We start from the raw sequence: 51,970 nt of genomic DNA, 5'->3' as shown, positions 1-51,970 counted from the left end.
GGGAGGCAGCGTCACCACGAAGTCGGGGTCGAGCCCGCGCAGCCGCACGTCGACCGAGCCCGGGGCGAGTTCGCGGGTGATCTCGTCCATCGCGGCGGAGAGCACGTTGAGCATCGTCAGCCGGGTCGCCGACTCCAGAGGAGCAGTGAGCCTCTCGCTCAGCTCGCGGGCTTCGTCGCCACCGGCTTCGGCTGCCACCGCGAGTTCGCGGCGGAGGGTGTCGACATACGGGGTGAGGTCCATGACGCCATAGTGACACCACTATGGCGCCACACGCAACCCCGAGTGACCTCCTTTACGGGACAGGCCTACCTATCACCATCCTGAGCTGCGAAAACGCAAGGAGAACGATCTGGATGACCATGGCGCCACGCATGCTCACGCGCTCTCGATGGCATGGATTGGCGCCAGGACGGCACCAGGTGGTGCCACTCGGTGTCACGTGACGCCATGTGATGTCGCAAGGGCGTGGACGGCTTCCGTCTTGCAGGGTGAACCGCACCGACAGGGCGTCAGCGCAGGGCCGCCGCAGCTCACCCCGGTGCGCTCAGCGCCTTCGAAGGGCCCCATACTCGGTGCCCGTCGGGGTGCCGCGAGAGCAGTGACGACGTGCTGGACGGAAAGGGAAGGCTGACAGCGGAATGGCAGACACGAACGGGCCGGCCGTGCCGGAAGCGGTGGACAGCCCCGCTCTTCGAGCCCAGCCGACCGGCCGCCTGGCCGGGTGGTTGCTGCGCCATCGGGTGCAGCCGGTGGGGCCCGCGGCAGGTGAGGGACATACGGAGACGCACGCCTGGTGGAAGGTGATGTGCCTGACCGGGGTGGACTACTTCTCCAGCCTCGCCTATGTGCCGGCGATCGCGGCCCTCGCGGCCGGAGCCGTGTCCCCGCTGGCGACGCTGCTGATCGTGATCTTGACGCTGGTCGGGATGCTGCCGATGTACCGGCGCGTGTCCGGGGAGAGCCCCCACGGAGCCGGCTCGGTGGCGATGCTGGAGGACCTGCTGCCGTTCTGGTGGGGCAAGCTGTTCGTGCTGGCCCTGCTCGGCTTCGTAGCCACGTCGTGGATCATCACGATCACGCTGTCCGCGGCGGACGCCTCGGTCCACGTGACGGAGAACCCCTACCTGCCCCATGCCCTGCACGGTCATGAAGTCGCCATCACCGTGGCGCTGTTGCTGGTTCTAGGAGGGGTGTTCCTGCTCGGCTTCAGCGAAGCGGTCAGCGTGGCCATCCCGCTGGTCGCCGTCTTCCTGATGCTCAACGCGGTGGTCATTGCTGTCGGGTTGGTGGACGTGTTCACCACGACAGGCGCCTGGTCGGCATGGACGGACGCGCTTGCCGAGGGCGGAGGCGGCTTCGGCGATCTGGCCCGGCCGGCGCTCCTGGCCTTTCCGCTGCTGGTGCTGGGCCTCTCCGGCTTCGAGACCGGTGTCAGCATGATGCCGCTCGTGGCCGCCGAGGGCGCCGATGCCGAGCAGCGTCTGCGCTCCCGTATCCGCAACACCCGAAGGCTGCTGACCACGGCCGCGCTCACCATGAGCGTCTACCTGCTGTCCGCCAGCTTCGTGACCACCGTCCTCATCCCCCACAAGGAGTTCGAGCCCGGTGGCGCCGCCAACGGCCGGGCCCTGGCCTGGCTGGCTCACGAGAACGTCGGGGAGGCGTTCGGCACCGTCTACGACATCAGCACCATCCTGATCCTATGGTTCGCCGGCGCCTCCGCGATGGCCGGGCTGGTCAACATCGTCCCGCGATACCTGCCCGACTACGGCATGGCCCCGGAATGGGGACGTGCGGTACGGCCCGTCGTGATGATCTACACCGCACTCTGCGTCCTCATCACGATCGGATTCGAGGCCGACGTCGACGCCCAGGCGGGCGCCTACGCCACCGGCATCCTCGCCATGATGGTCTCCGGTGCGTTCGCGGTCACCGTTTCAGTCGTACGCCGCCGTCGACGCGCGGCTGCCACAGGCTTCGGGCTGCTCACGCTGGTGCTGCTCTACGCGCTGGTGGCCAACATCGTCGACAAGCCCGACGGCATCGCCATCTCGGGCCTGTTCATCCTCGGCATCATCGCCGTGTCGCTGATCTCCCGCGTCTCACGCACCACCGAGCTGCGTGCCGACCGCATCCTCTTCGACCCGACCGCCCGTCAGTTCGTCGCCGACACCCTCGCCTACGACGCCTCCATCAACGTCATCGCCAACCGGCGTCAGGCGGGTGACGGAGCTGAGTACTCCGCCAAGGAGCGCGAGCAGCGCCTCGACAATCCCGTGCCCGGCCCGGCGGACGTGCTGTTCCTGGAGATCGACGTGGTCGATCCGTCCGACTTCAGCGAATCCCTCACCGTGCACGGCGTCGAGGTCGACGGCCACCGGATCCTGCGGGCCGAGGCCCCGGCCGCCCCGAACGCCATCGCCGCGATCCTGCTCGCCCTGCGCGACGCCACCGGTGTCCAGCCGCACTGCTACTTCTCGTGGGCCGAAGGCAGCCCTCTGCGCCACATGTTCCGCTACTTCCTGCTCGGTCGCGGCGACACCGCTCCCGTCACTCGCGAGATCATCCGCCGCAACGAACCCGAACCCGACCGTCGGCCCGGTATCCACGTCGGCGGCTGACCGCCGCGGCCCAAGCGTCGCGCCGGACCCCAACTCCGGTGCCTGGACGTGGATGGCGGGCTTACCGTGCCGGTCGCGCCCGTCAACGGGCCACTGTGACCCCGCGGTCGCACCGGCCTTCCGATAACCCTTTGCCGAGGTACCGATGGGCCGACTACGTTCGCCCGGCCGTCCATGTCATTCCGGACCGCGCCGTCGACGAGGAGGTGTGGAGCACATGCGCACGAATGCCCGGCAGTTGAGCCCGCGCACGGACCCCTGCCGCCTCCACACGACGGAGACACCTTGTCGCTTCGCATCACCCCACTGACCGACCCCGCTCACGGGGCGCACAGCCGACGCCTCGCCTGGCTGGCATCCGACACCGATTCCGCCCCCCTCGGGACGGCCTTTCTACGCCTGTTCGACGGCGGACAAGAGCACCTGGCCGAACTGACCCTCCACGTCCATCCCGTGGAGCGCCGCAAGGGCGTCGGCTCCCGGCTCCTCGACGCGGCCGTGGCCGCCGCCCGGGACAACGGCCGACGCTGCGTCATCACACAGGCCGAGTCCGGATCGGCCGGAGACCACTTCCTGCCGGCCCGTGCCTTCCGCAAGGTGCTCACCCTGAGGTTCGCCCGCTTGCCGCTGGCCGACGTGGACGCCACCGCCCTCGCCGCTGTCGTCGAACGTCCGCATCCCGGCTACCGGCTGGCGTCATGGCAGGGAACCGTCCCTGACGCCCTCGCCCGGACGTTCGCCGCGTCACGCCGAGCCATGGACGACATGCCCATGGACGACACCGACCACGGCACGGTGGCCTGGGACGTGGACCGGGTCCGGGCTGCCGCGAAGGCCGTCGAACAGCGCGGCGACGAGTTGCACACGGTCGTCGCCATCGACACCCGCGACGGCTCGATCGCCGGATTCACCGAACTCGTCGTCCCCGGCGACGGCACGGGTGACGGCCAGCACTACGGCACCGGTGTGCTGCCCGAGCACCGCGGACACGGCCTCGGCCGATGGATGAAGGCCGAGTCGATCCGGCAAGCCCACGAGCGTTGTCCGGACATCGGCGGCCTCCTGACCGACACCGCCGACAGCAACACGCACATGAGACACATCAGCGACAGCCTCGGCTATGTGCCCACGCACACCACACTCCAGTACCAGCTCGACCTGTAGGGCGTGTCCGCGAAGTCCCGCCTGGGGCGCGGACGGGCCGGACCTGGGCGTCACCTCGTCCGGCCCGTCGGCACATTCACCCCAGGCCCCAGGACAGCTGTAGTGCCTGCTTCGCGACGAGTTGAGATGACAAGTACGGGCATGCCTGGGGGAAGGCCCGTTGGACTGTCTTCGGGAGAAATGGAGGCACTCCCGTGTGGGACCGCCAGTCAGAGCAGGGCGAGCTACGGTGGAGCGATGGCGGAGTACGAGCACATCCTGGTCAAGCGCGACGGCGACACGGTGACGGTCACGATGAACCGCGCTGCGCGCCGCAACTCGCTGACCGCCGGGCACCTCACCGAGCTGCGCGACGCTTTCGCCGAAGCCGGTGAGAGTGACGCGACCGGGATCGTGCTGGCCGCGGACGGACCCGTCTTCTCCGCCGGCCACGACTTCGGGGACGTGGCCTCCCGGGACCTGACGGGGGTCCGCGATCTGCTGCGACTGTGCACCGACCTGATGCGGATCGTTCAGTCGGTGCCGCAGGTAGTCGTCGCCCGGGTGCACGGACTCGCCACCGCGGCCGGCTGCCAACTGGTCGCCTCCTGCGACCTCGCGGTGGCCGCGGAGTCCGCCGGGTTCGCGCTGCCCGGAGGGAAGGGCGGGTGGTTCTGCCACACCCCGGCCGTACCGGTCGCACGCTCCATCGGCAGGAAACGGCTGATGGAGATGGCGCTGACCGGCGACACCGTCGACGCCGCGACCGCGGAGGCGTGGGGGCTGGTGAACCGCGTGGTGCCCGACGACGAACTGGACGACGCCGTCGCCGAGTTGCTGGCTCGGGCGACCCGAGGCAGCCGGGCCGGCAAGGCTCTCGGCAAGCAGACCCTCTACGCCCAGCTGGACCGGCCGGAGGCCGACGCGTACCAGGTGGCCCTCGAGGTGATGGCTTCGGCCTCGCAGCTGGCCGGGGCCCGTGAGGGCATGTCGGCGTTCCTGGAGAAGCGCCCGCCGGAATGGCCGGACTGACCACGCACCGCGCCACGCCCCGGCAGTGAGACGTTCTCGTCCCTGAAGCGCTCGGTCACAACCGCTGTGACTGAGCGCTTCAGTTGGCCGGTTGCGCGTTGGCCGGGCATGGTGGCCCCTGCCGTGAAGGGCCATCGGCGCGACTCCCCGCTCAAGAATGTCCTCTCTCAAGGCTTGAGCTCTGGGTCCAGCACTCGAAGCCCTCGATCACCAGCCTTTCGTCCGCCGGCCACCGGTCACCCGTTGGCCATGTGGCCGTCCTGCCGACAGGCCCCCGAGGGACCCCCAACGTGATCTGGCCGGCACTGACGCTGTCAGCTTCTGGACGGGTAAGGCGGCGGCAACGGTACCTACTCATGGCGACGGGCAGTTCAGCAGTCATAGCCCTCCGGACCACCTACGGAGGGCCCGGGGTCAGAGTAGATCGGCTAGAGCCCGGCGGGCTGCCGCTCGGCTGTTCTCCCCGCTCTTGCCCGGCAGATGGAGCGGCAGATCCAGTGGGGGGACGCTCAGGTAGCGCGCGGCGCGCCGTGCGATGTCCGAGGGGTCCGTGCCGAAGCCGTGGTCGATAAGCAGTTCGACGACGTCGTTCCACAGCTTCGGGGCGTCAATGAGGTCGCGGACGGTGGTGATCTCCGCGTCGGGGGTGGCGAGGGCGGGGACGGTCCAGACATGGCGGCCGTGCCGCACCTCGACGGGGTCCTGGATGAGGTCAGTGCTGCTGGGGAGGTGGACGGTCGCTGTGGTGCCTGGCGGGACGACGGCCTCAACGGTTAGTCGGTCACCGTCACGGCGCCAGGCCGCGCTCGCCTCCCCGTACGGAGTGAGGTGACGCGCCTCGGCGTGAGTGAACGCCGGGTAGGGGACGGGCCGGATGGTGATGCGCCGGTAGCCGGGGGCGGCGGGGGCCAGGCCGGCGAGGGTGCGGTGGAGCCAGTCGGCGACGGCGCCCAAGGCGTAGTGGTTGAACGAGGTCATCTGACCGGGGTTGATCGTGCCGTCGGGGAGCATGGAGTCCCAGCGTTCCCAGACGGTGGTCGCGCCCATGGTGACCGGATAGAGCCAGGAGGGACAGCCGCGTTCGAGGAGGAGGCGGTAGGCGAGGTCGGGGTGGCCCGTGGCAGTGAGGGCGTCGGTGATGAGGGGGGTGCCGACGAAGCCGGTGGCGATACGGAAGCCGCTGGTGCGCACGAGATCCGCGAGTCGTTCACCGGCGCCCGCGCGCTGAGTGGCGGTTGGCAGCAGGTCCCAGGCGATGGACAGGGCGTAGACGGTCGGGGCGTCGGAGAGCACCCTGCCCGCATCGGTTACGTAGTTGCGGGTGAAGGCCTCGCGAGTCCGGTTGGCGAGCGCGGCGTAGCGCTCGGCGTCGGCGTCGCGGCCGATGACGCGGGCCGCCTCCGCGGTGAGCCCGGCGGAGCGGGCGAGGCATGCGGTGGCGACGACGTCGGGGTCGGCCTTGGCGGCGAAAGGGTTGTCGGGCGGCGCGGTGGGGTCGAGCCAGTCGCCGAACTGGAAACCCCCCACCACGACGCCTTCGGTGGTGCGGGCTGCGACGGCGTCGGTCCAGGCGCACATGGAGTCGAACTGGCGGCGCAGGATCTCGGGGTCGGCGTAGCGCTCGTAGAGCACCGACGGAACGACGGTGGCGGCGTCGCCCCAGGCGGCGGCGGTCGGGTTCTCGTCGCGCAGGACATCGGGGATGACGAACGGCACGGAGCCGTCGGGGTGTTGTTCGGCTTCGAGGTCGGCGAGCCAGGACGAGAGGAATCCGGCGGTGTCGAAGAGGAAGCCGGCGGTCGGTGAGAAGACCTGGATGTCCCCGGTCCAGCCGAGGCGTTCGTCGCGCTGCGGACAGTCGGTGGGGACGTCCAGGAAGTTGCCGCGCATGCCCCAGACGACATTCTGGTGGAACTGATTCACGTCGGGGTCGGAGCAGGAGAACCAGCCGGTGCGACGCAGGTCGGTCCCGAGAACGACGGCTTCCGCGTCAGCCGCGGCGAGTCCGTGGAGGCCGGTGATCTCCGCGTAGCGGAAGCCGTGGAAGGTCAGGCTCGGTTCCAGCACGAGCGCCTCACCCGCCCCCTCGTTCCCGTCGTCGGCGTCCGGGGTGGGGAGGAGATAGGTGTCGGTGGCTTCAGCGCTACGGAGTGGGCGTACACCGAGCTCGCCGTGCTCGTCGAGGACCTCGGCGTGGCGAATGGTGACCTCGGTCGCGTCGCGGGGAGGGCGGGCGGTGAGGCGGACCCAGCCGACCAGGTTCTGGCCGAAGTCGACGAGCGTCCTGCCCGAGGGGGAGGTCCACACCGTCACGGCCGGCACGGTCTCGGTGGCCCGCACGGGTGGCCCTTCGGGCGCGACCAGCCTGCCGAGGTCCGCCTCGACGACCTCGACGGAGTCTGCGGCGCTCGCCGTTGTGGCGGGACGCAGGTCGGTGCACTGCCCGTCGTAGATGTCGTCGGTGAGGACGCTGCTGTTGCGCGCGGACCACCGTTCGTCGGTCCCGACGGTCTCGGTCGAGCCGTCGGCGTAGGTCACCTCCAGCTGGACCAGCAATGCGAGCCGGTCGCCGTACAAGGCCCGAGGCGGCTCGCTCCAGCCCAGCCTGCCCCGGTACCAGCCGTTGCCCAGTAGCACCGACAGCTCGTTGGTGCCCTCGCGGAGCAGTTCTGTGACGTCGTGCGTGGCGTAGCGCAGACGGTTGGGGTAGCTGGTCCAGCCCGGCGCCAGGACCTCGTCGCCGACGCGCATGCCGTTGAGGGTGGCGGCGTAGACGCCGTGCGCGGTGGCGTACAGCCGCGCCGAGGCGATGCCCACGTCGGAACGCAGTGTCACCGTGCGGCTGAGGAGCGGGGCCGGGTCGCCGATACGGGCGAGGGTGGCGGGGCTGATGAACCGTGCGCTCCAGTCCTCCGGCGTCAGTAGGCCGGCTTCGACGGTGGCGGACTCGCTCCAGTCCGTCCACCGCTCCCCCGAGGCGACCCGGACGCGGACGGTGGCGCGGGCGCGGGAGGCCAGCGGCTTGAAGGGCCATGCCACCAGGAGTTGTTCGGTGGAATCGACGCGAACAACCGTGCCGTCACAATCGAGTTCGTATGCGGTTTGGTGCCAGGCTGGATCATCGGTGGTGATCTGCCATGACAGGCGTGGGGCAGCGGTCCCGATCCCGAGCGGTGAACCGTTGCGATGTTCGAAGCGGACGGGGCTGACATCGGTGTGGGCCATGAGTGATGGGCCTCCTCAGCCCTTGATCGCGCCGGAGGTCATTCCGGCGACTATCTGCCGGTTGAAGAAGAGGAACATGATCAGCGGCGGGATCGTGATCAGCAGGATGTCCATGAACAGGAGGTTGTACTGGCTCTCGAACTGACTCTGGAAGTTGAACAGCGTCTGCTGGACCGTGGCGTTCTCTTCGCCGGGCAGGAAGTAGAGCGGGTTGACGAAGTCGTTGAACACGGCGACCGACTGCACGACGATCACCGTGACCGTGACCGGGCGCAGCAGGGGGAAGATCACACGGAAGAAGAGGCGGATCGGGCCCGCGCCGTCGATCACGGCCGACTCGTCGAGGTCGCGCGGGACGGTTGCGATGAAGGCCCGGAAGAGCAGGACACAGAAGGGAAGGTGGAAGGCGACCTCGACGAGGATCAGGCCGAAGAGGGTCTTGAAGAGGCTGAGTTCCTGCAGGACCCAGATGGTGGGGACGACGGCCGGGGGGATGATGAGTCCGGACAGCACGAGGAAGCTGATCGGCCCGGTCGTCCGGCTGGTACGGCGCTGCAGGACGAACGCCACCATCGCGCCGAGGACAACCATGAAGGTCACACTGGCGACCGTGAGGATCACGCTGTTGATGAACGCGATGATCAGGATGTAGTCGCCGGTTTCGAGGACCGCCTGGAAGTTCTCGACGATCTGCCAGTCCCCGGGCAGGGAGAACTCCAGCTGGGCCGCTTCCTGTTGACCCTTGAAGGCGGTCAGGGCGATGAAGGCGAACGGGATGACGAAGACGACTAGGAACGCGACGGCTACCAGCGCGCTGAGTGTGTAGTTGGGGCGGCGAACCCTCTGGCGCGGGCGGGCGCTGGGGAGTACGGCCGCGCTCGCTGCCCTCCTGCTCTCGCTCACAGCTCCGCCTCCTTGCGGTTGAGGAACCAGAACAGTGGGACGACGATCGCGGAGACCAGGAGGAAAAGCACGACGTTGCCCGCTGTGGACAGGCCGTAGAAGCCGGCCTGGTACTGCTTGTAGATGACCGACGCGATGACGTCGGAGGTGAAACCGGGGCCACCGCCGGTCATCGTCCAGATCAGGTCGAAGGTACGCAGGCCGCCGATGAGGGAGAGGATGATGACGGTAACCGTCGCCGGGCGTGCCAGCGGCAGTGTGATGTTCCTGAACTGAGCGAGCGGCCCCGCTCCGTCCACCTCCGCCGCCTCGTAGTACTCACGGGGGATGGAGACGACCCCGGCGATATAGATGACGGTGGCCAGGCCGACGCCCTTCCAGACGTCGACGAGGGCGACCGACAGGAGTGCCCAAGTCGGGTCGGTCAGCCAGGCCGGACCATCCACGCCGAGCACGCTGAGGGAGCTGTTGATCAGGCCTTCGGAGGGGTGCATCAGCGCAGTGAAGGTGATGCCGACGCCGATGGTGCTCACCAGCACGGGGAAGAAGACGAGCGAGCGCAGGAAGCCGCGCCCGATGATCTGGCTGGTCAGCAGCACTGCGAGCAGCAGACCCAGGACGACCTTCATTCCCGAGGTGACCACCGCGTAGATGAGGGTGTTGGTCAGGCCCTTCAACAGTGCCGCCTCGCGGAGGAACTGCTCGAAGTTGTCCAGACCGATGAACTCGTAGTCGAAGAGGGTCCAGCGGGTGAGGCTGAAGAAGAACGCGGCAAGGGTCGGCACAAGGAACAGAGTCACGTAGACGACCCCTGCCGGAAGGTAGAACCCGAACGGGTAGGCGCCCTTGATGGCTGCACTCCCCGCCCGTGTTCTGCCTCGCGACGTCCTTGTTGGCTGCTTCCTTGCCCGCCGGTTCTCGGGGGCCCCGAGCGTGGTGGTCATGGTGAGTCCCCGTCACCAGCCTTTGAGGCCGAGTTGCTTGGCCTGCTTCGCCACGTCCTTGTCGTAGAGCTGCGCACCCTTGGGGGCGGAACGGATACCCGAGCCGACCTCGATGCAGATCTGCTCAAGTGCCGGGCCCTTGACCGGGGAGAGGAACTCCAGTGCGGGCGTCACGGCGTCGTCATCGAAGTAGCGCTGGGTGTCCTTGACCGCCTGCGGTGCGTCCGCGGGCAGCTCGCAGCCCTTCACCGAATAGGGCCCCGAGGGGGGCTGCGCCTTGGTGAGGGATTTACAGCCGTCAGGACTCGCGATGAAGGCAAGAAACTCCTTGGCTGCCTTGAGCTTCTCTCCCTCGGTCGACTTCGGGACGTAGGCCGCGGCCGGGGCCCAAGCTGTCAGCCCGTTCTTCGCGGCGTCCTCGCCGGGGAGTGCGAAGAAGCCCATGTCGTCCTTGGCAGCGGGCACGGCTTCGATCACAGGGCTGATGGAGTTGGTCAGCATCGGGTAGTGCGCGCCCTCCCCCTTGCCGATCATGCTCAGGCCCTGCTCGTAGGTGGCCGAGGCGAAGCCCTTGTTGAGGTAGCCGGAGTCATGGACGTCCTGGAGGCGCTCGAAGCCCCGGCGCGCGGCCGGTGAGGTGGCGTACTTGACGTCGTTGGCGGTGTACTTCTTGGCGAAGCCCGGCTCGGCGGCGGCCACGTTGTGGTAGTCGCCCAGAACGAACAGCTGCGATGTCCAGGTTTCCTGGTAGGTCTGGATGACCGGGGCGATGCCGGAGTCCTTGATCTTGGCGTTGTTCGCCATGAACTCGTCCCAGGTCTTCGGCACCTCGAGGTCGAGGTCGGCGTAGACCTTCCGGTTGTAGAGCACACCGCCACCCATGTTCGAGCCGGCGGGCGCGCCGTAGACCTGGTCGTTGACGGAGGCGGTGGGACGGAACAAGTCGTCGAGGTCGCCGGCCCACTTCTCGTCGGTCATCGGCACGAGGTTCTTCTTCGGGTCGATCGCCTGGAAGAGGGAGCCGGTGTTGTACAGGAAGACGTCTGCCATCTCGCCGGTGGCCAGCCGCGTCTTGACCACGTTGTCGCCCTCGCCGCCGCCGGGCCGCGTCTCCACGTCCACCTTGATGTCCGGATGCGACGCGGAGAAGTCCTTCGCCAGTCGTTCGCCGACGGGGAGGCTGTCCGGGCCGGTCGGGACCAGGAAGTCAAGCGTCAGTTTTTTCTTGTCGTCGCTCGAACCGAGACTGCCCGAGCTGCATGCGGTCAGGCTGATCGAGAGCGCCATCAGCGTGGCGATCGCCGGTGAACGGCGGGCAGTGATTCCGAACCTCATGCCGTCGAACCTCCGTGGAGTGCGGGCTGCGCTGACCGGTGCGGACGCGACGTTGCCCGGGGTTCTGGATCGTGAAGAGATGGGGCCGCGAAACGGGCCGGAATTGAAACGTTTCAGTCACTGGAAGTGACTAAAGACTGGCGCCGGGATGATTCCTCGTCAAGCCGCGAGGTTGTAACGAAAAGGTAAAGCAGTGACGTGGGCCATGCGTCGCCGTCGCGGGCAGTCCAGGCGTTCACAGATTCGGCGGCCCATACCGATTGGGGGCTGCCGCGGTGTGTCCAGGCCCAGTCCGTCGGATTGGACCAGCCGCTGCGCGTGCCGGATCTCGCAGCCGAGTTCGATGGCGAAAGTCTTGCCGGGCTCGTCCCGGCCGCCTCGGTGGCGGGTGACGGTGCGGGCCGTCCACAGGGAACGACGGCCGTCGGGCATCTCCGCGATCTGTACATGGATCCGGCCCGGTGAGGTGAACCGCCGCCGGCCTCGTCGGCGCTGTCTGCTGAAGCGCTGACCGGCCAACTGAAGCGCTCGGTCACAACCGCGCGCTCCCCCAGCCCTCGGAAGCCGGAACTCAGTAGTCCAGCTCCAGGTAGTCGATGTCCGTGAACTCGACGGTAAGGCCCGGTGCCCGGCGGCCCCGGTCCCTGAAGTACTGCTCCTGGAGGCCCTCGGCGACGATGTCCCGCAGCTGCTCCTCGGTCGCGCCTCCCGCACGGGCGTTGAAGAGGCGGCGCGCGTACGCGGGCGGCAGGTGCTGGGTGATCAGGCGGAGCCGGCTGTCGTCCGTGCTGCCGGGGGCCGCCGTGAAGCCGAAGCGGGCGCGGGCCTCCACGGTGATCCCGGTGCTCGTCGCGGCCTTCCTCGCCGCGCGTTCCTTGACCCGCGGCTGCCACTCGCGGCGTACTTCCTGCTCCAGCTTTGCGGCGAGCGCGGCTCGGGGGCGCTTGAACGTTCCCTTCACGTAACGCTCGACGGTCCGCTGCGTGATGCCGAGACGCTGCGCCACCGCTCTCGTGGAACCGCTCGCCCGCTTGACGAGGAAACGCATGCGGGCGCCGGCGCTCTTGGGCATCGGGCGCGTGGTGACGTTCTGCGTGGCCTTCTCGAGGCTGTCGCCGATGACTCCCACGAGGTGTCCCTACTCCCGGTCGTCGTTCGTACCGTCGTCGGTGCCGTGTGCGGATTCCCGCGACCCGCGACACAGACCGTGTCGCAGGCCGGCGTTCCTCACCGCAGCCGCAGCGAGCTGCGGGGGCTCACCGAGCGGCACGTTAGCAACAACCAGCTGGAGCGGCGCGAGTTACTCGCCGTCCTCGGGCACCAGGCGGGCCGGTGTGGCGGCACCGGCCATGCGTGCAGTCGTCGACGATCGTCCCGTCGGCCCGATCCGATCCGTCGAACTCGAGGTCAGGTGGCAGGACTTCGGCTCACCACCGCACGGGTGGTCGGCGCATCTCAGTCGGCGCAGAGCCCGTCAACCGTTGCGACCGAGCCGCCGTCGTTCTCGTCGTCCGTGCCGAGGACGGCGTCGTCGGAGCCTGGGAGGCAGGCCAGCGATTCGATCTTGTGGCCCTCGAAATTCTTCAGCGCCTCGGGGTCCTTGGCCACGGACAGGGTGACCGCGCCCGAGTCACTGAGCGTGACGCGGCCGGCGGTGTAGACGGCCGAGTCGAAGGGGCCGTCATCGCCCGGGTCGGAGGCCGAACTCACCAGCAGCGCACCGGACTTGGTGATTTTGGTGTCGGACGCGTGCCGGACCTTCTCGGTCGGGTACGGGGCCCGTACCTCCGCCGACTGCACCTCACCGAACTCGGCCTTGCCCGCCGAGTCGAATGACACCGGGGCTGCGTGCAGCATGCCAGGGCGGTCGTCCTCGCCCCGGTCCCCCCACACGGCGACCAGCTTCCCCTCCTGGGCGGTGGCTCCGGCGGACGCCGGCGGCGCGCCCAACGCAAGGTTCTCGATCTCGTCACCGGACTCGAGCGCTGGGAGGGTGAAGGTGTCCACGACCTTCGCCGCGCCGTCCGCAACCTGAAGATGGTAGGCGGTGCCCGAACTCGCCACCGCGAGGTAACCGCCTTGCTCGCCAGGCACGTTGTCGAGCGATTCCAGGTCGCTGGGAAGCGGGTCGCCTTCCCATTCGAGCGGCTCGACCTCGGGGTCCTTGCCCTCTTCGTAGGTGACGGACGATATTCGGTTCTCGTCGGACTTCTTGTTGTCGCGGACAACGATCGCGTCAACGCCGTCCTTCACGCTCCCGGTGCCTGTCACGGCGATCCCGCTGACGCCGGAGGTCTTGCCCTCGCCCACGGACTGCCACCCGTCGCCGTCCACTCCGTGCGCAGGAAGGAAGGTGGCGGTGACGGCGATCGCCGCTCCCGCGCCGGCAGCGGCGAGGACGGTTCTGATGAGCACTTTGGGGTGCATGAGTCCCTTTCAACTTCGGTCTGTGACACGCGTAGAGGAGAACCCACGGGACGGTAACCACGGCGAAGGGCCGGCGCAACGAGCCAAATCGGCAGGAACTGATGGCCGTCGCCGAGTCGGCCGCGGACCAGGCACAGAAGAGCGGGACCCAGCGAGTGGGTCCCGCTCTCCGTCGCTGCTACGGCCCGGTGTCCCTCCACTTGTGCGGTCGTTCGGGAGCCTGGGGGCTACCGCTGAAAGCCGTTACAGGCTCTCCGCCCTTGGCAAGTGGAGGAGTTGGTCAGGGGCACAGCGCAGCTTTTCGTCCCAGCCGGGTCACTGAGGGGCGGTGTCACCAGAAGCCGGGGGTAGTTGTGCGGTCGGCGGTGCGATGGTGCTGGTGGGGTTGGTGCATCCGGGGACGCTGCCTGCGGGTGCGCAGTTGTCCGGGGCGTTGCGGATGACCCTGCTCGCGGTGAGTGTGACCTGACCGGTGTTCTCGTTGACGATGCCGCCACCGGTCGTGATCGCCGTGTTGTTCGTGACCAGGCTTCGGACCAGCGTCGCCGTGCTGTTGTTGTTCGAGATGCCCGCGCCCGACACAGCGATGTTGTCACTGACCCTGGACGACGTGAGGCGCAGGGTGGCGCCGAGCGTCTGGCGGATTCCGCCGCCCTGGAGGGCGGTGTTGCCCCTGACGGATACGGAGTGCAGGTTCGCGGCGCCGTTGATGTTCTCCAGGCCTCCACCGTTGTCGAGCGCCCGGTTCTTGAGAAGGGCACCGCCCTTCATCGTCAGCGTTCCGCTGCCCGTGTTGTAGACCCCTCCACCCCAGAGCGTCGAGGTGTTCCGCTCGACGGTGCTGTGGTCGAGGTTGAGCCGTCCACCGGTGTTGTAGAGGCCACCACCCATCTCGGCCTGGTTGCCCCTGATCGTCGTACGGTGCAGGTTCAGCGTGCCGTTCTCGTTCGCGATGCCGCCGCCGTCGGAGCCGTTTGCAGGATTGCCGCCGCTGACGGTGAGCGAGTTGAGGGTGAGGCTGCCGCCGGAGACGACGTGGAGGATGCGGAAGTCCGCCGTGGCGTTCGAGGCACGACGGATGGTGGTGTCACGGCCGGAGATGGTCACGTTGCCGGTGATCTCCGGAAGCCCGTCGTCGGCGTTGTCCGCCGCGGTGAGGGTGTAGGTGCAGCGGGAGGCGAGGGTGATGCGGCCACCGTTGGTGTTGGCATTGTTGATGGCCGCCTTCAGCGCGGCGATGTCGTTGCACCGCACATGGGTTCCCCCGGCGGCAGCAGTGGCCGGAACGGCCGGCAGGACCGCAAGGGAGAGACCCACACCGACCGCGGCGGTCACGGCACCGGACCGCAGAATGATCTTCATGGCTACGCCTTTCTCAGCGCTGGAGAGCGAAAGGGCACGTCACCGGCGCCAGCGGTCACATGCTGGCGAGCCGGAATGAAGAGATGACGTTCCAGGCGTAACCGCAGGCGGGGCGGGCTTCACCTGGCCTACCGCCGAACGGCCCGGACCGTGCGGGCAACTCACGCCATCGGCGGCGCAGTCGGGCCTGTGATTCCGCCGCCTGGCATCGTCGGACTCTGCCGGCCATGACGGGAGGTCATGCCCGCACGCTCAGCCAGCGATCGCAAGGTGAGTGCTGATCCGGAGACGCGGGTTCGCCGACCCGCACACCTGGACGTCCGGCTTCGACGGCAAGCCGACCGCCGACCCGGGTGCCGGGCTCGCCGTCTGCATGGAGGTGCCGGGTGCTGCGGGACATCACGCGTCGATGACTAGGCCGACGCCGGGTGAAACCCAGATGACTCGGCCGGCACCGGTCGAGTAGCGTGCGGGCCATGTCGAGCCCTGAGTCGGACGAGTTGGGGGCTTTCGGTCACGCCGTCAGCCCCCTGAACCACTGAGTTCGTAGTCCTGCTGTTCCGCCGCGTTCTGCGGCCGGACAGATGTGCCCTCGGGCGCTGACCGCGGTGACGAGACGTCTTCTCATACTTCTCCTCGCCTCGGAGCCACTCGATGCCTCTCCCCCTGTATCTGCTTGCCATGGCGATCTTCACCATGGGTACCTCCGAATTCATGCTCGCCGGCCTCCTGCCGGACATCGCCTCCGACCTCGACGTGACAGTCGGGACAGCAGGCACGCTCACCTCGGCCTTCGCGATCGGAATGATCGTCGGCGCCCCACTCGTGGCAGGGCTCGCCCGCAACTGGCCGCGACGAACGAGCCTTCTCGGGTTCGTCCTCGTCTTCTCGGCAGCTCACGCCGTGGGCGCCGTCACCGCGAGCTTCCCGGTCCTGCTCGCCACTCGGGTCGTCGCCGCGCTCGCGAACGCAGGGTTCCTCGCCGTGGCCCTGACGACTGCCGCCACGCTGGTCTCCCCCGACATGAAGGGGCGTGCGCTCGCCGTGCTGCTGTCAGGCACGACGGTGGCAACGATCGCCGGAGTCCCGGCGGGCTCGGTGCTCGGCACACTGTTCGGCTGGCGGGCCACGTTCTGGGCCGTCGCCGCTCTCTGCCTGCCTGCGGCTCTCGGCATCCTCAAGGGGCTTCCAGCGCGATCTGAGAAGCAAGAGGCGATGGGCGGGCCGGCCCTGCGGGCGGAGCTCGCGCAGCTCAGGAGCCCGCGGCTGATCCTGGTCATGCTGCTCGGCGCGCTGGTGAACGCTGCGACCTTCGGCAGCTTCACGTTTCTGGCCCCGGTCGTGACAGACGTCGCCGGGCTGGGCGAGCTATGGATCTCCGTCGCTTTGGTGCTCTTCGGCGTCGGTTCCTTCGTCGGTGTCAGCCTCGCTGGGCGGCTGTCCGACCAGCGCCCCGGTCTGGTCATCGCAGTCGGCGGTCCGCTGCTGCTCGTCGGCTGGCCTGCCCTGGCCGCGACAGCGGACGAGCCGGTCGCACTGCTCGCCCTCGTACTCGTCCAGGGTGCGCTGTCGTTCGCGCTGGGCAGCACCTTGATCACACGGGTTCTCTACGAGGCCTCCGGAGCCCCCACCATGGCCGGCTCGTACGCCACCGCGGCACTCAACGTCGGTGCGGCCGTCGGACCGCTGATCGCAGCCCCGACCCTGAGCACTTCAGCCGGGGACCTCGGGCCGCTGTGGGCAGGCGGCTTCCTCGTCCTCGTCGCGCTGCTCGTCGCGTTCCCTTTCCGCGGTGTGCTCGTGACGGGTCGCACCAGCGAGGTGCTCCGATGACCCGTGCGACCGGATCCGCCGGGCAGTCAGATCCGGCGTCGGCGGACGGACATCGCGCAGCGAAGGCGTCTCCAGAAGCCGGGTGAGCAGAGGAAGTGATGGCCGGCAGCCGGTCGGCTGCGGACGAGGCACAGAAAAGCGGGACCCGGTGACCGGGTCCCGCTCTTCTGTCGGTGCTACGGCCCGGTGTTCCATCCACTTGTACGGGGCCCCGCTATCGCGGGATCTACTCGTGAGAGCCGTTACGAGCTCTCAGTCCTCGCCAGGTGCTGGACCGGGATCCGTGGGCGCATTGCGTCAAGCGGTCACTTGCGCACCTTGATGTCGGCGGAGGAGGGGGGCAGTTGCGAGGCCGGCGGCACGACGGCGTTGGTGGGGTTGGTGCATCCGGGGACGCTGCCCGCGGGTGCGCAGTTGTCCGGAGTGTTGCGGACGACCCTGCTGTCGGTGAGCGTGACCTGACCGTTGGCCTCGTTGAGGATGCCGCCGCCGGCGGTGATCGCCGTGTTGTTCGTGACCAGGCTTCGGACCAGCGTCGCCGTGCTGTTGTTGTTCGAGATGCCCGCGCCCGACACAGCGATGTTGTCCCTGACGGTGGTCGACCTCAGGTTCAGGGTGGAGCCGTTCGGGTTGCGGATGCCGCCGCCCACGAGGGCGGTGTTGCCCCTGACCGAGACGGAGTTCAGGTTCGCGGTACCGACGATGTTCTCCAGACCGCCACCGTTGCTGTTGACGGCCCGGTTCTTGAGAAGGGCACCGCCCTTCATCGTCAGCGTGCCGCCTCCGTCGTTGGCCATTCCGCCGCCGAAGCTGACCGCGGTGTTGCGTTCGACGTTGCTGTGGTCGAGGTTGAGCCGTCCACCGAAGTTGTAGAGGCCACCACCGCTGTTGGCAAGATTGCCCTTGACCGTGGTGCGGTTCAGGTTCAGTGTGCCGTTGGTGTTCGCGATGCCGCCGCCGGAGTCGCCGGCGAGGCTGCCGCCGCTGAGGGTGAGCGAGTTGAGGGTGAGGCTGCCGCCGGAGACGACGTGGAGGATGCGGAAGTCCGCCGTGGCGTTCGAGGCACGACGGATGGTGGTGTCACGGCCGGAGATGGTCACGTTGCCGGTGATCTCCGGAAGCCCGTCGTCGGCGTTGTCCGCCGCGGTCAGGGTGTAGGTGCAGCGGGAGGCGAGGGTGATGCGGCCACCGTTGGTGTTGGCATTGTTGATGGCCGCCTTCAGCGCGGCGATGTCGTTGCACCGCACATGGGTCCCCCCGGCGGCAGCAGTGGCCGGAACGGCCGGCAGAACGGCAAGGGAGAGACCCACACCGACGGCAGCGGTCACGGCACCGGACCGCAGAATGATCTTCATGGCTACGCCTTTCTCAGCGCTCGAGAGCGAAAGGGCACGTCACCGGCGCCAGCGGTCACATGCTGGCGAACCGGAATGAAGAGATGACGTTCCAGGCGTAACCGCAGACCAGCCCGCCTTCACCTGGCCTACCGCCGAACGGCCCGGACCCATGCGGCCGCCCGTCCCACGCCATCGGCACCAGGCCTGCGATTCGGCCCCTGCGAGGTCGGCTTCGCTGACCCGTGACGAGGGATCATGCCGCCCATGCCACGCCCGCCGCGCCGGTGGAGGCATGCCGGCGCGGCGGCCACCAGCCAGCCGCGGTGCTACGAGCCGTCAGCTCCTGCCGGGTTTCGGTGTGTTCTTCGCGGGTGCGGAGCCGACCGCGTCGCAGCGGGGGACGCTGCCTGTCGGTGCGCAGTTGTCCGGCGTGTTCTTGAAGACGGTGCTGCGGATGAGGTTCACCGCGGCCGCCTGCTTGGCGGAGTTGCTGCTGGTCCGTTCAGGGCCGTCGACGGGGCTAGTGAAGAGGCCGTAACGGGAGGTGCCGTTGTAGATGCCGCCACCGCTGCCCGTACCGCCGTTCGCTGCGTTGCGGGTGACGACGCTCTTGTACAGCGTCGTCGGTTCGTCGGCGCCGATGAGCATGCCGCCGCCCCGCCCCTGAGCGATGTTGCCCCTGACCTTCGTTCCGTTCAGACGCAGCGGCCCACTCTCGCCATCGATCAACATCGTCATGATGCCGCCCCCGAGCTGGGAGAACGGGCCGGGCAGGCTCCCGATCTGGTTGCCGTCGACCGAGGCGTCGTTCAGCGTGGTGTTGCCTGCGTTCGCGAGGCCGCCCGCCCAAAGCGCCCCGGTGTTGTCGCGGATCGCGCCGCCCCGCATCGTCATCGTCCCGTTGGTGGCCACTCCACCGGCGTTCTCGCTGGTGTTGTCCCTGATGGTGGAGTTCTTCAGGTTGAGCGTGCCCAGCTGGTTCCAGATCCCGCCGCCGATCCAGTGGGAGCTGTTGTTCCTGACCGTCACGTCGGTCAGGGTGACTCGGCCACGCTCGTTGTAGACGGCCCCGCCGTTGCTCGCCAGGACGGGGGTCAGCGGAGCCTCGCCGCCGCGGACGGTGACGGAGTCCAGGTTGAGGGTGCCGGTCTGCTTCACGTGGAAGATGCGGAAGGCCGGGGCGAATTGAGCGCGCTGGATGGTGGTGTCGCGGCCGGAGATCCGCACGTTGCCGGTGATCTCCGGCAGGCCGTCGTCACCGTCGTCCGTCACGGTGAGGGTGTAGATGCAGTGGGGAGCGAGGGTGATGCTGCCGCCGCTGGTGTTGGCGTTGTTGATGGCTGTCTTCAGTGCGGCGACGTCGTTGCAGGGGACGCGAGTCGGCGCCTGCGCCTGTGCTTGCCCGGCGGGCAGGAGGGTCAGGCACAGGCCGAGGCCTGTGACGGCGGTGAGGGTTACGCGTCTGAGCGTGTCAGTCATGCGGCATCCCTTTGACTGGGTGAGGGGGTGTGGGGCCCGTGACCCTGCTGCCGCTCGGAGACCTCGAGCGGCCTTCACGTCTGACGGGTCGACAGTCTGAGATGTACAAGAAGCACGCATTCATCGCATATCGAGATCGGCCATGTGGTCTTCCGCCCCGGGACGTCGCTCCGGTTCGAGCCCGCGGGTCTGCGCGAAGCTGCGCGAGGCCGGGCTCCTGACCTCCGAAATGGACACGAACAACTCGCTCGGTTCCTGGCGTTGACCCAGCCGTACGGCCCGCCAGCTCCCACCACCGGGCTCTGACCCGCCGTCACGTCGTCGAGTGGGCGTACAGCACCTCGGTTCAAGGGCCGGCACCGATGCTGTCGGCGGGTGGCCGATAGGGGGATTGAGGTCGTCCGTACGGCCCCAGCGATGCGATCTCCGATCGCCCCAGGAGATACCCGCACATAGCGTGATCAAGGCCATGGCCAGCAAGTGCTGCAGGAGGTCTTCGTGTCGGATATCGCGGAACACAGAGCACCAGACCAGGGAAACGCCGGGAGACGCAACGGCGGTGAGCGCTCGTGGTCGAGGGTGGTGCGGGCCTGGGTGGCGGGACTGGCGGTGCTGGGGGGCCTGACGGTCCCACTCGCCGCGGCCACGCCCGCCGCTGCGGGCGACGACCACCCCCGCGCCTACGTCACCAACTTCAACAGCGGCACCGCGTCGGTGATCAACACCGGGACCAACACCGTCAACACCACCATCGCCGTCGGCGACAGGCCCACCGATGTGGCCATCACCCCCAATGGCCGCCGCGCCTACATCACCAACCCCAACGTCGACACCGTCACGGTCGTCGACACCAAAACCAACAGGGTCACCGCCACCATCCCTGCCGGCGACGGGCCCGACGGCGTGGACTTCACCCCGGACGGCCGCCGCGCCTACGTCTCCAACTTCTTCGGCGACAACGTGTCGGTGATCGACACCAGGACCAACAGGGTCACCGCCACCATCCCTGCCGGCGACGGGCCCGGCGGCGTGGCCATCACCCCGGACGGCCGCCGCGCCTACGTCCCGAACGAGCTCTCCAACAACGTGTCGGTGATCAACACCAAGACCAACACCGTCACCACCACCATCCCCGTCGGCAACGGACCGGTCGACCTGGCCATCACCCCGGACGGCCGCCGCGCCTACATCACCAACCTCCTGGCGGACACCGTGTCGGTGATCAACACCAAGACCAACACCGTCACCACCACCATCCCCGTCGGCGATGCCCCCGTCGGCGTGGACTTCACCCCGGACAGCCGCCGCGCCTACGTCACGAACCGCGACAGCGACACCGTGTCGGTGATCAACACGAAGACAAACACCGTCACCACCATCGTCCCCGTCGGCGATGCCCCCGTCGGCGTGGCCATCACGCCTGACGGCCGCCGCGCCTACGTCACCAACGAGAACTCTGACAACGTCTCGGTGATCAACACCAGGATCAAAGAAGTCACCACCACCATCCCCGTCGGCGACAGGCCCATCGGCGTGGCCATCACCCCGCAACGGCCACGTGGGTGACCGGGACCTGACGATGCTTCGGTGATCGACACCAGCGAACCCGTCACCACCCAGAGGGGCGGCCGCGCAGCTGGTGGCACCGTTCATAGTTCGTATCCGGCACGGCTCCTCTTCTCCTCATCGAACCCCGGCGCTGCATGTCACGCCGGGGTTCGACGTTTCCCGGAGAGCCGAACGGCCCGGTCGCCGCGGGTCCGGCGAGACCCGAAAGAACGCCGCCGACGGCACTGCGAACTGGGCGCCCTCAGGACTGGGGCCGTTCAGCGGTAGGCCAGGTGAAGCCCGCCCCGCCTGCGGTTACGCCTGGAACGTCATCTCTTCATTCCGGCTGACCGGCATCGTTGCCGGAGTCGGCGTGCCCTTTCGCTCTCCAGCGCTGAGAAAGGCGTAGCCATGAAGATCATTCTGCGGTCCGGTGCCGTGACCGCCGCGGTAGGTGTGGGTCTCTCCCTTGCTGTTCTGCCAGCCGTTCCGGCCACTGCCGCCGCCGGGGGGACCCACGTGCGGTGCAACGACATCGCCGCGCTGAAGGCGGCCATCAACAATGCCAACACCAACGGTGGCCGCATCACCCTCGCCTCCCGCTGCACCTACACCCTCACCGCGGCAGACAACGCCGACGACGGGCTTCCGGAGATCACCGGCAACGTGACCATCACCGGCCGTGACACCACCATCCGCCGGGCCTCGAACGCCACGGCGGACTTCCGCATCCTCCACGTCGTCTCCGGCGGCAGCCTCACCCTCAACTCGCTCACCGTCAGCGGCGGACGCCTTCCCCTTGCCGACAGCATGGGCGGCGGCATCGCGAACACCAACGGCACGCTGAACCTGAACCACACGACCATCAGGGGCAATGAGGCCTCGCAGGGTGGCGGCGTGCACAACTTCGGCGGGACGCTCAAGCTCAACCGCAGCACGGTGGAGCGCAACATCAACACCAGCGTCGGCGCCACCGCCGGCGGTGGAGTGTTCAACACGGACAGCGGCACGATGACGATGAAGGGCGGCGCCCTGCTCAACAACCGCTCCCCGATCGGCAACGGCGGCGGTCTGGAGAACATCCGCTCAGCCACCGCTCACCTCAACTCCGTCGCGGTCAAGGGCAACACCGCCCTGCTGGGTGGCGGCATCCGTCAGACACAAAGGGGCGTCCTGCGCCTCACCTCCAGCACAGTCAGCGGCAACATCGCCGTTTCAGGCGCTGGTCTCTCGAACAATGACGCCACGGCCACACTGGTTCGCAGCCTCGTCACGCACAACACCGCCATCGCCACAGGCGGCGGCATCGACAACGAGACCCCCAGCCAGGTCACCCTCACGGCGAGCAGGGTCATCCGCAACGCCCCGAACAACTGCACCCCCGCAGGCAGCGTCCCCGGATGCACCAACCCCACCGGCACCATCGCGCCGCCGAGCTCGCAACTGCCCCCGTCCAAGGGAGGCAGCAAAACCGGCCTGTGAGCCTTCTGGTGAGGGGCGGCACGAGCCCCTGACCAACTCCCGGCGCGGGCGGGGGAAGTGAGCTCGTGGCCAATGCCGGATGAATGATGCAGGAGGGCAGGACCACTCGCTGGTCCTGCCCTCCTGCACGTAGCCGGGCAGGTCTGCCCGAGTTCGGTTCAGAGTCGAACGACGCGCCCGTAGCCGACCGACCAGTCGTACCCCTCGACGTCACCGCTGTCGTGAACTGCGAGTAGCGCTTCGCACTTCAGCAGCATTCACTTCCGGCGGAAGCGGGTGAGGACAGGGCTTCGCCGTTGGGATCGTCACGGTTGCCTTCCGCGCAGCATGCGCTGTCGTCGTCCTTGGCGAGAGTGCCGGCGTCGGGATCGAAGGTCTGCAGGAATCGGGCCCGTTCAGCGGTAGGCCAGGTGAGGTCGCTGCGACTGCGGTTACGGATGAAGCGTCACCTCATCATCCCGGCTGACCAGTAGGGCTCTGGGCGCCGGCGATGTGCCGTTTCACTCTCCAGCTTCGAGGGAGTCGCGCGATGAAGATCACTTCGCGGTCCGGTCCGGTCATGGCTGCGGTCGGTGTGGGACTGAGTATTGCGGTCCTGCCGGTCGGCCCGGCCAGCGCTGCCGCCGGGGGGACCCACGTGCGGTGCAACGACATCACCGCCCTGAAGAACGCGATCACTCAGGCCAATGCCGACGGCGGCCGCATCACCCTCGCGTCCCACTGCACCTACACCCTCACCGCCGCCGACAACCCGGACGACGGGCTTCCGGAGATCACCGGGAACGTGACCATCACCGGCCGCGACACCACCGTCCGCCGGGCGCCGAACGCCACGCAGGACTTCCGCATCTTCCACGTCGTCTCCGGCGGCAACCTCACTCTCAACTCACTCACCGTCAGCGGCGGACGCCTTGCCGACACCGCCGGGGGCGGCATCTGGAACAGTGGGACGACGAATCTGAACCGCACCACCATCAAGGACAACCGAGCTCGAACGAGCGCCGGTATCCACAACGTCGGTGGCCGGCTCAACCTCGACCGCAGCACCGTCGAGCGCAACACCGCGACCCAGAACGGCGGCGGGATCCAGAACGGACGCAACGAAATCGCGCAGCAGCCCGGAACGGTGACCATGAAGGGCGGGGCGCTGCTCAACAACCGGGCACTCGCCGACAGCGGTGGCGGTTTGGAGAACCTCAGAAGCACCGCGAATCTGGACTCCGTCGAGGTCAAGGGCAACACCGCGCCTCGCGGCGGCGGCATCAACCAGTTCGCGGGCACCCTGCACCTGAAGTCGACCACGCTCAGCGAGAACATCGCTGTGACAGGCGCAGGCCTCAGAAACTCCTTCAGCACGGCGACGCTGGATCGCAGCCTGATCACGCGCAACACGGCGATCACCGCCGGCGGCGGCATCTTCAACGAGAACTCCAGCTCGGTCGCGCTCACCGCCAGCAAGGTCATCCGCAACAGGCCGGACAACTGCAGCCCGGCAGGCAGTGTGCCCGGATGCACCGACCCCACCGGCACCCCTCCGGCCTCGCAAGGACCTCCGCCTGCCAAGGACAGCAAGGACGGCAAGGTTCGCAAGTAGGCCGCCGGGAACGGAATCCCGGACCAATTTCCGGTACGGCTGGGGCTGATGACTCGTCGCGGGGGCACCGGTGAACGACAACGGGCGGGATCCACTCGCTGGGGTCCCGCCCTTCGTTGCGTGCGTCGATCGACCACGGGATCACACCGGCCACTGCATCCCGGTCAGGGGCGGGGCAGGCGTGGCGCCGGGGATCGGCGCCGGATGGTTTCGGGGCGGGTGCCCGAAGGGGGGATTGCGGTCGTCCGTACGGCCCCAGGCGTGCGATCTCCGATCGTCCCCGGAGATTCCGGCCCATAGCGTGATCAAGGCCATCGCCAGTTCGCTATCGAGTGCACTGCAGGAGGTCGTCGTGTCGGACATCGAGGGACACAGAGCGCCAGACAGGGGAACCGCCGGTCGAGGCCGGAACGGTGAGCGTTCGTGGTGGCCGGTGGTGCGGGCCTGGGTGGCGGGACTGGCGGTGCTGGCGGGCCTTGTGCTCCCGCTCGCCGTGGCGTCGCCCGCCGCTGCGGGCGACGACCACCCCCGCGCCTATGTCACCAACTTCAACAGCGACACCGTGTCGGTGATCGACACCAGGACCAACACCGTCGCCAAGACCGTCGCAGTCGGCGACGGACCTGAGGGCGTGGCCATCACTCCGGACGGCCGCCGCGCCTACGTCACCAACTTCAACGGCGATACCGTGTCGGTGATCGACACCAGGACCAACACCGTCATCAAGACCGTCGCAGTCGGCGACGCGCCTGATGGCGTGGCCATCACCCCGGACGGCCGCCGCGCCTACGTCACCAATTCCAGCAGCGACACCGTGTCAGTGATCGACACGAAGACCAACACCGTCACCACCACCATCGCAGTCGGTGACAGGCCCAGCAGCGTGGCCGTCACCCCGGACGGCCGCCGCGCCTACGTCACCAACTTCAACGGCGACACCGTGTCGGTGATCAACACGAAGACCAACACCGTCACCACCACCATCGCCGTCGGCGACGGGCCGTTCAGCCTGGCCATCGCTCCGGACGGCCGCCGCGCCTACGTCAGCAACATCAACGGCGACACCGTGTCGGTGATCAACACGAAGACCAACACCGTCACCACCACCATCGCCGTCGGCGACGAGCCCAACGGTATGGCCGTCACCCCGGACGGCCGCCGCCTCTATGTCGCCAACCGCGGTGACAACAACGTGTCGGTGATCAACACGAAGACCAACACCGTCACCACGATCATTCCCGTCGGCGCCGGGCCCAACGGTATGGCCATCACTCCGGACGGCCGCCGCGCCTACGTCGCCAACTTCTTCAGCGGCACCGTGTCGGTGATCAACACGCACATCAAGGAAGTCACGACCACCGTCCCCACCGGAAGCGGACCGTTCGGCGTGGCCATCACCCCGCAACGGCCACGTGGGTAACCAGCTCTCTTCCGTGCGTAAAAACCCCGGTGCCTTTGATCGCGCCGGGGTTCTGCGTATCCCGCAGCCGGATGGGCCGGGTCTTCGCCTGGGCTCGCAAGAAGGATGCCGACGGTGTCGGGCCAGCCTCCCGGAATGGCCGGTCGCTCCGTTCGGCGGTAGGCCAGGTGAAGGAGTACTCGCCTGCGGTTAGGCATGGATCGTCATCTCTTCATTCCGGCTGACCAGCATTGCGTGCTGGGAGCCGGTGACGTGCCGTTTCACTCTCCGATGCTGAGAAAGGCATAGCCATGAAGATCATCTTGCGGTCCGGCGCCGTAGCCGCTGCCGTCGGTGTGGGTCTCTCCCTCGCGGTCCTGCCGGCCGTTCCCGCCACTGCCGTCGGGGGGACCCACGTGCGGTGCAACGACATCGCCGCGCTGAAGACCGCCATCAACAACGCCAACACCAACGGTGGCCGCATCACCCTCGCCTCCCGCTGCACCTACACCCTCACCGCGGCGGACAACGCCGACGACGGGCTTCCGGAGATCACCGGCAACGTGACCATCACCGGCCGAGACACCACCATCCGCCGGGCCCCGAACGCCGCCCAGGACTTCCGCATCCTCCACGTCCTCACCGGCGGCACCCTCACCCTCAACTCCCTCACCGTCAGCGGCGGCCGGTTCGTCAGCGGCTCCGGTGGCGGCATCGCGAACAACGGCACCCTGAACCTGAACCGCACGACCATCAAGAGCAACCAAGCCAGCTCGGGTGGTGGCCTCTTCAGCGACGGAACGCTCAACCTCCGCCGCAGCACCGTCGAGCGGAACACCGCAGACACCTTCGGCGGCGGGATCTACAACGCAGGCGGCACGCTGACGATGAACGGCGGTGCCCTGCTCAAGAACCGGGCAAGCACCGACAACGGCGGTGGTCTGGAGAACATCGCAGGTACCGCGTCTTTGAACCACGTCTCGGTCAAGGGCAACACCGCCATCCGGGGCGGTGGAATCCGTCAGACGACCGGCGCGACCCTGCGCCTCGAAGAAAGCACAGTCAGCGACAACATCGCGGTGGCAGGCGCCGGCATCTCGAACCTCGGCACCACGGCCACGCTGGTGCGAAGCCTGGTCACCCACAACACCGCCATCACCATGGGCGGCGGCATCGACAACCAGATCCCCAGTCAGGTCACGCTCACCGCCAGCAGGGTCATCCGCAACACCCCGGACAACTGCACCCCCGCGGGCAGCGTCCCCGGATGCACCAACCCGGCCGGCACCATCGCGCCGCCGAGCTCGCAAGTACCCCCGCCCGCCCAGAGCACCGGAGGGCACAAGCGAGTCTCCTGACGCAGCACGCGCGGCAGCGAACCCGGCCGACTCCCGCACGGCCGAGACTCGATGACCCGTCGTACACAGTGGTGAACGATGAAGGAGGGCGGGACCCACTCCCTGGGTCCCGCCCTCCTTCACGTTGCGTCTCCGGTCAACAGCTCCCCTGTGACCTCAATTCTTCCCGAACTTGGCTGTGTTCTTGGCCGGTGCGGAGCCCACGGCGTCGCAGTGCGGAACGCTGTTGGGCGGCGCGCAGTTCTCGGGTGTGTTGTTCGAGACGATGCTGCGGATGAGGTTCACCTTGGGCAGCGTCTGCGCGGTGCCGCTGCTCTTCTCTCGCTTGAGGCTGTCGGGTCCGAGGATGACGCCGAATTGAGTTCCGTCATTGAGGATGCCGCCGCCGCTGCCGGGGCCGCCGTTCGCGGCGTTGCCGGTGACGGTGCTGCGGTACAGAGTCGTCGGCTGGCGCGAACCGATGAGGATGCCGCCCCCGCGGAACGAGGCGATGTTGCCGCTGACCTGGGTGGAGTTCAGGCGAAGTGGCCCGGTCCGGCCATTGATGTCCAGGGTCATGATGCCGCCCCCGAACTCTTCGGAATCGTTGCCGTCGACGGCCGCGTTGTTCAGCGTGGTGTCCCCGGCGTTCGCGAGGCCTCCGGCCGCCTCGCTGGCGACGTTGCCGCGGATGGCGCCGCCCCGCATCGTCATCGTTCCGCTGGTGGCCACCCCGCCCGCGATGACGCTGGAGTTGTCGTGAACCGTCGTGTCCTTCAGGGCGAGTGTTCCCAGGTTGTTCCAGATCCCGCCGGCAAGGAAGCCTGCTCTGTTGTTCCTGACCGTCACGCCGGTCAGGGTGAGTCTTCCGCGGTCGTTGTAGATGGCCCCGCCCCTGTCTCCCGCCCCCGTACCGGCCGCGTCACCGCCCCGGACGGTGACCGAGTCCAGGCTGAGGCGGCCGGTCCGCTGGACGTGAAAGATCCGGAACCCTCCGGTGGCGCTGGGCGAGCGCTGGATGGTGGTGCGGTCGCCTCCGGAGATTCGCACCGTGCCGGTGATCTCCGGCAGACCGTCATCGGCGTTGTCGGCCGCCGTGAGGGAGTACACGCAACGGGAGGCGAGGACGATGGAGCCGCCGTTGGTGTTGGCGTTGTTGATGGCCGTCTTGAGCGCGGCGACGTCGTTGCAGGGGACGCGAACCGGCGCCGGGGTCCGGGCCTCGGCCTGGGCTTGTCCAGCGGGCAGGAGGGTCAGGCACAGGCCGAGGCCCGTGACGGCGGTGAGGCATGCGCGTCTGAGCGTGTCAGTCATACGGCTTCCTTGACTGTGGGGGACGGACGGGGAGGACGGGCTTGTGGCACCCCGGTCACCGGGCAGATTTCGCCCTGAGGGCCACTGATCGACAGTCCGAGATCTATAGGAGGCGGGCACTCGGCGCATGTGCTGATCGACTGTCTGGCCTCCCCCGTCCCGGAGCCCGGAGGTCGACGAAGGGCTCTTCATCCTTTATCGTCGATCAACGATGAAAGAAGTTGAGCCTCTCGACCGTGCCACCGCCCAGGAGTACGCCTCCTGGTTCAAGGTGCTGGCCGACGCGACCCGGGTCCAGATCGTCTCCCTGCTTGCTCGCCGTGGGCGGCCGATGAGCGTCGGCGAGATAGTCGACGCGGTGCAGGTAGGCCAGTCCACGGTCTCCGCGCATCTCAAGCAGCTCGCCGAGGTGCAGTTCGTCCTGGCCGAATACGCCGGAACGGCCAGCTACTACCGGATCAACGACGAGTGCGTGACCTGCTTCCCTTCAGCCGCCGACGTCGTCATGGGCCGCCCCGCCCCAGGCGGGCCGCCCCCTGAACACGCATGAGGAGTGACCGTCATGTCCAAGGCAGATGAACCGAATCAGCGCGCTGCGGACCGGCAGGCAGAAGTCACCAGCCGATACGGAGCCCTGGCGCGTGCCGCCGCATCAGGAGAGCGGATCGTCGACTGCGGGGAGGACGCCTTCGCTGAAGGACAGTTCGGGTCCGCCGGCTACGACCAGGAGACCTCCGAGCTGCCCGAAGGCGCCGTGCGCGCCAGCCTCGGCTGTGGCAACCCCGTCGCCGTGGCTCCGTTGGCCCCCGGCCAGAAGGTTCTGGATCTCGGGTCGGGCGGCGGCATCGATGTGCTGCTCTCCGCCCGCCGCGTCGCCCCTGACGGCATGGCATACGGTCTCGACACCACGGCCGAGATGGTCACCCTCGCCCGTACCAATGCACGGCAGGCGGGGGTGGAGAACGTCGAGTTCCTGCACGGCCGCATTGAGGAGATTCCCCTGCCCGATGCGCACGTGGACGCTGTCATCTCCAACTGCGTGATCAATCTGTCCGCCGACAAGCCCCGTGTCCTGGCCGAGGCATACCGCGTGCTGCGGCCGGGCGGTCACTTCGGGGTCAGCGACGTTCTCGCCCGTCCCGGGCTGACACCTGACCAGCGTGCCGAGGCCGAGCGTGCCACCGGCTGCGCGACAACGCTCACGGCCGAGGAGTACCGGGAGCTCTTGCTGGGGGCCGGCTTCACCGGCATCGACATCACCTCGACCGCCGACGCCGGAGTGGGTGTCCATTCGGCCATCGTGAAGGCGGGCAAACCGGCTGCCCCCGAAGGTGCCGTCCTGCGACCCATGCGTGCGGACGATGCCGAAGCCGTGCTGTCGCTGTACCAGTCCGGGATCGAGGAAGGGGACGCGACGTTCGAGACTGCCGCCCCGTCCTGGGAGGCGTTCGACGCGGCGAGACTGACGCTGCACCGCTATGTCGCCGTCGACGACGCGACGGGCGGGGTGACCGGCTGGGCCGCCGCTGCCCCGACCTCGTCACGCAAGGCCTACGCGGGAGTGGTCGAGCACTCCGTCTACGTGCACCCCAGCGCACGTGGCCGCGGCGTCGCGCGCGCTCTGCTGGACGCCTTGGTCGCTTCGACAGAGAGCGCCGGCATCTGGACCGTTCAGTCCGGCATCTTCCCCGAGAACACCGCCAGCCTCGCCCTTCACCAAAGCGCCGGCTTCCGTGTCATCGGGCGCCGTGAACGCGTCGGGCAGCACCACGGCACCTGGCGCGACGTCGTGCTCCTCGAGCGCCGCAGCCCGCTGGTCAGCTGACCGGTCGGGAGATCTCCGAGGCAGCGTCACGAAGTCCACGCCCTTGCGGCGCAGGTGGTAGCCGGCAGCGAGTCCCGCCCGGCCGCCGCCGACCACCACCACGTCCTTGATCATCGTCCCGCTCACGGTTTGGGTGGCCTCGGCAGGGTCACGGCCAGAACTCCGGTGAAGACGGCGCCGCAGATCACGGAGATCGCTGCGTCACGCACGAACAGGAACATCACCCCGGTCCACACCACCCCGAGCAGCACGGCCAGAGATATCCGGTTGGACCACACCCACCGCAGTGCCACCTGCGTGCGGCTCGATCCGCTCTCACTCACCGGGCCACAACGTCCTGTGCCGCAGGCGTGAACCTCTTGCGCCAGGCCAGCGAGACGTACACCAGGGCGACCAGGACAGGGACCTCGATGAGCGGGCCGACGACGCCGGAGAGGGCCTGTCCGGAGGTGACGCCGAAGGTGGCGATGGCGACTGCGATGGCCAGTTCGAAGTTGTTGCCCGCGGCGGTGAACGCGAGCGTCGCGGTGCGGTCGTACGGGATGCCGATGGCCTTGCCGAGCGCGAACGTGCCGAACCACATGAGCGAGAAGTAGGCCAGCAGGGGCAGGGCGATGCGGACGACGTCCAGAGGCTGCGAGGTGATCGTCTTTCCTTGCAGGGCGAAGAGGATCACGATGGTGAACAGCAGGCCGTACAGGGCGAACGGCCCGATCCTCGGCAGGAAGCGGTTCTCGTACGCCTCGCGACCCACGCGTTTCTCACCGAGGCGGCGGGTGAGGAAACCGGCCAGCAGCGGGATGCCGAGGAAGATGACGACGTTCCAGGCGATCTTCCACATGGAGATGTCGAGTTGTTCGCCGCTTCCCAGTCCGAGCCAGCCGGGCAGCAGGTCGAGGTAGAGCCAGCCGAGCAGCCCGAACGCGAGCACCTGGAAAACGGAGTTGAGGGCGACCAGGACGGCAGCGGCTTCGCGGTCGCCGCATGCCAGGTCGTTCCAGATGATGACCATCGCGATGCAGCGAGCGAGCCCCACGATGATCAGACCCGTGCGGTACTCGGGCAGGTCCGGCAGGAAGATCCAGGCGAGGGCGAACATCACCGCCGGGCCCAGGAGCCAGTTGATGACCAGCGAGGAGACCATCAGCCTCCGGTCTCCGGTGACAGCATCCAGCTTGTCGTAGCGGACCTTGGCCAGCACCGGATACATCATGATCAGCAGGCCGACGGCGATCGGCAGGGAGATCCCGCCGATCTCGACCCTGCTCAAGGCGTCGTCGAGTCCGGGCACCATGCGGCCCAGCCCCAGTCCCAGAGCCATCGCGACGAGGATCCACACCGCCAGGAAGCGGTCCAGCGTGGACAGTCGGGCGACGACCTGGGACGTAGGTTCCGGGACCGTCGTGGTCGAGGCGGATTCGGTGCGGGTCACGGACAGGCCCTCTTCTTGTCGGCAGCAGCAGTGGCGCGTGCAGCAGCGGCAAGAGTCGAAAAGGAGCTGGCCACGGCCTCGATGACGTCGGGCCGCAGCTTGTAGTAGGTGAAGCGGCCGCACGGCTCGGTATCGACGACACCGGCTTCGCGTAGCACCCTCAGGTGATTGGAGAGATTGGTCTGACGTGCACCGGTCTCTTCGACCAGGTGCGTCGTGCAGAGGGTTTCGTGGGCCAGCAGGGTCACGATCTGAAGCCTGAGGGGGTCCGCGAGAACCCGGATCAGGTCAGTGTCGACTGACGTCAGCATGCGCTGATATTGTCACATCAGTGACGGCTGACACCAACAGGCGCGCTGTCGTGTGCACCTGATTCGCCATGAGGCAGGAGAGAGACTGATGCCGGAGAAGCCCTCGGTGCTGTTCGTCTGCGTCCACAACGCCGGCCGGTCCCAGATGGCCGCCGCGTGGCTGAAGCACCTGGCGGGCGATCGGGTAGAGGTCCGCTCCGCCGGGTCGGCCCCCGCCGAGACCGTCAACCCCGCTGTCGTCGACGCGATGCGCGAGGTCGGCATCGACATCGCTGCCGAGACTCCGAAGATCCTCACCGTGGACGCGGTTCAGTCATCCGACGTCTGCATCACCATGGGCTGCGGTGACGCCTGCCCCGTCTTTCCGGGCAAGCGCTACCTCGACTGGACGTTGAAGGACCCGGCGGGCCAGGGAGTTGAGGCCGTCCGCCCCATCCGCGACGAGATCAAGTCCCGGATCGAGGGCCTGATCTCCGAGCTCAGCCCCAGGTGACACGCACGTCCGTGACTGCGTGCGGAGACCTCAGCCGACATCCCGGGCGGCACCCGGGCGCCCCATGACGGCGTCCGCCGCACTGGGGAAGCAGGCCACGCAGGCGACATTGATCGAGTAGAGGATGGACGTCCCCTGCCGCTCGCGGAAGACGAAGCGCACGTCGGCCAGCAGCTTCAGGTGGTGCGAGACCGTGGACTGCCCGACACCGACCTGCTCGACGATCTCCCCGACGCTCATCGCTTCGGGAGCGAGGGCCAGGAGATTGAGGATCTGCACACGCGTCGGATCGGAGAGGGCCTTGAACCAGGTCGCGTAGGACTCGGCCGTGCTCCGGTCGATCAGCTGTGCGTTCATGGTGCCAGTCATCGCTTATCGATGTTAGGCGATGAAGGAACCGTCCGATAGACCCAGTCCCAGTCATTTGGCAGCGGTTTCGCAGAGCGGTGAACATCCGGTACAACCACACTGTTCACGCCCGGCGATGGGCGCGATCTCCACCCCTGCCCCGACTCGGCCTTGCCCGCGACCACGTCGTCGCGGTGGCCGGTAGTCATCGGTGGTGCGGTACTACTTAATCGTTTATCATCGATATTCGATTAAGGGACTCTCGTTCGTCGTGGCAGCGAGGCCGTTCTGCTGCTCGCCCTGTCGCCCAGCCCAGAGAGGTTGACCAGTGAGTGAAGTGCAGGCTCTCGTCCTCTTCATCCTGCGGGAGGTCCTGCACTACCTTCCGTGGTTCCTGATCGCGGTCGTTCTGGGTATCTCCGTGCAGCGGCTCTCCATAGACGTCGTCGCCCGGCGCAGCTTCTCCCGGCGCGGGATCGCGGGGGTCGCGGTCGTCACTGCCATCGGGGCCTTCAGCCCGTTCTGCTCCTTCACCGTCATCCCCCTGATCCGCCGGTTCCTGATCGCAGGGGTTCCCCTCTCGGCGGTGATGTCCTTCTGGATCGCCTCTCCATCGATGGATCCTGAGATCTATGCGCTCTCCGCAGCTCAGCTCGGGTTCCCGGTGGCGACGGCGCGCCTGGTGGGCGCTTTGATCCTGAGCTTCGGGGCGGGCCTGATCGTCCTTGCTCTGGAACGGCGCGGCCGGTTCCGCAATCCGCTGATCACCGCCTCCAAGCCCCGGACCGCTGCTGCGACATGCGGCCAGGCCGACGCCGCCGCTACGACGACCGCGTGCTCAACCGCCCCGGAGCCGGCGGCGGTTGCCGTAGGAAGCGCTGGTGCGACGAGCGGGGCAATGGCGGAGACCGCCGATGACACTGCTTCCCCCCAGGGCGGCTGTTCCGCTTCGGGGACGGCGGACCCGGACCCTCTGGCCGACGACGACGGAACACCGTGGAGGGTGCTGGTCCGGCGGGACATCAAGAACCTGCGGCCCGTGGAGATCCTGAAGGAGATCTGGGGCGACTCCATCCACCTCGGACGGTGGCTGCTGTTGGCCATCGTCCTCGAGGCACTGATCATCCGTTACGTGCCCGGCGACGTCGTCTCCTCCCTGCTGGGCACGGAGGGCGTGGTCTCCGTCCTGCTGGCCGGAGCCGTCAGCGTTCCCCTCTACCTCAACGGTGTCGGAGCCATCCCTGTCGTGGAAGGTCTGCTGAACCAGGGCATGGTGGCGGCTGCGGGCGTGACCTTCCTCCTGGGCGGGGCGGTGACGACGATCCCGGCGATGGTGGCCGTGAAGAGCGTCGTGAAGTTGCCGGTGTTCGCCTTCTACCTGGGCGTGAGCTTCCTGGGCAGCATCGGGCTCGGCCTGGTGGCTCTCCCCTTCATGTGAGACCGACGGACCTCAACCCCCACCCCCCTCCGGGGTCCGTCGGTCTCACGCCCCCTCGTCGAGAGGACGCGAACGCAGTTCTATGAGCCGACGAGGATCGGTCAGGTCTGCCGCGACCTGAGCGGCGTCCTCCCCCACCGCGATCACATGCCCGAAGCGGGACATGTAACCGCGCGGCGGGAGAGCCAGCCTGGTACCGGGCGCCGCGGTGGCCACGGCCTGGTGCACCGTCGGCCCCAACAGGTCGGTGCGCACGACGGCTTCCACCGCCTCGCAGTCGGCTTCCGGGTACAGAAAACGTATGGCCGCGGTACGCCGCGTCTTCGGGTTCGTGTCCGGGGCAAGGCCGGCGGCGACGCTTGCGGCAGCGACGGAGGGGTCCGTACCGGTCGCGAGCATCCCCAAATAGGGGATGAAGTCGCCGCCGAGACGTGCGTTTACCTCGACCAGACGTGGCCCGTCGGGAGTGAGCTTGAACTCCGCGTGGGTGGCGCCGCATTCGAAACCGAGCGCCTTGTGGATGCGGGCGAGCTGTTCGGTGAGGTCGGTGTCCTTCAGCAGGGGATCGTCGGCGTCGACCGTATGTCCCGTCTCCTCGAAGTAGGGCTCCATTCCCACCTGTTTCCTGGCGAGCACCATCGGCGTCACTCCTGACGAGGTGACGACGGAATCGACGCTGATCTCCGGGCCCGTCAGGTACTCCTCGATCAGGACGTCGGCCGCGTAGCGGGGTACGCCGGGCCACTGGGCGGAAGCGGCCGAGTGGAAGGCGTCCTCCACCGATGCGGGGCCTTCCACACGCAGGACGCCGATACTTCCGCCCAGGCCGCGGGCCTTGACCACCACGGGGTAGCCGATGGCGTCGGCAGCTTTGCGGGCCTCCTCTGCTGTGGAGACGGGGGTGGAGGCCGGTTGGGGTACTCCCGCCTCGGTCAGCAGAGCCCGGGTGGTGGCCTTGTCTCGGCAGGCGAGCACCGACTCCGGTGAGGCGCCCGGCAGGCCGAGACGCTGTGCGAGGAGAGCGCTGGAGTGCACCAGCGATTCGTCGTAGGTGAAGACGCCGGCAACCGGTTGTCCGGCGGCCACGGGAGCGGCGGCAGCGTGCAGAGCTTCCGGGTCGCGGGTGTCGACCTGGGTGGTGCCCTGGACGTACGGGAGTTGCCAGGTGGGTTCCGGGGCGTCCAGCAGCCACAGCCTGAAGTGGCGGGCGACTGCGGCCACCATGTATTCGCGGTACCGGCGGTCGCCGCTGCCTACGAGCAGGAGCAGGGGTGCGGACTCGTCGGCCGTCTCAGGCTGGGCATGCTGGGCCGGGATGACCATCGGGAGCGTCGTCCTCTCTCTTGTGTGCGGCAAGGGCCCTTGCAGGGCGGGAAGTTGTCCGAGGAAGGCGACTACCGGGCCGGGGAAGCCTGCCTGCCGGCCCCGCCGAGCAGTTCGGCCGCGGCTCGGGGTAGTTCGGCGGAGCACCGGGCGTCGACCGCGTAGAGGATCTTGGCGCCCGCGCGGTGTCGGGTCACGATCCTCACCTGATGGAGCGTCCGCAGGTGGTGGGAGACGGTGGGCTGGCTCATCTGGAGGTGGTCGACGACGGCACCCGCCGGTACGGGGTGGGGCTGTCGGCTGAGGAAGTCGACGATGAGGATCCGGGTGGGATCGGACAGAGCCCGGAACCAGCTGGCGTACTCGGTGAGGGTCTCGTGCTCGAGTGCGTGGTCTGCCACCGCGGGGTCCTATCGGGCGATCAGGAAGACGACGGCTGCCACTGCCGCTGCGAACGGCGGGGTGACGATCCAGGCGATGAGGAAGTCGCGGAGGGTCTTCCCGCTCAGGCGGCTCACGTCGGCTCCGGCCGAACCGGCGATGGCGCCGGTCGAGGTGTGCGTGGTGGACATGGGAAGCCCGTAGCCGGCGCCGAGACCCACCAGGGTTGCCGTGGTGAGGTTGGCCAGGAAGCCTTCCTTGTGGTTCATGCGGATGACCCCCTCCCCCAGTCGTTGCGCCACTCGCATGCCGCCGGTCAGCGAACCCACTGCCATCGCGACTGCGACCAGCAACGCCACCTCCCAGGTCGTCATCCCCACCGGTACGAGCGCGAAGGCTCCGATGGCCACGATCTTCGGGGTGTCGTTGAGGCCGCGGGCGAAGCCGGTGGCGCCGCTGGTCGTCCAGTGGAGAGCGGTCAGTTTGCGGTCGGGAGCCTGTGGGGCGGCGGGACGGGAAGAGACGGCGGAGGCCTCGGGTGTGACAACCGCCGTGGTGCCGGAGGAGGCGGTGGTGCTGCCCGGGGCCGGCAGGTCTGCGACGTCGGGGCTGTCGATCGCGGTGTCACCTGGAGCGCCGCTCTTGTTGCCGTTGCGGAAGAACAGGGCGAGGAGCAAGGAGATGCCGTAGGCGACGCCGACGCTGACGAGCAGCGGGATCAGCAACTTCGTCGGTATCGCGCTCCAGGCGATGCTGCTGGAGGCGAACAGCATGCCCGCGCCCAGTAGCGCGCCGATCAGGGCGTGTGTCGTGGAGACCGGCAGGCGCAGCACCGTGGCCAGCGCCACCCAGCTGACGGTGCCTGCCAGCACGGCGACGGCGAAAGCCTCGGTGGGTTCGGCGGTGACGATGCCCTTGGAGAAGAGCTTCGTCATCTTCTCGGCCAGCAACAGCGAACAGATGCATCCGGCGAACGTGGTCACGGTCCCCCAGAGGATGGCCGTGCGGTATTTCGTCACCCCCGCTCCGGCGAGGGTGGCGACGCCCTTGGGGACGTCGTTGCCGCCGTTCGCTGCTGCCAGCGCGGCGACGAGTACGAGGACGAGCACGGTGGTGAAAGACATGGCGGTGTCTCCATCGCAGGCGAGGACGGACCACTGAGTACCGGGGCCGCGGAGGCGCGTGAGGTCGCGCGCTCACGGACACGGCCCCGGACGTGCTGTACGGGTCAGCAGCAGGAGCGACCTCCAGCGCCGGGCAGGAGGGAGCCCGCCGGGCCGTCAGCCGGCTTGCGGGCACGGATGATTGCGGCGTGCAGGCCGTCCGCGGCCTCCTGAGTGAAGTCGACCTCGGCGTCCACCAGTCCGACGGCGCTCAGGAGTTCCGTGTACTCCGAGACGGAGAGGGCCCCGGCGATGCACTCACTGTGGCCTCCGCGCTCGGCGCGCTCCTCGGGGCTGAGCCGGTCCTCCGCCACCACGTCGCTGATGCCGAGGCGTCCGCCGGGTGCCAGCACCCTGGCCATCTCGGCGAAGACGGCGGGCTTGTCGACCGACAGGTTGATGACGCAGTTGGAGATGATCACGTCGACTGCGGCCGCCGGCAGGGGAATGGCCTCGATGGTGCCCTTGAGGAGCACCACGTTGTCGGCTTCGGCGTCCGCGACGTTGGCGGCGGCCAGGGCGAGCATCTCCTCGAGGAAGTCCAGGCCGAAGACCCGTCCGTCGGGGCCCACGCGGCGGGAGCTGAGGATGACGTCCAGCCCCGCCCCGGACCCCAGGTCCAGCAGCGTCTCGCCTTCGCGCAGTTCGGCGACGGCGGTGGGATTGCCGCAGCCCAGACTGGCCAGGAGGGCCGCGTCTGTCGCCGCGCCAGGGCGAACGTCCTGGTAGGCGGCGGGCCCGAAGGTCTCCGGATCCGGTGAGCAGCAGGCGCCGTTCGTGCTGGCCTCGTCGGCCTTCGAGCGGTAGTAGGCGCGTACCTCGTCCTGGAGCTTCGCGGCGGTGCCGGCGGTGGTGTCGGTCATGGGCGGGGTCCTTCGCGTCAGGCGCCGGCGGGGGCGAGGCGGTGCACAGGGCGGGGGTAGCCGGGTTTGAACGACACCGGTGACGTGGCTGAGGAGCGCGTACCTGTGGCCTGGTCGGCCGTCGAGACGGCGTCGGCGACGGCGCGGTCCAGGGCTTGCGGTTCGCAGGCGACGCGGGCGTTGATCACAGCTCGGGCGTCGGCCGCCGCCACTGCGAGGGCGCGATCCTCGGTGGGCGGTGCGCCAGCTTCGACGAGGCTCAGCTTGGCGAACTCCCCGTCCCCGGTGTGCACGCTGAGTTTCGCGTGGCCGATCACGGCCCCGTTCTCCGCCGCCCAGCCGGAAAGGTGCTCGAGGACGGTACGCGCCCAGGCGGTGACGTCGAACTCTTCGCCTGCGGCGGTCAGTTCGAGCTCCTGGTTCATCCAGGCGAGCTGGGCCTCGGCCGCCGCGTACCGGTCGTAGTCGACGTCCAGATCGACCGCGTGGTTTCCGGCGGGCGCCTCCCACGCGTCCAGGAGCGTGCCCACCCCCTCGCCCGTGGTCGCCGAGTAGCCGACGACGCCGGCGTCGCCGTACTGCTTCCGCAGCCCGAGCAGCAGCTCCTCGGCCTGGTCGGCGGTGATCGTGTCGAGCTTGTTCACCGCGATCACGTCGGCCTCGGTGAGCTGCTGCCGGAAGAGGTAGGACAGGTCCGACTCCGGCTCACCGCGCTGCGCCGCTCGATCGAAGGCCCGGTGGCGCAACGGGTCGACGACCGTCGTCAGAGGAGCGACGACCATGTTCTCGCCGTAGTAGCGGCGCAACGGCCGTACGACGGTGGCCTGCAGGTCGGTGCAGCTGCCGACGGCCTCGGCGATGACCGTGTCGACGCCGTCGGACTCGGTCAGGGCGACCACTGCCTCGACGAGATCCTCGAACTTGCAGCAGAAGCATCCGCCGGTCACCTCGGCGACGCTGTCAAGCTTGCTGCGCACCAGGTGGGTGTCCACGAGCTCCACACCCTGGTCGTTGGTGATGACGGCGACCCTGTGCCCCTTCTCCTGCAGGGCGAGGGCGGCCGTGGTCATGGTCGTGGTCTTGCCCGCGCCCAGGAATCCGGTCAGCGGAATGAAGGTGATCATGTGATTCCCCGTCTCGTCGGTCGGAGGTCGGCTCAGCTGGTGGAGCAGCAGCCGCCGGACGATTCGCTCAGCAGCGGCAGTGCGGCAGGACGGGTCGGCACCGCGTCCCCGAACGCGCTGCGCCTGCTCGACCCGAACGCATCCAGCCAAGCTGCGGCCTGGGGGCGCAGCGTGGGATCGGAGAGCAGCAGCGAGGTGGTCATGGCGCGGGGCGTGCAGCCGCGCAGAGCTTTCGCCTGGTGGGCGCCGGCGCCGAACTCGACCGTCCGCAGACCTTCGGCGTAGGCGTCGCGTACGGGGGCGTCGAGCACCAGGGCGAAGTAGATGCCGCTGCGCTCACCGATGGCCGCGTAGTCGAAGCCCGCCCACTTGGGGAAGAGCCGGTGGTTCTTACGGAGCGTGATGCAACTGGCGACCAGTTCACCGTTCTTGCGTCCGAGGTAGGCCCGTACGTCCGCCCCCTCGTCGATGAGTGCGGAGAGGATGCCGGCGATGTGTGCGGGCTCCTCGCCGGCGCCGTTCTTCTCACGGTTGAGGCAGGTGAGTTCGGCGATCCGCTCCACGTACGGGCGGATGCCGGTGCCGTCGATCCGTTCGATGGTGACGCCTGCGGCCTCGGCCTTGCGGACGTCCGCCTTGATGCGCTGACGCTTCTTCAGAGGGAGGGCGGCGAGATGGCCTTCCCAGTCCGGGGCGTCCAGGCTCACGAAGTCCTCGTACCCCCAGAAGCATCCGTGTCCGCCTGCGGACTCGAGTGCGGCCACCATGTCCCGGCCGACGCGGCGGTCGGGGATCCAGGGCGCGAGGATGCAGCGGATGCCGGCGTCGAATGCGGCGGGGACCAGCTTCTCCACGAGGGTCCCCACCAGGGTGGGCGTCCAGAAGTTGTACGCGACCTCGGTGCGGTAGCCGAGCGGGGAGCCCAGCAGAAGGGTCGGGAAGAACGGGTCGGTGCCCAGTTCGTCGATCTCGGCGCTGCGCGCGGAGTCGGTCTCCGCTCCGCAGCAGACCTCCTCACCGGAAGGCGCCTTCCAGCCGAGGTAGGTGCGGGGTTCGTGGTCGACCACGGGGGGCGCGGCGAGGACGTATCCGGGAAGCAGGGCCAGTTCGCCGCGGGCCCGGGTGGCGACGGTGTGCCACGGCTGGGCTTCCGGGAGGACCTTCTCGGTGGCTGACAGCCAGGTGGGGCCCAGGTACGGCCAGGCATCGGTGAGGTCGGTGAGCTCCTCGGACCAGGCCATCTCGGGAAGGGCCTGGCCGGTGGAGACGACGACGCGAGGTGATCCACCCATCTCGGGCTCCTTCGGGTGAGAGGGACCGGTCAGCACTTCACGCAGCAACGGACCCTGCCCACGTCCTCCGCGTCGGATCTTCGTTGCTGCCACAGCTCTTCGACGCGCCTGTCGGGGTGCGTCCACTCCGTCCAGAAGCCGCGGTCGACGGTGGCGATGTCCTCCATCCACGGTGAGGACAGCAGCGGCGAGCCCTTGAACAGCAGCAGCCGGGTCTGAAGGGCAGTCGGATCGGTGACGTGAGCGAGGTCCGCCTCGACCAGCCAGTCCTCGAAGCCGAGCAGTTCGTCGTACTCGACCCAGGGAGTGAAGGGGATGAACGTCGGATACAGCTCGAAGCCGAGGCGTCTGGCCTCGACGACGGCCTGGCGCATGTGGTCGACGTCGATGTGCTTGTCGAAGATGCGCAGGATGCGGTCGGAGGGGAACTCCAGGGCGCAGGTGACGCGGCGCAGTCCGAGCGAGACCAGCTTCTCCAGCTCGCGGGGGTAGCTCAGTACGTGGTCGACGCGCGTGGTGAACTCGAACGTGATGGGCCCGACTGCGTCCACCAGCCGTTCGACGATTCCGGCGCCGATCGTGCGGGAGTTGAAGAACTCCGCGTCGATGAAGCAGAAGTGGCGTACGCCCTCCTCCGCCAGCTGCAGGGCGTCGGACAGGACGCTGTCCGCCTCATAGACCGCGACACCACCGTCGTAGGCACCGTAGACGGAGCAGTACGTGCACTTGTGGTGGCAGCCACGGGACGCCTCGATGTTCCCCATCAGCCCGAACGGCGAGTGGTGGGCGGGGTAATGGACGAGGGAGGGGAAGAGATCCCGGGCCGGCGTGGACACGGAGATCCGCCGGCGGGGCGGCCTGGGACGCATCCCCTTCGACGTCATCAGCGCCGGGACCGCCTGCAGTTCGCGCGTCCCCCGCGCCAACTCGGCCAGTTCCTCGCTGATGAGCTCGGGCTCTTCCATGACGATCGCGTCCGCCACGCCGAGGAACTCGCGGTGGTTCATCTGCGCGTACTGACCGAACGCCATGACGGTGGTGCCGAAACGTTCGCGCACATCGCGTGCCAGTGACAGGCCCTTCTCCAGCCCCTCGAACTGCTGGACCGACACCAGGACCAGGTCGAACGGCCCCTCAGGGGCGGCTTCAGGCTGGAAGTGCGCGTCCCAGCCGACGGCTTCAACGCCGTGAGCCTGCAAGGAGGCGGCGGCATATGCACAGGTCAGAGGCTGCATCTCCGCTTCGAAAGCGGAGGCGACGAGCACACGCGGCTGAGTCACACTTCCCCCCGGGAGTGAATCAATCCAAGAAAGCGAACCGTGCGGAGCGCGCTGTGCCCTGGTCGTGAGCGAAGGTCCGAGACGGCCGGAACACTGCCGCCTCTAACGATGTATGTCAATAGACCGATACGGAACCGGCTGGCATCCCCCAGGGATGCGGTCGTCGCGATGAAGGATCGGCAGGGTTTCCGGGACCTCCGGTCCGTACCCGCAGCGCTTCCATCTCCCGACTTCAGGAGTCGAATTGAGCGGACTCCCTCCATGACTCGGAGACGGAGCGACTTCAGGGGTGATGACCCGCCGCCGCAGGTGGTTCGCCTGTTGCACCTGGGGCTCTATCGCCAATCTTCGATTAGTGATCCCGCGTCAAGGCTTCCCAGGCGCCGGGGGCGTCCCTACACTCCTGACGGACTCCCAAGCCAGACCCAGTTCGAAACACAGCCCCACTCGGCGACGCCCGCGCGTCGCAGCGCGCCGACACGGACAGACCCGGACGTAGGAGGACTGGCATGTCGCCGAAGATGCTCCCCCTGGTGCAGGGTTCACCCCAGCCGCAACAGGCTCTCACCGCACCGGCACGGCGCCTCCGGGTCGCGCTGGTCAACATGCCGTGGGCACGCTCCGACACACCGTCGATCCAGTGCGGGCTTCTCGCGTCCGTGGTGCGGGAGGCGGGCCACGACTGCGCTGTGCACTACCTCAACGTCGAACTGGCCGCCGTCGTCGGACCGGAGACGTACACCGGCATCGCGGAGGCGGGCGGCGAGCGTCTTCACCAGTTCGGCGAGTGGCTCTTCTCCTACGCGGCCGTCGGGGATGTCCGGCCCGAGGAGGACTACCACGCCGAGTTCCCCGAGGTGGAGAACATCTGGCGGGACGTCACCGGAGGCGGGCGCGAGGAGATCAGCGCCCTTCGCCGTGAAGTCCTCCCCCAGTGGCTGGCCCGCTGCGCCGAGGAGGTCGACTGGGCGTCCTACGACGTCGTCGGCTTCTCCTCCACCTTTCTCCAGAACACGGCCTCTCTTGCCATGGGCCGCATCCTGAAGGAACGCTTCCCCGAACTGACCGTCGTCTACGGCGGAGCCAACTTCGACGGCGAGATGGGCGAGGAGTACCTGAGGCGGCTCCCCTGGATCGACCACGTCGTGACAGGAGAGGGCGACATCGCCTTCCCCACGCTCCTGCACCGCATCGCCGCCGGCGACACCGCCGGTGTTCCGGGCGTGCGATCCAGGGGTGCGACCGAGCCGACCGGCGAATCACCGCGCACGCAAGACCTCGACACCCTCCCCGCCCCCGACTACTCCGAGTACTTCGCGAGCCTGCACCGGCACGGCGAACCGGCAGTCCTGGGAGACGCGCAGGTCAAGCTGCTCGTCGAGTTCTCCCGGGGCTGCTGGTGGGGACAGAAGCATCACTGCACCTTCTGCGGCCTCAACGCGCTCGGCATGGGCTTCCGCCCCAAGTCCGGCGCCCGGGCCCTGCAGGAACTCGAAAGCCTGCTGAGTGAGCATCCCGTCGCCCATGTCGAAGCCGTGGACAACATCCTCGACATGAAGCACCTGACAACCCTCTGCACCGATCTCGCAGCACGGCACTGGGACGTCGACATCTTCTACGAGGTCAAGGCGAACCTGACGCGGGCCCAGCTCGCCGTCCTCAAGCGCGCCGGCATCAACCGCATCCAGCCCGGCATCGAGAGCTTGAGCAGTCACATCCTCGACCTGATGCGTAAGGGCTCCACTCAGCTGATCAACATCCGGCTGCTGAAATGGGCGCAGTACCACGGCATCACCGTCGACTGGAACATCCTCAGCGGCTTCCCCGGCGAGAGCGACGCCGACTACGAGGAGCAGGCCCGACTGGTGCCGCTGTTGCACCACCTGCAACCCCCGGCCTGCGGCGGCGTCATCTGGCTCGAGCGCTTCAGCCCCTACTTCACCGACAGCTCCCTCGGCCTGTCGAACGTACGCCCGCGCTCCTGCTACGGATACATCTATCCCGACACGCTCGACCACTCCAAGATCGCGTACTACTTCGACTACGACGCGCAGAGCGTGGCATCCCAGGAAGCCCGCGACGGCCTGTACTCCGCGGTGGGCGAGTGGCGCACGAAGTGGCGCGAGGAGTCTCCGACCCTCGTCTACCGCCGCCTGCCCGGTCGTCTCGAAGTCATCGACGGGCGCACCGACCAGGAGCAGCGCTCTGTGATCGAAGGCTGGCGGGCCGAGGCGTACGAGGCGTGCGGCGACACCGCCCACAGCGCCAAGCGGCTCCACCAGGACCTTCTCGACACCGGCGCTGACGTGGCGCTGGACGGGGTGACGTCGTTCCTCGACGAGTGCTGCGACAACGGTCTGATGGTCAGCGAGGACGGCAAGTACCTGGCGCTCGCGCTTCCCGCCAATCCGAATCTGTAGGGGGCGGGATCACGGAGAGCGGCGAGCGGCACGGGAGTCGGCTCGCGCGTGCAGCGTGGGACCGAGTCCACGCGCAGGAACTCCCGGACACCGGTCGGTCTCGATGGTGAGGGGATCTACACGCCGTCGTCCTTGATGTGGCGAGCCGGATTGTCCCCGGCGTCCAGCATTTCGGCGGCCCACAGGAACGGCCGGGTTCCTTCGTGCTTGACCATGCCGGGGCTCACCCCGAGCCGGAAGCCGCCCGGCAGTGCCTTGCCGTCCTCCGTGCGCGGCAGCACGTCCAGCGGCGAGGGGCCGGACGAGGGGTACACGACGCAGTCGGAGAGCACCGCGAGCGGGAACAGGCCCGCGGCGTCGGCGAGTTTGCGCATCTTGCGGTGCATGTTGACGCGCGCGGCGGAGATCACCGCCGCGCGGATGTCGGGGCGCCACGTGGGGCGCTCCAGCGACGGCCACCTCTCCCCCGGCCGGTAGCGAGCTCCCTGCGGGCGCTCGCGCAGCTTGCCGATGCCGCCCTTGACGGTGGCCTTGACGGCGGAGAGCAGCGCGGCGCGGGCGGGATCCTTGAGCTTGTGATCTGTCATTGCGGCGAGGTAGTCGGCCTCGTCCAGGCCCGGGTGGACGCCGAGTTGCTCCATGGTGGCGAGGTAGGCGTCGCGCAGGCGGGCGTACCAGGGGTCGAGGTAGGGGCCGCTCTCAGGCCGTATGTACGCCTCCAACGGGCGTACCGCGTAACCGAGTTCGACCGCGTAGGCGACGGTCGGGGTGGCGTACCAGGCCGGGCCCTGAGGCCGGGCTCCGTGCGAGGTGAACGGATTGGGCAGCCGGGTGTCGATGTCGATGTGCGAGAGGTCGACGAGCCACGAGGCGGGCAGCTTCTTGTCGAATTCGGGTGACGTGACGTGCTCGGGCGCGCACAGTCCGACCGTGAGGCGGTTCGCGGCCGCGGCGAACGCCATGTTGACGTCCAGGCCGACCGCGAAGCGGCTCGCGCACTCGGCGTCGGTGAGCAACTCCGGCTCACGGAACCACTCGTGCGCCTCCTCGTCGAGCACGTCGTCCGCCGACCGGTCGAGGGCGACGGGGTGCTCGTCGGGTGCTTCGGGCGGCGCGGGGTCGACCACGGCGGTCAGCGAGCCCGGCATCGGGGCGGAGACGTAGGCGCCGGACGACGGGTCCTGAACTGCCCGCGTGGGAGGGCGGAGCGCCGTCATCAGCTCCAGGCCGTTGACGGCGCTCGAGCCGCGGGGGGTGATGACTTCTCGGGCGTACTCCCCCAGAACCTGGGCGAGTTCGGCCGGGGGAAGCTCCGCAGCGGCGCCCCAGGTGCGGGGCTCCAGCGCGTCCCACGGCAGCACGGCCAGCTGCACGCACTGGCGCACCCCGGCCTCCGCCGGGCGGTAGATGCGGGGCCAGGGCCCGAACCCGCGCCGGGTGAGCCGCCATTGGGCCCGGGCGATGCCGCGTACGACTTCGTGGTCCTCGGGGAGGCGCAGGTTGCGCCGGTCCTCCAGCTGCGCCGGCAGCCCGAGAAGAGTGGCGGCCGACTCGCTCAGGACGACGAGCGGATCGGCGTCCTTGCCGGAGCGGTGCAGCCGGGCGGCGCCGAGCCGGGCCTCGTTCAGGGTCCATTCGACGAGCTCGACGACGGTCCGGGCCGGGCAGTCGAGGATGAGCCCGTCGATGCAGTACGCGGCACCGTCACCGTCCAGGACGGCCAACGGGCCGTTGGCGAACCGGGGATCGGGCTCCCGGGCGGGAGCTTCGCGGGGGCGGGCCTTGCCGGCCGGTGAGGCCGTGTGACGGGCGGGGGCCTGCGCGGGACGGTGCGTAGTACGGGCTTGCTGCCGCGGCGGGTTCGCGGAGGGGGGCGGCGGCTGGGCTGCGGTCGGTTCTGTGACGGGTGGATCGGATGCCGGGGCGTCGGCCGAAGTCGCCCTGGAGTCACCGGAATCGGGCGCCGCGAGAGGGGCGGCCTGCTCGTCGGAGGGCGTGGGAAACTTGGCGGCCAGCCCGTCCAGCAGCCGCAGATACGCGGCACGTTTGGGCGGTCGCGGCTCGCTTCGGCCGGTCTCCCAGTCGGCGACGGTCTCCCGCCGCTTGAGCCCGAGCGCGGCGGCCACCTGCTGCTGGCTCAGTCCGGCGGCGCGGCGCAGCCGGGCCCGCTCCTGCGGGGGCGGCAGTTCCCCGTTGGCCTGCTCGAGCAGCGCGTCGACCGCCGCGAACAGCTCTTCGTGCTCCGCCATCGGCTCCATCTCCCGCACCAGCCCGCTCCGTGGCTCGAAACGTACGCCGAGCGTACTTCAGACGTACGACAGCCTCAGACACCGACACAGCAGGTCAACTGCTGCGCAGGACCCGTTCGTTCTCGTGAGGAATGCGGGGGGAACGTGCCTTGTCCTGCACCCGCCTGCCGCTGCGCCGACCGGGCCGTGATACTTGTGCGTACCAGTCAGTACGGCCGCTATATCAAGGGATCTGTACGGGCGGTTTCGGCGTGGGGTGTGCCCCCGTGCGGCCACCCGTACGGTCGGACAAGGGCTTTCATGGGGACGGCGACGATACAGGTACGCGTCCTGGCCGTCGCGGGTCTGCGTGTGTGGGTGGCGGCGAGCGGCACGCTGTGTGCGGCGACGCTGCGGGTGATGCACTACAGCTTGTGCGCCCGGGCGGTGGACGAGCGGACCCAGTTCTACCTCGACCTCAATCACGTGTACTTGGACGAGGCGCTGCCCCCGCACGAGCTGGCGCAGCTGCTGCCGGCCGGCAGCCGTCTGCGCTTCCACATCGTGGGTGGGGACGAGAGTTTCCGTGCACCTCTGGGTGAGGACGTGCGCTGCCGATTCCACTCGGACGTCGCTTCCGCATGGGCGGCGTGGTCGAATCAGCAGTGAAGACCGCGGCACATCCCGGAGCTTCGGGGTCGGGCATCCGCAACTGCCGTGCGGAGGCGACGGGTTGGCCGTCCGCGTCAGCGACAGGTGGGTGGTAAGGCGTCCTTGCGGCCCGAACTCGACGACGTACGGGACCTGTTGCCGCGTCGCCTCTCGAATCAGCTGTGGAAAGCACAAGCCGTGGGGGCGGGCATGCCGGCCGTCGGTGCCTCGTCCGCGATGATCTGCTTCACCTCGCCGTGCGCGGAGGTGATGATCTCGCGCAGATGTGCCGCTGCTTCGTCGGACTGCCCGGAACGGACGGCGTCGGCGACCTGAGCGTGTCGGGCGACGGCGGTCATGTCCACTCGGTGCGGCATCAGGGCCAGATCGCCGCGGGAGACGAGGAGTTCCTCCGTGACGACCGCGAGCTGGGCGAACATCCCGTTGCCCGACGCCTCCAACAGCACACGGTGGAAGGCGGCGTCGGCGGCGATGAACTCGCTCATGCTTCCCTCGCGGGCGGAGGACGCCATCGATTCGGCGTGAGCTGACAGCTCCCTCCGGGCCTCTGGCGCGGCGGAGGCGGCGGCGAGGTACGCGGCGTACGGTTCGACGGCGGTGCGCAGTTCGGCCAGCTCCCGCAGCTGGGCCTCCCTGTGCGGAGAGGCCAGCCGCCAGCGGATGACCTGCGGGTCGTACAGGTTCCACGCGTTCATCGGCAGCACGGTGATGCCCACCCGGGGGCGGCTGGTGACGACGTGCTTGGACTCCAGCACGCGAACGGCCTCCCGGGCCACGGTGCGTGAGACGCCGAAGCGCGCCTGCACGTCCTCCAGCCGCAGCACTTCCCCTGCGCCGATGTCACCGGATGCCAGCGATTCACCGATCCGGTCGACGACTTGTCCGTGCAGTCCCCTCAGTTCCATTCGCTCCCCCGCGTTCCCCGGTCTCGCCCCCGCTCCCCCGGCGGCCATCAGCGCGCGCTCGCCAGCCGGTCCAGCAGCCGGCTCACGCGCTCGCTCGCCTTCGCCGCGCCTCCGGACGTGAGCGCCGAGCCCATGCCGCATGCGACCGCCCCGGCCGCGACCCAGTCCGGCGCGTCCTCGATTGTCACACCTCCGGTGGGAACGGCGGGGAGTTGCGGCAGAGCCGCTCGCACGTCGCGCAGCCACGAGGGGCCGTTGCCGGATGCGGGGAAGATCTTGACGGCGTCCGCGCCCTCCTCCAGCGCCCGCACCATCTCGGTGGGAGTGCTCGCGCCGGGTATGACGGGCACGCCGTAGCGGTGTCCGGTCCGAATCACCTGCGGATGAAGGCTCGGGGAGACCAGAAAGCGCGCACCGGCCCGCACCGCCGAGACGGCGGCGGCCTCGTCCAGAACGGTGCCCGCGCCGATCACCGCGCCGGGCCGCGACTCGCTGAGGCCGGTCACCGCGCGCAGGGCGCCGGGGGTGGTGAGCGCGACCTCGACGGCGCCGAGTCCCGCGTCCAGCACGGCTTCGCCGGCGCGGAACGCCTCCTCGGACGAGTCGCTGCGGACGATGCCGAAGACGCGCTGTGCGGTCACGGCGCGCATGATCTCCCACCGGTACATGGCCAGGGTCTCCTCAACTGCCGGTCGTGCGGTCCTTCAGTTCAGCGGGCTCGGGGGCTTGGAGGCTCCTCCGGATGAAGTCGTCACGTCCACCCTCTTCAATGGTGCTATCAAATCACGTTAGGTTCTGGCCTCGTTCCACAGGAGTTCAATGAGGAGATCCACATGGAGAGCAAGGTGATGAAAGCGGTGACGTGGCGGCTCATGCCGTTCCTCGTCCTGCTGTACCTCGTCGCCTACGTCGACCGGTCCAACGTCGGCTTCGCCAAGCTGACGCTTCAAGACGAACTGGGCCTGTCCAACGCCGCGTTCACCTTCGGGCAGGTGGCCTTCTTCGTCGCCTACGCGGTCTTCGAGGTACCCAGCAACGTCTACCTCGAACGGTTCGGCGCGCGGCGCTGGTTCACCCGCATCATGATCAGCTGGGGTCTGGTCACCGTACTGACGATGCTGGTCGTCAACAGCTGGCAGTTCTATCTGGCCCGCTTCCTCCTCGGCGTGGCCGAGGCCGGGTTCTATCCGGGCGTCCTGTACTACCTGACCAAGTGGTATCCGTACCGCTACCGCGCCCGCGTGGTCGGCTGGTTCATGATGGCGCAGCCGCTGGCCTTCATCATCGGCAATCCGTTCATGGGCTGGCTCGACGGGCTGCACGGCACGTTCGGTCTCGACGGGTGGCAGTGGATCTTCGTCGCCACCGGTGCCCCCGCGATCCTCCTCGGCTTCGTGACTCTGTGGCTGCTGCCGGACGGTCCCGGCTCGGTCCGCTGGCTCGGGAGCGAAGCACGTACCTGGCTCACCGCCGAACTCACCCGCGAAGCCGATGAGTTGGGCGAGGATCACGGCAGTCCGCTGCGGGCGCTGCGCGACCGCCGCGTGGTGTGGATGTCGCTGTTCTTCCTCTGCTACCCGATCGGCGCGTACGGGCTGAGCTTCTGGCTGCCCACGATCGTCGACGGATTCGGCGGGCTGAGCAGCACCGCCACGGGGTTCGTCACGGCGATCCCGTACGTCTTCGTCGCCCTCGGACTCTGGGTCGTACCCAAACTCGCCGACCGCAGCGGCTCCCGCTATCCGTGGATCGCGGGGATGTCGGCCCTGGGCGCGGTGGGCCTTGCCGCGAGTGCACTCGTGGACAGCCACGTGCTGCAGATCGCACTGATGAGCGCGGCTGCCTTGGGCATCTACTCGGCCCAGCCGGTGATGTGGTCGCTGCCCTCCCGCTTCCTGACCGGGGTGCAGGCCGCGTCCGGCATCGCCATGATCAACGCGGTCGGGAATCTGGGCGGTGGCTTCGGGCCCATGGGCATCGGCGCGATCGTCGACCGGACTGGATCCCCGCAATCCGGGCTGTGGTTCCTCGTCGCGGCCATGGCGGTCGCAGCGGTGGGCACCATCGGCATCCGCCGGGTCGTGGAGCGCCACCGGGATCTCGAACCCCTCGCCGACGAGCGCACCGCTTCCGGGGCATCCGTCTGAGCGCCGGGCGGTCCGGGGGCGGTGCGCGCGCTGCGTACGCCCCCGGACCGCCCGAAAACCCAACTCCGGTACGCCTGGGTACACCGCATCCGGGTTGCGGGCTCCAGCTCCGTCAGGCAGCGTCCAGCACGGCGCGGACGGTCTTGCCGCCACCGGGCGCGACGGTGACGTTCAGCCTCCTGGCGAGACACTGCACCAGCGGGATGCCCCGGCCGCCTTCACCTTCCAGCCCGGTCCGCCGCATTCTGGGCAGACGGACGCCGTCGTCGCGGACCTCGACCGTGACAGTGCCGTGTGCGCTGCTGAGCCGGAGACGGCATCGGCCCCGGCCGTGCCGGGTGGCGTTCGTGACCAACTCGGAGACGACGAGGTTCGCCTCGTCCAGTTGCGTGGCCGCTTCCGGCGACGTGCGCGAACCGCTCAGGAATCCGGTGGTCAACTGGCGTGCCCAGCGGGCGGATGCGGCCTCCCGCGGGAGCGTGTACTCGACGCGTGCGGTGCGCCGCGCTGGGCGCGTGCTCGCGCGCATGACGTTCACTTCCCCTCCATGTCGGCGACGGGCGGAGAGGGTTGGCCGGCCACTCACGCGGCGGAAGCCGGACACCACCCGGTCGCACGAAATGAGATGTGCAGGTTGTCATTCCCGGCACCGGGGCGAGCAATCACCCGGATCCTCCACGGCCGCAGTCGGCCACGAGAACTCCACGATTCCGTCGCTTTCCCTGCGAGAGGCACGGAAAGGGGCGTTCAGCGCTCCGCCCGGCGCGCGACCTGCCGTGCCCACAGCACCAAGGGGACCTGAAGGGGGAGCCGGCCGTACGCAACCGCCTTGAGCGGGGTCGAGCGGTGCCGCCAGTCGTACGCCATCTTCACATTGGCCGGAAAGACGGCGGCGAAGAATCCGGCGGCGGCGTAGGCGCTCGCGCGCCGCGTGCGCGGGGCGGCGAGCCCTGCGGCGAGGAGCAGTTCGACCGCTCCGCTGACTTCGGTCCAGGTGCGGGCGCGACCCGGCAGCCAGGAGGGAACGATCTTGTCGAACGGCTTCGGAACGACCAAGTGCGCCGCCCCGGAACCCGCGAGCACCTTCGCGAGTATCCGTGCGGACTTGTCGGACCGCTCGGACCGGACCCGACGGTCGGGCCGTGCGGACCGGTCCGGGCTGTGGTTGCTGGACATGCGCGGGAACCTCCGTGAACTGGCGGCGAGACGGTTCAACATCATCAACGCCCGCCTGCGGGCGCGGGGTTCCTGCCGCCCCATCACCTCGGACGGCCGTCGGAGGGGTTGCGTGACTCCTGACCGTACTCGTCCACCACGAGGTGCTCGCGGTCCACCCGGCCGGCGCGGTACGCGGCCCGGGCGACCATGTGCGCGGCCACGGGCACCGTGAGCAGCTGGAAGAGGCCGACGAGGACGAGCGTGCCCATGTCGACCCCGCTGCGCAGCCGTAGCCCGGCGCCGATGAGGACCAGCAGCAGTCCGAACGTCTGCGGCTTGGTGCCCGCGTGCATCCGCGTCAGCACGTCCGGCAACCGCAGCAGTCCGATCCCCGCCAGCACGCACAGCACGGCGCCGGTCACCATGCACACGGCGGCGGCCACATCGGCGGCACCCGACCAGTTCATCCGCTGCTCCCCTGCTCGCCGTTCGCGGTCCCGGTCTCGCCGTCCCCATGCGCGCTCGCCTCGCTCTCGCCCCCAGCGTCCTCCTCGTCCTCCACCTTGTCCGCGTCCTCGCTGCCCGCCTCGTCGCGCAGTGCCAGGAAGCGGGCGATGCTCACCGAGCCGGTGAAGCCGAGGAAGGAGAGGACGAGCAACGCCGGGAGGTAGTACGGGATCCTCCGCACCGCCGTGAGGACGCCGATGCCGGCCATGACGACCGCGACCAGCGCGTCGAGGGCGACGGCGCGGTCCAGCATCGACGGGCCCCGCACGAGCCGGACGGTCACCAGCACTCCGGAGATCAGCAGCAGGACGACGACGATGCTCAGGACTGCTTCCACGGCCC

The 51,970-nt window shown here is 68.6% G+C and carries 44 protein-coding genes and 4 pseudogenes; 17 read left to right on the top strand and 31 right to left on the bottom strand.

The window, feature by feature from the left end; translation table 11 throughout:
• A pseudogene (locus H5J26_RS05240) lies at positions 1–243 on the bottom strand (hypothetical protein); the annotation flags it as partial.
• Positions 244–641: 398 nt separating this feature from the next.
• Between H5J26_RS05240 and H5J26_RS05235 the strand changes: the two are divergent.
• The 3 genes from H5J26_RS05235 to H5J26_RS05225 all read left to right on the top strand — a co-directional run bounded on the left by H5J26_RS05235 (position 642) and on the right by H5J26_RS05225 (position 4,799).
• On the top strand, positions 642–2,624 hold the full coding sequence (locus H5J26_RS05235; RefSeq protein ID WP_181764499.1) for an APC family permease: 1,983 nt from the start codon (positions 642–644) through the stop codon (positions 2,622–2,624).
• A 285-nt stretch (positions 2,625–2,909) separates the two neighbouring features.
• Positions 2,910–3,788, top strand: coding sequence for a GNAT family N-acetyltransferase (locus H5J26_RS05230; RefSeq protein WP_181764498.1), 879 nt, complete (start codon positions 2,910–2,912; stop codon positions 3,786–3,788).
• Between the two features lie 237 nt (positions 3,789–4,025).
• Entirely contained in the window at positions 4,026–4,799 is a 774-nt protein-coding gene (locus H5J26_RS05225) for an enoyl-CoA hydratase-related protein (RefSeq protein ID WP_181764497.1), read from the top strand.
• A 414-nt stretch (positions 4,800–5,213) separates the two neighbouring features.
• On the opposite strand, the gene H5J26_RS05220 is transcribed toward H5J26_RS05225, so the two are convergent.
• The 8 genes and pseudogenes from H5J26_RS05220 to H5J26_RS05185 all read right to left on the bottom strand — a co-directional run bounded on the left by H5J26_RS05220 (position 5,214) and on the right by H5J26_RS05185 (position 14,995).
• Positions 5,214–8,024: an alpha-L-rhamnosidase gene (locus tag H5J26_RS05220; protein WP_181764496.1), complete on the bottom strand. Its 2,811-nt coding sequence runs from the start codon at positions 8,022–8,024 to the stop codon at positions 5,214–5,216.
• A gap of 15 nt (positions 8,025–8,039) precedes the next feature.
• A complete protein-coding gene (locus H5J26_RS05215) occupies positions 8,040–8,927 on the bottom strand; it encodes a carbohydrate ABC transporter permease (protein WP_181764495.1) in 888 nt (295 codons plus the stop codon).
• Entirely contained in the window at positions 8,924–9,871 is a 948-nt protein-coding gene (locus H5J26_RS05210) for a carbohydrate ABC transporter permease (protein ID WP_181764494.1), read from the bottom strand. The genes H5J26_RS05215 and H5J26_RS05210 overlap by 4 nt, the downstream gene beginning before the upstream one ends.
• Before the next feature lie 12 nt (positions 9,872–9,883).
• Entirely contained in the window at positions 9,884–11,206 is a 1,323-nt protein-coding gene (locus H5J26_RS05205; protein ID WP_181764493.1) for an ABC transporter substrate-binding protein, read from the bottom strand.
• Between the two features lie 213 nt (positions 11,207–11,419).
• Positions 11,420–11,677: pseudogene (locus H5J26_RS05200) on the bottom strand (short-chain fatty acyl-CoA regulator family protein); the annotation flags it as partial.
• Between the two features lie 100 nt (positions 11,678–11,777).
• Positions 11,778–12,335 carry a telomere-protecting terminal protein Tpg gene (gene tpg / locus H5J26_RS05195; protein ID WP_181764492.1) on the bottom strand — a complete coding sequence of 186 codons (558 nt, stop codon included), beginning with the start codon at positions 12,333–12,335 and terminating at the stop codon, positions 11,778–11,780.
• A gap of 326 nt (positions 12,336–12,661) precedes the next feature.
• Positions 12,662–13,633, bottom strand: a complete 972-nt coding sequence (locus H5J26_RS05190; RefSeq protein ID WP_181764491.1) for a hypothetical protein — start codon at positions 13,631–13,633, stop codon at positions 12,662–12,664.
• Positions 13,634–13,948: 315 nt separating this feature from the next.
• Positions 13,949–14,995 (bottom strand): right-handed parallel beta-helix repeat-containing protein, encoded by a 1,047-nt coding sequence (locus H5J26_RS05185; protein ID WP_181764490.1) that lies wholly within the window; start codon positions 14,993–14,995, stop codon positions 13,949–13,951.
• 654 nt (positions 14,996–15,649) lie between these two features.
• Here H5J26_RS05185 and H5J26_RS05180 point away from each other — a divergent pair.
• Entirely contained in the window at positions 15,650–16,828 is a 1,179-nt protein-coding gene (locus H5J26_RS05180) for a Cmx/CmrA family chloramphenicol efflux MFS transporter (RefSeq protein WP_181764489.1), read from the top strand.
• Positions 16,829–17,133: 305 nt separating this feature from the next.
• On the opposite strand, the gene H5J26_RS05175 is transcribed toward H5J26_RS05180, so the two are convergent.
• Together H5J26_RS05175 and H5J26_RS05170 are read right to left on the bottom strand one after the other, a co-directional pair.
• Positions 17,134–18,183, bottom strand: a complete 1,050-nt coding sequence (locus tag H5J26_RS05175; RefSeq protein WP_181764488.1) for a right-handed parallel beta-helix repeat-containing protein — start codon at positions 18,181–18,183, stop codon at positions 17,134–17,136.
• A 318-nt stretch (positions 18,184–18,501) separates the two neighbouring features.
• Positions 18,502–19,644, bottom strand: coding sequence for a hypothetical protein (locus tag H5J26_RS05170; RefSeq protein WP_181764487.1), 1,143 nt, complete (start codon positions 19,642–19,644; stop codon positions 18,502–18,504).
• Between the two features lie 498 nt (positions 19,645–20,142).
• On the opposite strand from H5J26_RS05170, the gene H5J26_RS05165 reads away from it, so the two are divergent.
• The 5 genes from H5J26_RS05165 to H5J26_RS05145 all read left to right on the top strand — a co-directional run bounded on the left by H5J26_RS05165 (position 20,143) and on the right by H5J26_RS05145 (position 27,025).
• Positions 20,143–21,210, top strand: a complete 1,068-nt coding sequence (locus H5J26_RS05165; protein ID WP_181764486.1) for a beta-propeller fold lactonase family protein — start codon at positions 20,143–20,145, stop codon at positions 21,208–21,210.
• A gap of 393 nt (positions 21,211–21,603) precedes the next feature.
• The gene (locus tag H5J26_RS05160) at positions 21,604–22,674 is read left to right on the top strand and encodes a hypothetical protein (protein WP_181764485.1); all 1,071 of its coding nucleotides are present in this window, start codon (positions 21,604–21,606) and stop codon (positions 22,672–22,674) included.
• Positions 22,675–23,203: 529 nt separating this feature from the next.
• Positions 23,204–24,268, top strand: coding sequence for a hypothetical protein (locus H5J26_RS05155; RefSeq protein WP_181764484.1), 1,065 nt, complete (start codon positions 23,204–23,206; stop codon positions 24,266–24,268).
• Between the two features lie 352 nt (positions 24,269–24,620).
• On the top strand, positions 24,621–25,688 hold the full coding sequence (locus tag H5J26_RS05150; protein ID WP_309237783.1) for a beta-propeller fold lactonase family protein: 1,068 nt from the start codon (positions 24,621–24,623) through the stop codon (positions 25,686–25,688).
• A gap of 290 nt (positions 25,689–25,978) precedes the next feature.
• A complete protein-coding gene (locus H5J26_RS05145; RefSeq protein ID WP_181764483.1) occupies positions 25,979–27,025 on the top strand; it encodes a hypothetical protein in 1,047 nt (348 codons plus the stop codon).
• Between the two features lie 156 nt (positions 27,026–27,181).
• Here the strand turns inward: H5J26_RS05145 and H5J26_RS05140 are convergent, their stop codons facing one another.
• Positions 27,182–28,318 (bottom strand): hypothetical protein, encoded by a 1,137-nt coding sequence (locus tag H5J26_RS05140; protein WP_181764482.1) that lies wholly within the window; start codon positions 28,316–28,318, stop codon positions 27,182–27,184.
• 211 nt (positions 28,319–28,529) lie between these two features.
• Between H5J26_RS05140 and H5J26_RS05135 the strand changes: the two genes are divergently transcribed.
• The 3 genes and pseudogenes from H5J26_RS05135 (at position 28,530) to H5J26_RS31270 (ending at position 30,143) form a co-directional block, all read left to right on the top strand.
• Complete coding sequence (locus tag H5J26_RS05135) at positions 28,530–28,868, top strand: ArsR/SmtB family transcription factor (RefSeq protein WP_181764481.1); 339 nt, start codon at positions 28,530–28,532, stop codon at positions 28,866–28,868.
• Positions 28,869–28,880: 12 nt separating this feature from the next.
• Positions 28,881–29,555, top strand: a pseudogene (locus H5J26_RS31275) (methyltransferase domain-containing protein); the annotation flags it as partial.
• A gap of 111 nt (positions 29,556–29,666) precedes the next feature.
• Complete coding sequence (locus H5J26_RS31270; protein ID WP_235980415.1) at positions 29,667–30,143, top strand: GNAT family N-acetyltransferase; 477 nt, start codon at positions 29,667–29,669, stop codon at positions 30,141–30,143.
• A gap of 21 nt (positions 30,144–30,164) precedes the next feature.
• Here H5J26_RS31270 and H5J26_RS05125 read toward each other — a convergent pair.
• The 4 genes and pseudogenes from H5J26_RS05125 to H5J26_RS05110 form a co-directional block, all read right to left on the bottom strand.
• Positions 30,165–30,257, bottom strand: a pseudogene (locus H5J26_RS05125) (FAD-binding protein); the annotation flags it as partial.
• Between the two features lie 8 nt (positions 30,258–30,265).
• Positions 30,266–30,466: a hypothetical protein gene (locus tag H5J26_RS05120; RefSeq protein ID WP_181764479.1), complete on the bottom strand. Its 201-nt coding sequence runs from the start codon at positions 30,464–30,466 to the stop codon at positions 30,266–30,268.
• Positions 30,463–31,575: an ACR3 family arsenite efflux transporter gene (gene arsB, locus H5J26_RS05115; RefSeq protein WP_181764478.1), complete on the bottom strand. Its 1,113-nt coding sequence runs from the start codon at positions 31,573–31,575 to the stop codon at positions 30,463–30,465. The genes H5J26_RS05120 and arsB overlap by 4 nt, the downstream gene beginning before the upstream one ends.
• Positions 31,572–31,886: an ArsR/SmtB family transcription factor gene (locus H5J26_RS05110; protein ID WP_181764477.1), complete on the bottom strand. Its 315-nt coding sequence runs from the start codon at positions 31,884–31,886 to the stop codon at positions 31,572–31,574. The genes arsB and H5J26_RS05110 overlap by 4 nt, the downstream gene beginning before the upstream one ends.
• Positions 31,887–31,974: 88 nt before the next feature.
• Here H5J26_RS05110 and H5J26_RS05105 point away from each other — a divergent pair, with 88 nt between their 5' ends.
• The gene (locus H5J26_RS05105) at positions 31,975–32,379 is read left to right on the top strand and encodes an arsenate reductase ArsC (RefSeq protein WP_181764476.1); all 405 of its coding nucleotides are present in this window, start codon (positions 31,975–31,977) and stop codon (positions 32,377–32,379) included.
• Positions 32,380–32,409: 30 nt separating this feature from the next.
• Here H5J26_RS05105 and H5J26_RS05100 read toward each other — a convergent pair whose 3' ends face one another.
• Positions 32,410–32,748, bottom strand: coding sequence for an ArsR/SmtB family transcription factor (locus tag H5J26_RS05100; protein WP_235980407.1), 339 nt, complete (start codon positions 32,746–32,748; stop codon positions 32,410–32,412).
• Positions 32,749–33,055: 307 nt separating this feature from the next.
• On the opposite strand from H5J26_RS05100, the gene H5J26_RS05095 reads away from it, so the two are divergent.
• Complete coding sequence (locus tag H5J26_RS05095) at positions 33,056–34,165, top strand: permease (protein ID WP_181764475.1); 1,110 nt, start codon at positions 33,056–33,058, stop codon at positions 34,163–34,165.
• 45 nt (positions 34,166–34,210) lie between these two features.
• Here the strand turns inward: H5J26_RS05095 and H5J26_RS05090 are convergent, their stop codons facing one another.
• The 7 genes from H5J26_RS05090 to arsL all read right to left on the bottom strand — a co-directional run bounded on the left by H5J26_RS05090 (position 34,211) and on the right by arsL (position 41,591).
• Complete coding sequence (locus H5J26_RS05090) at positions 34,211–35,488, bottom strand: ATP-grasp domain-containing protein (RefSeq protein ID WP_181764474.1); 1,278 nt, start codon at positions 35,486–35,488, stop codon at positions 34,211–34,213.
• 71 nt (positions 35,489–35,559) lie between these two features.
• Positions 35,560–35,889, bottom strand: coding sequence for an ArsR/SmtB family transcription factor (locus tag H5J26_RS05085; protein WP_181764473.1), 330 nt, complete (start codon positions 35,887–35,889; stop codon positions 35,560–35,562).
• A gap of 9 nt (positions 35,890–35,898) precedes the next feature.
• Positions 35,899–36,993, bottom strand: a complete 1,095-nt coding sequence (locus H5J26_RS05080) for an inorganic phosphate transporter (protein WP_181764472.1) — start codon at positions 36,991–36,993, stop codon at positions 35,899–35,901.
• Positions 36,994–37,097: 104 nt separating this feature from the next.
• A complete protein-coding gene (locus H5J26_RS05075; RefSeq protein ID WP_181764471.1) occupies positions 37,098–37,895 on the bottom strand; it encodes a methyltransferase domain-containing protein in 798 nt (265 codons plus the stop codon).
• Positions 37,896–37,912: 17 nt separating this feature from the next.
• Complete coding sequence (locus tag H5J26_RS05070; RefSeq protein ID WP_181764470.1) at positions 37,913–39,019, bottom strand: GTP-binding protein; 1,107 nt, start codon at positions 39,017–39,019, stop codon at positions 37,913–37,915.
• Between the two features lie 32 nt (positions 39,020–39,051).
• Complete coding sequence (locus H5J26_RS05065) at positions 39,052–40,311, bottom strand: GNAT family N-acetyltransferase (RefSeq protein WP_181764469.1); 1,260 nt, start codon at positions 40,309–40,311, stop codon at positions 39,052–39,054.
• 29 nt (positions 40,312–40,340) lie between these two features.
• Positions 40,341–41,591: an arsinothricin biosynthesis radical SAM protein ArsL gene (gene arsL / locus H5J26_RS05060; protein WP_181764468.1), complete on the bottom strand. Its 1,251-nt coding sequence runs from the start codon at positions 41,589–41,591 to the stop codon at positions 40,341–40,343.
• Positions 41,592–42,100: 509 nt separating this feature from the next.
• On the opposite strand from arsL, the gene H5J26_RS05055 reads away from it, so the two are divergent.
• Positions 42,101–44,011, top strand: a complete 1,911-nt coding sequence (locus H5J26_RS05055; RefSeq protein WP_181764467.1) for a RiPP maturation radical SAM C-methyltransferase — start codon at positions 42,101–42,103, stop codon at positions 44,009–44,011.
• Positions 44,012–44,127: 116 nt separating this feature from the next.
• Here H5J26_RS05055 and tap read toward each other — a convergent pair whose 3' ends face one another.
• Positions 44,128–46,269, bottom strand: a complete 2,142-nt coding sequence (tap, locus tag H5J26_RS05050; RefSeq protein WP_235980410.1) for a telomere-associated protein Tap — start codon at positions 46,267–46,269, stop codon at positions 44,128–44,130.
• Between the two features lie 291 nt (positions 46,270–46,560).
• On the opposite strand from tap, the gene H5J26_RS05045 reads away from it, so the two are divergent.
• On the top strand, positions 46,561–46,908 hold the full coding sequence (locus tag H5J26_RS05045; protein ID WP_181764466.1) for a hypothetical protein: 348 nt from the start codon (positions 46,561–46,563) through the stop codon (positions 46,906–46,908).
• Positions 46,909–47,066: 158 nt separating this feature from the next.
• Here the strand turns inward: H5J26_RS05045 and H5J26_RS05040 are convergent, their stop codons facing one another.
• Positions 47,067–47,816 carry a FadR/GntR family transcriptional regulator gene (locus tag H5J26_RS05040; protein WP_181764465.1) on the bottom strand — a complete coding sequence of 250 codons (750 nt, stop codon included), beginning with the start codon at positions 47,814–47,816 and terminating at the stop codon, positions 47,067–47,069.
• Between the two features lie 47 nt (positions 47,817–47,863).
• On the bottom strand, positions 47,864–48,484 hold the full coding sequence (locus tag H5J26_RS05035; protein WP_181764464.1) for a bifunctional 4-hydroxy-2-oxoglutarate aldolase/2-dehydro-3-deoxy-phosphogluconate aldolase: 621 nt from the start codon (positions 48,482–48,484) through the stop codon (positions 47,864–47,866).
• Positions 48,485–48,649: 165 nt separating this feature from the next.
• Between H5J26_RS05035 and H5J26_RS05030 the strand changes: the two genes are divergently transcribed.
• Positions 48,650–49,963: an MFS transporter gene (locus H5J26_RS05030; RefSeq protein WP_181764463.1), complete on the top strand. Its 1,314-nt coding sequence runs from the start codon at positions 48,650–48,652 to the stop codon at positions 49,961–49,963.
• A 112-nt stretch (positions 49,964–50,075) separates the two neighbouring features.
• On the opposite strand, the gene H5J26_RS05025 is transcribed toward H5J26_RS05030, so the two are convergent.
• From H5J26_RS05025 to H5J26_RS05010, 4 genes are all read right to left on the bottom strand, one after another.
• Positions 50,076–50,492: an ATP-binding protein gene (locus tag H5J26_RS05025; protein WP_181764462.1), complete on the bottom strand. Its 417-nt coding sequence runs from the start codon at positions 50,490–50,492 to the stop codon at positions 50,076–50,078.
• A 218-nt stretch (positions 50,493–50,710) separates the two neighbouring features.
• Positions 50,711–51,139: a hypothetical protein gene (locus H5J26_RS05020; protein WP_181764461.1), complete on the bottom strand. Its 429-nt coding sequence runs from the start codon at positions 51,137–51,139 to the stop codon at positions 50,711–50,713.
• Positions 51,140–51,222: 83 nt separating this feature from the next.
• On the bottom strand, positions 51,223–51,588 hold the full coding sequence (mnhG, locus tag H5J26_RS05015) for a monovalent cation/H(+) antiporter subunit G (RefSeq protein ID WP_181764460.1): 366 nt from the start codon (positions 51,586–51,588) through the stop codon (positions 51,223–51,225).
• Positions 51,585–51,970, bottom strand: a 386-nt coding sequence (locus H5J26_RS05010; protein WP_309237782.1) for a monovalent cation/H+ antiporter complex subunit F, incomplete at its 5' end; no start/stop codon positions are given. The genes mnhG and H5J26_RS05010, both read right to left, overlap by 4 nt.

It is taken from the genome of Streptomyces albidus (ex Kaewkla and Franco 2022) (assembly GCF_013870515.1).
Classification (GTDB): Bacteria; Actinomycetota; Actinomycetes; order Streptomycetales; family Streptomycetaceae; genus Streptomyces; species Streptomyces albidus.
The sequence above is the reverse complement of the archived record's forward strand: the minus strand, read 5'-3'. Positions and strand labels throughout refer to the sequence as shown.

Bases quoted from the DNA above. Each gene is read 5' to 3' on its own strand.
- H5J26_RS05235 (WP_181764499.1), top strand. From the start codon at position 642: ATGGCAGACACGAACGGGCCGGCCGTGCCGGAAGCGGTGGACAGCCCC.
- H5J26_RS05225 (WP_181764497.1), top strand. From the start codon at position 4,026: ATGGCGGAGTACGAGCACATCCTGGTCAAGCGCGACGGCGACACGGTG.
- H5J26_RS05220 (WP_181764496.1), bottom strand. From the start codon at position 8,024: ATGGCCCACACCGATGTCAGCCCCGTCCGCTTCGAACATCGCAACGGT.
- H5J26_RS05210 (WP_181764494.1), bottom strand. From the start codon at position 9,871: ATGACCACCACGCTCGGGGCCCCCGAGAACCGGCGGGCAAGGAAGCAG.
- H5J26_RS05205 (WP_181764493.1), bottom strand. From the start codon at position 11,206: ATGAGGTTCGGAATCACTGCCCGCCGTTCACCGGCGATCGCCACGCTG.
- H5J26_RS05190 (WP_181764491.1), bottom strand. From the start codon at position 13,633: ATGCACCCCAAAGTGCTCATCAGAACCGTCCTCGCCGCTGCCGGCGCG.
- H5J26_RS05185 (WP_181764490.1), bottom strand. From the start codon at position 14,995: ATGAAGATCATTCTGCGGTCCGGTGCCGTGACCGCCGCGGTCGGTGTG.
- H5J26_RS05180 (WP_181764489.1), top strand. From the start codon at position 15,650: ATGCCTCTCCCCCTGTATCTGCTTGCCATGGCGATCTTCACCATGGGT.
- H5J26_RS05175 (WP_181764488.1), bottom strand. From the start codon at position 18,183: ATGAAGATCATTCTGCGGTCCGGTGCCGTGACCGCTGCCGTCGGTGTG.
- H5J26_RS05170 (WP_181764487.1), bottom strand. From the start codon at position 19,644: ATGACTGACACGCTCAGACGCGTAACCCTCACCGCCGTCACAGGCCTC.
- H5J26_RS05160 (WP_181764485.1), top strand. From the start codon at position 21,604: ATGAAGATCATTCTGCGGTCCGGTGCCGTGACCGCCGCGGTAGGTGTG.
- H5J26_RS05155 (WP_181764484.1), top strand. From the start codon at position 23,204: ATGAAGATCACTTCGCGGTCCGGTCCGGTCATGGCTGCGGTCGGTGTG.
- H5J26_RS05145 (WP_181764483.1), top strand. From the start codon at position 25,979: ATGAAGATCATCTTGCGGTCCGGCGCCGTAGCCGCTGCCGTCGGTGTG.
- H5J26_RS05140 (WP_181764482.1), bottom strand. From the start codon at position 28,318: ATGACTGACACGCTCAGACGCGCATGCCTCACCGCCGTCACGGGCCTC.
- H5J26_RS05135 (WP_181764481.1), top strand. From the start codon at position 28,530: ATGAAAGAAGTTGAGCCTCTCGACCGTGCCACCGCCCAGGAGTACGCC.
- H5J26_RS31270 (WP_235980415.1), top strand. From the start codon at position 29,667: ATGCGTGCGGACGATGCCGAAGCCGTGCTGTCGCTGTACCAGTCCGGG.
- H5J26_RS05110 (WP_181764477.1), bottom strand. From the start codon at position 31,886: ATGCTGACGTCAGTCGACACTGACCTGATCCGGGTTCTCGCGGACCCC.
- H5J26_RS05105 (WP_181764476.1), top strand. From the start codon at position 31,975: ATGCCGGAGAAGCCCTCGGTGCTGTTCGTCTGCGTCCACAACGCCGGC.
- H5J26_RS05100 (WP_235980407.1), bottom strand. From the start codon at position 32,748: ATGACTGGCACCATGAACGCACAGCTGATCGACCGGAGCACGGCCGAG.
- H5J26_RS05090 (WP_181764474.1), bottom strand. From the start codon at position 35,488: ATGGTCATCCCGGCCCAGCATGCCCAGCCTGAGACGGCCGACGAGTCC.
- H5J26_RS05080 (WP_181764472.1), bottom strand. From the start codon at position 36,993: ATGTCTTTCACCACCGTGCTCGTCCTCGTACTCGTCGCCGCGCTGGCA.
- H5J26_RS05075 (WP_181764471.1), bottom strand. From the start codon at position 37,895: ATGACCGACACCACCGCCGGCACCGCCGCGAAGCTCCAGGACGAGGTA.
- H5J26_RS05070 (WP_181764470.1), bottom strand. From the start codon at position 39,019: ATGATCACCTTCATTCCGCTGACCGGATTCCTGGGCGCGGGCAAGACC.
- H5J26_RS05065 (WP_181764469.1), bottom strand. From the start codon at position 40,311: ATGGGTGGATCACCTCGCGTCGTCGTCTCCACCGGCCAGGCCCTTCCC.
- H5J26_RS05055 (WP_181764467.1), top strand. From the start codon at position 42,101: ATGTCGCCGAAGATGCTCCCCCTGGTGCAGGGTTCACCCCAGCCGCAA.
- tap (WP_235980410.1), bottom strand. From the start codon at position 46,269: ATGGAGCCGATGGCGGAGCACGAAGAGCTGTTCGCGGCGGTCGACGCG.
- H5J26_RS05045 (WP_181764466.1), top strand. From the start codon at position 46,561: ATGGGGACGGCGACGATACAGGTACGCGTCCTGGCCGTCGCGGGTCTG.
- H5J26_RS05040 (WP_181764465.1), bottom strand. From the start codon at position 47,816: ATGGAACTGAGGGGACTGCACGGACAAGTCGTCGACCGGATCGGTGAA.
- H5J26_RS05035 (WP_181764464.1), bottom strand. From the start codon at position 48,484: ATGTACCGGTGGGAGATCATGCGCGCCGTGACCGCACAGCGCGTCTTC.
- H5J26_RS05030 (WP_181764463.1), top strand. From the start codon at position 48,650: ATGGAGAGCAAGGTGATGAAAGCGGTGACGTGGCGGCTCATGCCGTTC.
- H5J26_RS05025 (WP_181764462.1), bottom strand. From the start codon at position 50,492: ATGCGCGCGAGCACGCGCCCAGCGCGGCGCACCGCACGCGTCGAGTAC.
- H5J26_RS05020 (WP_181764461.1), bottom strand. From the start codon at position 51,139: ATGTCCAGCAACCACAGCCCGGACCGGTCCGCACGGCCCGACCGTCGG.
- mnhG (WP_181764460.1), bottom strand. From the start codon at position 51,588: ATGAACTGGTCGGGTGCCGCCGATGTGGCCGCCGCCGTGTGCATGGTG.